The organism is Streptomyces violaceus (assembly GCF_036014075.1).
Lineage (GTDB): Bacteria > Actinomycetota > Actinomycetes > Streptomycetales > Streptomycetaceae > Streptomyces > Streptomyces violaceus.
Map to the genome: position 1 here is coordinate 2,455,231 of NZ_CP107911.1, position 57,671 is coordinate 2,512,901.

The following is a 57,671-nucleotide window of genomic DNA, read 5'->3' on the forward strand; positions in this document are numbered from 1 at the left end:
CGGGCCACGGCCTGCAGGGACCACAGCCGGTTGAGGCCCCGGGGCTTGGGGTGGTTCACACCGCGCCAGTTGACCGGCCCGGCCGCCTGTTCCATGAGCATCCACGGCCCGCGTGCCTGGGAGCGGGTCATGTCCTGGACGAGGGCGCCGTTCTGGGCGCCGAGCGGATCGCGCGGGTCGGGGTAGAGGTCGACGGAGACGACGTCCTCCTCACCCGCCCAGCGCCAGGCGTCCTGGCCGAACCACAGCGGCATGAAGTTGCTGGTGACCGGCAGGTGCGGGGTGTGGCACCGGACGATGTCCCGCTCGGCGACGTAACACTCCAGGAGCATGTCGGAGGTGAAGCGCCGGAAGTCCAGGACCTGGCCGGGGTTGCGCAGGTAGTGGGGCAGACGGGGCGGCAGGATGCCGTCCCAGGTGTCGTAGCCCTGGCTCCAGAAGGCGGTGCCCCAGGCCTCGTTGAGGGCGTCGAGCGTGCGGTACTTCTGGCGCAGCCACCGCCGGAAGGAGGCGGCGGCCTCGTCGCCGTAGTCGAAGGTGCAGTACTCGTTGTTGATGTGCCACATCGTCAGGGCCGGGTGGGCGCCGTAGCGGGCGGCCAGGTCCTCGGTAATGGCGGCGGCGTAGCGCCGGTAGGTGGCGCTGGAGTGCGAGAAGTGCTGACGGCCGCCCCACCACTCGGTGCGGCCGTCCTCGGTGACGGGCAGGGTCTCGGGGTGCAGCCGGCCCATCCAGGGCGGGGGCGAGGAGGTGGGGGTGGCGAGGACGACCCCGATGCCGCCCTCGTGCATGAGGTCCATCAGCGTGTCCAGCCAGCCGAACTCCCTTGTGCCCGGCTCCGGTTCGAGCTTCGACCAGGAGAAGACGCCGAGGGTGACCGAGTTGACGCCGGCGTCCTTCATCAGCCGGACGTCCTCGTGCCAGGTCTCCTCGGGCCACTGCTCCGGGTTGTAGTCGCCGCCGAAGAGGAGACGGCCCCGGGTGGCGTCGCTCAGGCCGGGCTGTTTCCTCGCGGTCATCAGGCGGGCTCCCCGTACTGCACGCCGCGTCCGTTGGTGGCGATGTAGACCCGGCCGTACACGCGCGGGTCACCGGTGATGCCGGCGCCGATCCAGCCCCACTGGTGCTGGTCGTCGTTGATCCGCGTCCAGGTCTTCGCCTCGTCGTCGGAGCGGTACACGGCGGTGATGTTCTCCGTGGAGCCGACCAGGTAGACCGCCGGGTAGGAGGCGCCCTCGGCGGCCTTGCCGAAGCCGAGGGTGTACGAGGCCCAGCAGCTGCCGACCTTGCTGAAGGTCGCGCCGCCGTCGGTGGAGCGGTACAGCCCGTTCCACTTCAGGCTCAGCCACAGGTCGCCCGAGCGGCCCGGGGCGGCGGTCAGCTGGAACTCGGTGTCGCCCGAGTTCAGGCCGGTGGCGCGGGCGCTGAAGGTCTTGCCGCTGTCGGTGCTGGCGTGGAGCGTCCCGGTCGTGGTGTCGAAGGCGTAGAAGCGCGTCGCGTCGGCCGGGTCCGCGACCGGAACGGCGCCCTTCGGGAAGGAGGCGACCTCGGACCAGGTGGCACCGTTGTCCGCCGAGCGGTAGCCCGGGTCGGCCGCGCCGAAGGACCACAGCAGCACGCTGCCGTCGGCGTTGGTGGCGATCGGCCCCGGCGCGGACTTGGCCATGGGCGGCTGGGACGTGAAGGGCGCCCAGGTCTTGCCTCCGTCGTTCGAGCAGGCGCCGTTGCCGTTGTCCCCCCACCCGGCCCGTACGACGTACGACGGCTTGGCCGCGGCCAGTGCGAGCCCCGTCGCCGTACCGAAGACCGGGTTGGACGCCATGCCGCGCGAAGGGGACGCGGTGAGCCGTTCGTGGTACATCACGCCGATGTCGCCGGATCCGCTGATCAGGTGTGCCTCGCCGGCCGGAGGGGAGATCAGCTGGCGTATGGACGCCTCCTCCAGCCCACGGATCTGCGGGGCCCAGCGCTTGAGGTCGCGGGTGCCGTAGAGGGTCGCGCCCGTGCCGTACACGACATGCCTGGAGTCGTACGGGTCCACGGCGAGGGCCTGGATCCACCAGCCGAACTTGGGCTGGTCGCCGCCCCACTTGAGGTAGGGCGTCTCGGAGACGTCGAGGACGGCCTTGTCCTTCAGGGACTTCCAGGTGCGGCCGCCGTCGGTGGTCCGGTACAGGGTGTCGACCAGCGCCCAGCGGTTGTTGGTGGAGACGACGACGGTGCCGGGGTGGCGGGCGTCGACGGCGACACCGCCGTACCCGAAGGAGTCGGTCCCGCCGTCCTCCGTCGCCCCGCCGGGCTTCACCGGCGTGACCTCGGTCCACTTCCCGTCCGTCGTCCGCAGCTTGTGCACACTGCCGTCGGACTGGCCGTTGGGTCCCGGGGCGTTGGCGTACGTCACGTACAGCTCGCGTGTGTGCCGGTCGTACGCGGCCCGGATCGGCACCCTGGCGGCGGTGCCGGCGGGCTGCTTCGGGACGGCCTCCCAGGTCGTGCCGTCGGACGTGCGGTACAGGCTGGGCTTGCCGGCCGTACCGTCGGAGTCGCCCCAGCCGGCGTAGACCGTACGGCCCGCCGCGACGAGGATCGTGACGCCCTGGCCGGTGGCGCTGGGCGCGGCCGGGAAGCTCATGGCCTTCCAGGTGGCGCCCCGGTCGGTCGACTTGAGCAGTCCGTCGTGCCGGGTCCCGAGCCACAGGGTGTCGCTGTCCCGCGGGTCGACGAGCAGCCGCTCCCCGCAGCCACGCCCGTCCTCGTTGCCCCCGAGCTTCACGGTGAGGTCGGTGCGTTTCCAGGTGGCCCCACGGTCCTCGGACCGCAGCACGGCCCCGTTGCCGGCCCAGGACTGCGCGTACGTCCCGAGGGCGAGGTACAGCCGGTTCGGGTGGGCCGGGTCGACGGCCATGGCCTCCACACCGAGCAGGTTCCAGTCGTCCCAGCCGATGTGGTCGGTCAGCGGGATCCACCGGTCGGTCCGGTCGTCCCAGCGATAGGCACCGCCTATGTCGGTACGGGCGTAGGCGAGTCCGCGGACGGAGGGGTGGAAGAGAACGCCGGTGACGAAACCCGTGCCGCCCTGGACGGCATTGCGCCAGCGGTAGGCGGTCCCCGCGGCGGCCGCGGGAGCGGCGGCCTGCGCGCTGCCCTGGACCATCGGAAGGGAGACGACCGCGGCGGTGGCGGCGGTCCCGGCGAGCACAGCGCGTCTGCTGAGGTGGAACGTGCTCATGACATACCTCGGTTCATGCAAAGGGGAGGAGTGGATGCCCCTTCTCTGGGGGCGGGGGGGAACTGCGCGACAAGCCCGAACACAGCCGCAGACAGCGAACAGCCAGCAGTCCTACGGCGAGACGTCACTCAAGAGGCGTCACCCCTTGACGGCCCCCGTGAGCATGCCCTTCTTGAAGTGCTTCTGGACGAAGGGGGAGAGCACGGCCACCGGCAGCAGAGCCATCACCATCACCGCCATCTGGATCGCGAGCGGCGAGAGCTGGCCGGTGTTGATCTGCGCCTGGAGGCCCACCGGACGCTGCTGCATCTGCACCAGCTGGATCATCACGTTCTGCAGCGGCATCATCTCCTGGTCGGTCAGGTAGATCGACGCGTTGAACCAGGCGCTCCAGTAGCCCACGGCGTAGAAGAGGCCGATCACCGCGAGGACCGCCCGGGAGAGCGGCAGAACGATCTTCCACAGGATCCGCCAGTCGCCGGCACCGTCGATGCGGGCGCTGTCGATCAGCTCCTGGGAGATGTTCATGAAGAACGCGCGCAGCACCAGGATGTTGAAGACGCTGACGGCGCTGGGCAGGATCAGTGCCAGATAGGTGTCCGTCAGGCCGAGGGCCTGCACCAGCAGGTAGGTGGGGATGAGGCCGGCCCCGAAGAACATCGTCGCCAGCAGTGTCATCAGCATTCCGCGGTGGCCAAGCGACCCGCTGCGCGACAGGCCGTACGCGCACAGGACCGACACCGTCATGCTGAACAGCGTGCCGACCACGGTCACGCCGATGCTCACCAGGGCGGCCTTCTGGACCTGGCCGCCGCTGAGGAGTTCCTGGTAGGCGATGAAGGTGATGCCCTTGGGGATCACCACCAGGCCGCCGGCCTCGTCGATGGTCTTCTTCGACTGGAGGCTGGTGACGATGACGATCCACAGCGGGAAGAGGATGGCCAGGCAGGCCAGGGTCAGGGCGATGCCCTTGCCGGCCAGTCCGGCCCTGTTGGGCGGCTCCTCCCAGACGGGGCGGGGCGGGGCCGCCCAGCGGCTCGGTTTCGGGACGCGCGGCGCGTCGTCGGGCGGAGTGTCGAGGACGGCGGTCACTTCTTGTACACCCCCTGCTCGCCCATGAGATGGGCCACCTTGTTGGCGATCAGTACGAGCGCCAGCCCGACCACGCCCTTGATGAGCCCGGCGGCGGCGGCGTAGCTGAAGTCCTGGTTGCGGATGCCGTTCCACCACACGTAGGTGTCGAGGACCTCCGAGGCGTTTACGCCCACGGCTTGTCGTTGGAGGAGCAGCTGCTCGAAGCCGACGGTGAGGGCGTCGCCGACGCGCAGCACGAGCAGGAGGGCGATCACCGGTCGCAAAGCGGGCAGCGTGATGTGCCACATCCGCCGCCAGCGCCCGGCGCCGTCCATGGCGGCGGCCTCGTACAGGTCGCCCGAGACCGAGGAGAGAGCGGCGAGAAAGACGATGATGCCCCAGCCCGCGTCCTTCCAGACGGTCTGGGCCGTGACCAGGTACTTGAAGACCTCCGGGTCGGTCATCACGTCGAAGCCCTCGTAGCCGTGCTGGCGCAGGGTCTGGGCGATGATCCCGGCGCCGCCGAAGATCTGCATGAAGACGGTGACGACGAGGACCCAGGAGAAGAAGTGCGGCAGGTACATGACCGCCTGGGCGACCGCCCGCACCCGGGGCCTGACCACACTGTTGATGAGCAGCGCGAGCAGGATGGGGATCGGGAAGTAGAGCACCAGCTGCAGGAAGAACAGCACCAGGGTGTTCTGCACCGCATGCCAGAAGGCCGAGTCGGCGAAGATCCGCTCGAACTGCTCGAAGCCGATCCAGGGGCTGTTGAAGATGGCGACGAAGCCGTTGTCGCCGGCGTACGGGTCGTAGTCCTGGAAGGCCACCACATTGCCGAGGATCGGTATGTAGTTGAAGACCAGGATCAGCAGGACCGCCGGCAGTGTCATGAGGATCAGCGTGCGGTCACGCCTGAATCTGAGCTTCAGGCTCAGCTTGCCCGAGTTCTTCTTCTCGCCGCGGGCCCGGCGTCCGGCGGCGCCGCCGGACGCCGCCGGAGTCCTCGCGGGGGTCTTTGCCTCGGTCGTCTCCCGAGGCACCGTGCTGTTGGACACGGCTGTCTCCTTGCCTGAGCCCCGGATCAGTTCGCCGAGCCGTTGTCGTCGAGCAGCTTCTTGTACCAGTCGCGCAGGTCGTCGCCGCCCTTCTTCCTCCAGTCGGCCACGGCCTGCTGCACGTCGCTGATCTTCTTCCGGCCGCGCACCACGTCGTCCTCGAGCTGCTCGAAGTCGTCGGCGAGGTTGGCCCAGCGGTTGGGCTCGGTGACGGTCAGCCCGTAGAAGGTGGACTTCTTGGTGAAAGCACCCATGCGCTGCTGCCACTCGACGATGCCCCGGGTGATGTCCGGGAAGTCGGGGTAGGCGACGTACGGTGCGGGGTTGCCCGTGAGGTCGTAGGTGCTGCTGACCTCGTTGATGCCCTGCTGCGTCTTGGTCGGCAGGCCGTTCTTCACCGTGTAGTCGGTGCCCTCGACGCCGTAGGCGGTGAGCATGAACTCCTTGGTGCCGTAGGGAGCGGCGCAGAAATTGCAGAGCGCGAGGAAGTCCTTGATCTGCTGCTTGCTCGCCTTCTTGCTGATGAAAGTGAACATGCCGCCCGGCTGGCCGGCCCAGAGCGTGGGATCGCCCCCGTCAGGCCCGAAAACGTCGAACACGCCCATCTCGAAGTCGGGGTTCTGGGTCCGCTGTTCGGCGGTCTTGCCCCACCAGTCGGAGATGTTGTTGTTGTAGACCAGAACCTGTCCCGCGGTGAAGCGGTTGGCCGCGCTGCCGCCCGCCTTGCCCGAGACCGCGTCCGGGTGGACCACCTTCGCCGCGTAGAGCTTGCGCGTCCACTCCAGGGCTTCCAGGTACTGCTCGGTCTCGATGCGGTTGACGAGCTTGCCGTCCTCCATGTTCCACCACAGCGCCTTGTCGCCGCCCGGCTGGACACCGAAGATCTGCAGGGCCGACCACTTCATGTCGTCGCAGGCCCAGACCTTCGACTTGGCCCGGGTCGCCTCCTTCGCCCAGGACAGGAACTCCTCGGGGCTCTTCGGGACGGCGTAGCCCTCCTTGTCGAAGATGTCCTTGCGGTACATGGCCGCCATGCCGGTGACGTAGGAGGTCGGCATCGGGATCGCGCGGAGCTGGCCGCCGAAGATGCCTCGCTGCCACGCGTCGGAGGGCACCGCCGCGAGGTTCGGGTAGTCCTTGACCTTGTCGCCGGACAGGTACGGGCCGAGGTCGGCGAACTTGGCGTTGATCGCGGTGGGTATTCGGCCCGTCAGGTTCCAGTCGGGCACCACCACGGCGTCGGGGATGTCGCTGGAGGCGAGGATCGCGCCGAGCTTCTGGTCGTAGGTGACGCCGTCCTGGTTCTGCCAGGTGATGTCCACGCCGATGGCCTTGTTCATGGCCGTGTAGTACGGGTTGTCGCCCTTGGGCGGGGCGCCCCAGTAGGGGGCCATGATGGTCAGCTTGCCGCCGCTGCCCAGCTTCTGCGCCACCGAGGTCTTCAGCTCGGCGGCCGCGATCGCCTTGGTGAAGCCGACCGGCGAGCCGTTCTTCGAGGGGATGTCCGGGGTCACGACGTTCGACGCGACGTAGGCCGGGAGGATCTTCGCGGCCTTCTTGCCCGACGTTGCCCCGTCCTTCTGTCCCTCTTGCCCGCCGCCGCACGCGGCGAGCAGCGGCATCCCGCCCGCCACCGCTGCGGTGGCTACCGCTGTGGAGGCGAGGAAGGATCTCCGGCTCGGTCCGGAGGAGGCGGAGGCGGCGTTCGGCGTCATTGCGTCAACCCTTCATGGCACACCAGGACACCCGGCGGAGGGCCGTCGGCTGCGGTGTCTCGAGTGGAACTGGCTGAGCCGAAGCGATACTCCGACGAGTGACGAGGAATGCGCACCAGTGGGTGGCGGACTTCACAGTCGAAGCGCTTCGATGTTGCTGCGAGATTAAGTGAACACCCAGGGGTGCACAAGGGGCGATTCCAAGATTCTCCGGGGGTGTGCACGATCGCGACCTGACGCAAATGGAGCTTGGAATGGCGCCGCAGGGTCGGAGTTGTTGCGCCGAGGTGTCTTGACACCCGACCCCACGTCGAACCAGCATCGAAGCGCTTCGAAAGCGTCTCGCCGCTCCATCGCAAAGGGAATCCCACGTGACCGCACACACGCCGCCCACGCCGCCGTTCCGCGATCCGCGCCTGCCGTTCGCGAAGCGGATCGACGACCTCCTGTCGCGGCTCACACGGGAGGAGAAGACCGCCTTCCTGCACCAGTTCGCGCCCGGCGTCGAGCGGCTCGGCATCGCCGCCTTCCGCACCGGCCAGGAGGCCCTGCACGGCGTGGCGTGGATGGGCCCGGCGACGGTGTTCCCGCAGGCGGTCGGCCTCGGCGCCACCTGGAACCCGGAGCTGGTGCGACGGGTCGGCGACGCGGTGTCCAAGGAGGTCCGCGCGATGCGCGCCAAGGACGAGCGCGTCGGGCTCAACGTCTGGGCGCCGACGGTCAATCTGCTGCGCCACCCCCTGTGGGGCCGCAACGAGGAGGGCTACTCGGAGGACCCGAAGCTCACCTCGGCGATCGCCACCGCCTACACGCACGGTCTGCGCGGCGACCACCCCACCTACTGGCGCACCGCGCCCGTGCTGAAGCACTGGCTCGCCCACAACAACGAGACGGACCGGTCGACGACGTCGAGCTCGGTGCGCCCGCGCGTGCTGCACGAGTACGACCTGCGGGCCTTCCGCGAGACCGTCGAGGCGGGCGCGGTGGCCGGGGTGATGCCCGCGTACAACCTGGTCAACGGCCGCCCCAACCACGTCTCCCCGTACCTGGGCGAGCACCTGCGGGCCTGGACCGACGAGGAGCTGCTGGTCTGCTCGGACGCGGGCGCGCCGAGCAACCTGGTCGACTCCGAGCACTACTTCGACACCCACGAGGAGGCCACCGCGGCCTCCCTCGTCGCGGGCGTCGACAGCTTCACCGACCACGGCACGGACTCCTCGCAGATGACCGGCCGCCTGCGCGGCGCCCTGGAGCGCGGTCTGCTGGCCGAGGCCGACCTCGACACGGCCGTCCGCCGCCAGCTCTCGGTCCGCTTCCGCCTCGGCGAGTTCGACCCGGAGTACGACCCGCACGATGCCACCTGCGAGTTCGACTCCCCGGCGCACCGTGCCCTCGCGCGGGAGGCGGCCGAGCAGGCGGTGGTGCTGCTGAAGAACGACGGGGTGCTGCCGCTCGCCCCGGACACCCGGATCGCCGTGGTCGGGCTGCTCGCCGACGAGTGCAAGCTCGACTGGTACAGCGGCACGCTCCTGCACCGCTCGACCCCGCTGGAGGGCCTGTACGAGCGGTTCGGCGCGGAGCGGGTGGAGTTCGCGGAGGGCGTGGACCGGGTCCGGCTGAAGACCTCCTCGGGCGCGTTCCTGCACGTGCCGGTCGTGGCGGACGCCGCCGACGAGGTGCGCGGTGCCGAGGGCGCGCTCGACCCGGCGCTGCTCGCGGGCCGCACGGACCTGCCCCCGCTCACCACCGACGCGACCGGCACCGAACTGGCGCTGGTCGACTGGGGCGAGGGCGTCCTGACACTGCGCGCACCCGACGGCCGCTACCTCTCGGTCGCCGAGGACGGCCGGGTCCGCGCCTCCGCCGACCAGCCGGGCGGCTGGATCGTCCAGGAGACGTTCCGCCTGGAACCGCACGAGAACGGGCACCTCCTGAAGCACCTGGGGACGGGTCGCCACGTGTGTGTCTCCGCCGACGGCGTGAAGGTTGCCGAGGAAGATCCCGAGGTGTTCGAGCTGGTCGTCGCCGGGCGCGGCGAGGACGCGGTGGCGCGGGCCGCCGCGGCGGCCGACGTGGTCGTGGTGGTCGCGGGCAACGACCCGCACATCAACGGCCGTGAGACGGAGGACCGTACGACCCTGCGGCTGCCGGAGCACCAGGAGCGGCTGCTGCGGGCCGCCCGCGCGGCGAACCCGGCGACCGTGCTGGCCCTGGTCTCCGCCTACCCGTACGCCGTCGACCCGGCCACCCTCCCGGCCGTGCTGTGGACGGCGCACGGCGGCCAGGCGGCCGGCACCGCCCTGGCCCGTGTGCTGGCGGGCGACGTCTCCCCCGCCGGCCGCCTGCCGCAGACCTGGTACGCCGGAGACGCCGACCTGCCCGGCCTCCTCGACTACGACGTGATCGGCGCCCGCCAGACGTATCTGTACTTCGAGGGCACGCCCCTGTTCCCGTTCGGGCACGGCCTGTCGTACTCGTCGTTCGCGTACGACGGCCTGACGACCCGGGCCGAGGAGGGCACGCTGCATGTCTCGTTCTCGGTCACGAACACCGGTGACGTCACCGCCGACGAGGTCGCCCAGCTCTACACGCGGGCCGTCGACCCGTCTGTGCCGCGTCCGCGCCGCGAGCTGCTCGGCCACCGCCGCGTCGCCCTCGCCCCGGGCGCCACCACGGAGCTGAGCTTCGAGGTCCCGCTGTCCGCCTTCGCGTTCTGGGACGTGGCCCAGGACCGGTGGCGCGTGGAGCCGGGCGCCTACGAGCTGCTGGCCGGGGCCTCGAGCGAGGACGTACGGCTGCGGACGACCGTCACGCTGGAGGGCGAGCCCACCCTGCCGCGCCCGGTCGTCGCGGGCGGTCTCGCCGCGGCCGGTTTCGACGAGCAGAGCGGCATCGAGATCGTCGACCGGACGAAGGTGTCGGGCGACGCGGTGACGCCGGCGGGCGGAACCACGGGTGAGCTGGTCTACCGCGACTGCGACTTCGGACGCGGCATCAGCGAGGTGACGGTGGAGGTGGCCGGCGAGGGCACGGTCGAGCTGTCCCTCGACGGCGGCCGTGCCCTCGCGGTGCTGTCGCCGAGCGCCCCGACCTCGGGCCCTTACGACTACGTCTCCCTCGGCGCGTCCGTCGCCGCCGCGGGCGTGCACGACGTCCGCCTCAGGCTGCGCGGCCCGCTGCGGCTCGCGCACGTCGGCTTCTCCGGTTGAGGGTCCGGAGCAGGCCGGCGCACAGAAGGGGCCCGGCACCGGAAGGCATCGGTGCCGGGCCTCTTCGGGGAGCCTATATGAAAATGGTTCCCATGAGCTAGAGGTCGATTCCGGTCAGGACCAGCACGCGCTCGTAGGTGTAGTCCTCCATCGCGAACCGCACGCCCTCGCGGCCCACGCCGGACTGCTTGACGCCGCCGTACGGCATCTGGTCGGCACGGTAGGACGGCACGTCGCCGACGACGACACCGCCGACCTCCAGGGCCCGGTGGGCACGGAAGGCGGTCTGGAGGTCGTGCGTGAAGACGCCCGCCTGGAGGCCGTACTTGGAGTCGTTGACGGCGGCGAAGGCCTCGGCCTCGCCGTTCACCTTCTGCACGGTGAGGACGGGTCCGAAGACCTCCTCGCAGGAGATCGTGACATCGGCCGGTACGTCGGCCAGGACGGTAGGCGCGTACGAGGCGCCGTCGCGCTTACCGCCGGTGAGCAGCGCGGCACCGGCGTCCACGGCCTCCTGGACCCACGTCTCGACGCGCTTGGCGGCGTCCTCGCTGACCAGCGGGCCGACGTCGGTCGCGTCGTCGCCCGGGTCACCGGTGACCTGGGCCTCGACGGCGGCGACGACGCGCGGCAGCAGCCGGTCGTACACCGAGGCGTCGGCGATGACGCGCTGGACGGAGATGCAGGACTGGCCGCCCTGGTAGTTGGAGAAGGTGGCGATGCGCTGCGCCGCCCGGTCCAGGTCCTCGTCGCTCGCCCAGTCGGCGAGGACGACGGCCGCGCCGTTGCCGCCCAGCTCCAGGGTGCAGTGCTTGCGCGGCACCGAGTCCATGATCGCGTAGCCGACCTTCTCGGAACCGGTGAAGGAGATGACGGGCAGGCGCTCGTCCCGCACGAGGGCCGGCATCTTGTCGTTGGCGACGGGCAGGACGCTCCAGGAGCCCGCCGGCAGCTCGGTCTCGGCCAGCAGGTCGCCGATGATCAGGCCGGACAGCGGGGTGGCCGGGGCCGGCTTCAGGATGATCGGCGCGCCGGCGGCGATGGCCGGGGCGATCTTGTGGGCGCAGAGGTTGAGCGGGAAGTTGAAGGGCGCGATGCCCAGCACGACGCCCTTCGGGAAGCGGCGGGTGAGGGCGAGCCGCCCCTGGCCGCCCAGGTCGGTGTCGAGGCGCTGGGCCTCACCGCCGTTGAAGCGCCGGGCCTCCTCGGCGGCGAACCGGAAGACGGACACGGCCCGTCCGACCTCGCCGCGCGCCCACTTGAGCGGCTTGCCGTTCTCGGCGGAGATCAGCCGGGCGATCTCCTCGGTGCGCTCGACGAGGCGCTTGCTGACGTGGTCCAGGGCGGCGGCCCGCACATGGGCTGGAGTGGCGGCGAACTCGTCCCGCACGGCGTACGCGGCGGCCACGGCCTCCTCGACCTGCGCGTCCGTCGGCACGCTCACCCGGCCGACGAGCCGCCCGTCCCACGGGGAGCGGACGTCGAAGGTGTCCTCGCCGGTGGCCTGGCGGCCGGCGAGCCAGAAGGCGTGGGTGGAAGTCATCTCAGTTCCGGCCCTTCGGCGTCGGGGGTGGTTCCTGTGCTGCGGGTTCCCACGGTAGGGGCGGGGTGGCCGGAGAGCGTTTGTCCGGGGTGTAGCAGTGCCGGCCGCGAACACTACGGTTTGGCAGACGGGGCCGGTTCCGTGGTCGTCGCCTTGAGGGCCAGCCAGAGCTCCATCCGCGCGTCCGGGTCGTCCAGGGACCGGCCGAGGATCTCCTCGACGCGGCGCATGCGGTAGCGCAGGGTGTGCCGGTGGACGCCGAGGTCGGCCGCCGCCGCGTCCCACTGGCCGTGCCGGGACAGCCAGGCGCGCAGGGAGGCGACGAGGTCGCCGCGGCCCGTGGCGTCGTGCTCGTACAGCGGCCGCAGCATCCCGTCGGCGAAGGCCCGTACCGCGTCGTCCGCCAGCAGCGGCAGCACGGATCCGGCCGCCATCTGCTCGTGCTCCACCAGGACGCGTCCGCGCCGCCGCGCCACCGACAGGGCCTGCTCGGCCTGCTTGTAGGCGGCGGAGGCGGCGATGGGCCCGGCCGGTGCCGACAGGCCCACGACCAGCCCGTCCTCCTCGCCACGCGGCGCCTTCTCGCGTCTGCCGGCCCGGGCCGTCTCCAGGGCGGCCGCGTACTCCCCGCAGGCCGCTGCGGCGGCACCGCGGTCCGCGGCCAGCACCACCAGCCGCTCCCCCTCAGGCACCACCAGGACGGCCTCGCCGGCCCGGGCCGCGGCGGACTCCATGACGTCGGCGAGCGCCGCGAGGGGGTCGCCGCCGGTGTCGGCGGCGGCGAGCGCGGCGGCCGACGGCCGGTCCACGGCCGGGACGCCCGCCCGGGCCTCGGCACGGGCCAGCGCGGCCGACGCCGAGACCGGTACCCGCTCCGCGACCAGCATCCGGAACGGCGCGTCCAGCAGCCCGCCGTACAGGTCCCCGGCGACCGTACGCGCGTGGTCCGGCTCCCCGGCCAGCAGCATGCGCAGCACCGCCGCGCCGACCCGCTGCTCGGCGGCCTGCAGGGACCGGGAGCGTTCCGTGGTCAGGGTCAGCAGCGCTATGGCCGAGTGGACGGCGTAGCGCTCGGCGGTGCCGAGGGCGGCGGCCGTACCGACCGCGAGGGCCGCGCGAGGGCGCCGGCCCGTGCCGATGGTGTGCAGCTCGACCCGGTCCTCGTTCTCCGGCCCGCCGACCACCGAGGAGGCGGGCGCGGGCCGCTCCCGCAGCCGCTCGACGTCGCCGGTGAGCCGCGCGGCCCGCCGCCCGGCCCACTCCGGTGCCGTGGCGACGACGGCGCCCGAGGCGTCGTACAGCGCCGCCCACCCGTCCACCTGCGAGGCCAGTGCGGACAGCAGCCCTTCCGGCCCGCCGGTCTGCGCCTGCCGGGTCAGCTCGCGCTGGGCGGCGAACCCGGCCGTGACGGCCCGGTACTGGTCGGCGGCGATCGCGGCGGACACGGCCTTGCTGATGGCCAGGAAGGGGGTGCGGCGCGGCACCTCCAGCAGCGGCAGGCCCTCTTCCCCGGCCGCGTCGACGAGCGCCTTGGGCGTCTCCTCGTAGTTGACGCCTATGGCGAAGCCGAGCCCGACCACCCCGGCCCCGGCCAGCCGCCGCACGTAGCGGCGCATGGCCTCCGGGTCCTCGGCGTCCAGCTTGAGCGCGGTGATCAGCAGCAGTTCCCCGCCCTCCATGTAGGGCACGGGGTCGGCCAGCTCGCTGACGTGTGCCCAGCGCACCGGCACGTCGAGGCGGTCTTCGCCCGCCCGCACGGTCAGTTTCAGCGCGGAGTGGTGGACGAGCGAGGCGAGCGTCGGGGGCATGAGGCCTTCATGTCTGCGTCAGGGCTGTGCGGTGCTGTGTGATCTTTGTGCTCATTTGGCCGCCGCGTATGAACGACCTGTGATGATTCTGCCTCACCGTACGGTCCTCGCGTACCGCACCGGCTCGTAGAGGTCAGCCCCGAAGATCCACCAGCAGCGGCGGCGCGTGCTCGCCCTTCACATCGGTCAGCGACAGCACCGCGTGCCCCGCCGGTACGCCGTGCGCCAGCTCGGACGCGGACCAGCGCTCCCGCTCGACCTGCCGCACGGTCACCGCCCGCGCGGTCGGGGCCTTGCCGGTGATCACCCGGCGCAGCATGTGCACGGCCTTGCCCGCCGGGGTCTCGGCGATGATCTGCCGGTCGGTGACGTCCCGGGCCTCGGTCCACTCCTTGCCCCACACCTCGGCGAAGTCCTGCCCGTCCCAGGGTGTGACCCCCGACAGCGCCATCCGGCATCCGGTGGCCCCGAGCAGCGGTCCGCGCAGCGGCCGGGCCACGTCGTCCAGCGTCCGCAGGGTGAGCACGACACCGGCGTTGCCGGAGCGCAGCCGCTGGATGCCGCGCACGCCCTCCGGGGTCACCACGCCGGTCGCGTCGTCCAGCACCAGACAGGCGAACAGCGACCGGTCCTCGCGCACCGCGACACTCGCCGAGAACTGCGCGAGCACCAGCCGCGCCAGCATCCGGGAGGCGTCGGCGTGCCCGCGCTCGGGCAGATCGATCCGCACCCGCACGGGGTGGTCGAGGGCCTTGAGGGTGAAGGGCCGGGTGGCCCCGGACGTGTCGAAGAACGAGGCGAAGGCGGGACGGTCCAGCAGCGCTACCCGGTCCGCGAGCACCCCGCCGACGTCTCCGGGCTGCCCCATCTGCCGCTCCCGGGCGTCGAGCTCCCGCAGCAGCGACTCCTGCCCGGAGTCCTGCAGCCCCTGCCGCAGCGCGGCGAACGGTCCGGGCGCCCCGTCCAGGAGCTGCCGCAGCTCCGGTACGGAGGGGAAACGCCCGTGCACGGCCCGGAACGGTCCGAGCAGCTGGGCGAGGACGGTCGTGGAGCGCCGGGTGTCACTGCCCGGGTGCGGATCGGCGAGGTCCCCGACGAGTGCCTCGGCGAGCACGGCCGCGGCCTCGTCCGGGTCGGCGGTCCCGCCGTACAGGTCGAGGTCGTACTCGGAGTCCTGGTTCCCGATCCGCACGACGACGTCGTACGCGTCGGCCGGCCCGAGGCCCGCGCCCGCCCCTCCGACCACGACCACGGCGGCCCGTCCGGCCAGGGCGTGCAGACACAGCGACTCGGCGAGCGGCCGGACGACGGTACCGGTCTTGCCGGAGCCGGCCGGGCCGACGGCCACGAGCGAGGTGCCGAGCAGATCGGGCCCCAGACCGAGCCCCGTGCCTCGGTAGGCGTACGGGTTACGGGTGTCGTCGACGGTGGTCCCCAGCCGCACCTGCCCGGTGACGAGGTCGTGCCGGGCGAGGCGCGCCGGCAGGTCGCGCTCTCCGGAGGGGTGGAGGCAGGCGGCCGCGCCGTCCCGCAGGACGGTGGAACTGAAGGTGGCAAGGCTGTGCCGCCCGGTGCGCACGCCCTGCCAGGCACGGAGGATCCGGGCGTGGTCGACGTCCCGCATGAGCCCGGAGCGGGCCTCGGCGGCGAGCCGCTCGGCGGCGTCGACCGCTCCGGCCGCGCGGAGCTCGTTCCACTGGGCCGGGTCGTCCTGAGGATCCCGATGCGCCGTCTGAGGCTCCGGCCGGCGGAAGCGGGGGGCGACGAAGCGGCGCCACACCTCGCCCCAGCGGCCGAGCCGGGCCACCCCGACCATGATCCCCAGGGCGACGAGCAGCTCGTACCCCTGGTACACGATGAACGTGCCGGTCTCGCCGAGATCGCTGTCGCCGCCGCGCCAGGCGTCGGGAATGATCAGGTCGAACGGCACCCACCACCAGTTGCCGAGGTATCCGTTCTGCAGCAGCGACCAGATCAGCCATCCCACCAGGAAGGCGATCAGCGCTCCGCTCAGCAACTGCCGGGTGGGGATCTCCTCGGGCTCCTCCGCGGGCCGCGGCCGGTGGCCGAACCGCCAGACGCCCGGCGCCGCGTCGGGCCGGGGCGTGCGCAGCCACGTCATGAAGGACGAGCCGTCGGGCACCGGCGGGGCCCCGGGCGCCCGCGTGGGCCGGGGCGGCACGGCCGGTCCGCCCGGGGGCGCGCTCCGGCCGCCCGGTGGCTCGCCGGGGCCGTTCGGTGGCACCGCGGGCACCTCCGGCGCCCCCGCCGGACGCGGTACGGGGTTCGCATGCGTACCCCGCGCCTCCGGCGTCCCGTCGCTGTCCATCGCCCTTGCCCCCTGACCAGCCGCTCCGTCCACCATCAGCGAGCCAATCTAACGCCCTCCCCTGGGGAGTTCACCGCTTACACGGCCGGGGCGTGGGCAGCAGCCCACCACAGCGCCATGTCCACCCCGGACAAGCCGCCCCTCCGACAACGCCCACATGGAGCATGCCCACCCCCCTTTCCCCGCCCTAGCCTGCGAGAAAAGAAGCCAAGCGTCCGCAGAACCCCCATCCGCACCACCCCAGGAGCCCCGCATGACCTCACTTCCGCAGGAGCGCCGCGTCGTCACCGCCATCCCCGGACCGAAGTCGCAGGAGCTGCAGGCCCGCCGCACGGCCGCGGTCGCGCAGGGTGTGGGCTCCGTACTGCCCGTGTTCACGGCACGTGCGGGCGGCGGGATCATCGAGGACGTCGACGGCAACCGGCTCATCGACTTCGGCTCGGGCATCGCCGTGACGTCCGTCGGCGCCTCCGCCGAGGCCGTCGTCCGCCGGGCCTCCGCCCAGCTCGCCGACTTCACCCACACCTGTTTCATGGTCACGCCGTACGAGGGGTACGTCGAGGTCGCCGAGGCGCTCGCCGAGCTGACCCCCGGTGACCACGCCAAGAAGAGCGCCCTGTTCAACTCCGGCGCCGAGGCCGTCGAGAACGCCGTCAAGATCGCCCGCTCCTACACCAAGCGCCAGGCGGTCGTCGTGTTCGACCACGGCTACCACGGGCGGACCAACCTGACCATGGCGCTGACCTCGAAGAACATGCCGTACAAGCACGGCTTCGGGCCGTTCGCGCCGGAGGTCTACCGGGTGCCGGTGGCGTACGGCTACCGCTGGCCGACCGGCCCGGAGAACGCCGGTCCGGAGGCCGCCGCGCAGGCCATCGACCAGATCAGCAAGCAGGTCGGCGCGGAGAACGTGGCCGCCGTCATCATCGAGCCGGTGCTCGGCGAGGGCGGTTTCATCGAGCCGGCCAAGGGCTTCCTGCCGGCGATCCGCCAGTTCGCCTCGGACAACGGCATCGTCTTCGTCGCCGACGAGATCCAGTCCGGCTTCTGCCGTACCGGGCAGTGGTTCGCGTGTGAGGACGAGGGGATCGTCCCGGACCTGATCACCACCGCCAAGGGCATCGCCGGCGGTCTCCCGCTGGCCGCCGTGACCGGTCGCGCCGAGATCATGGACGCCGCGCACGCGGGCGGCCTGGGCGGCACCTACGGCGGCAACCCCGTCGCGTGTGCCGGTGCGCTCGGCTCCATCGAGACGATGAAGGAGCTCGACCTCAACGCCAGGGCGAAGGACATCGAGGCGGTCATGAAGGCCCGCCTCACCGCCATGGCCGAGAAGTACGACGTCATCGGCGAGGTCCGCGGGCGCGGCGCGATGATCGCCATCGAGCTGGTCAAGGACCGTGCCACGAAGGAGCCGAACCCGGAGGCGACCGCCGCGCTCGCCAAGGCCTGCCACGCGGAGGGCCTGCTGGTCCTGACCTGTGGCACCTACGGCAATGTGCTCCGCTTCCTGCCCCCGCTGGTGATCGGCGAGGACCTGCTGAACGAGGGCCTCGACATCATCGAGCAGGCCTTCGCCCGTATCTGACACGGCAGTCGCGCATCTGAGCCGCCGTCGGGGCAGGTGAGCCGTCCCGGTTCCGCTCCCGGGGCGGCGAGCGGCAGAGCGTGTGAAGAAGGTGTGCGAGGTGGATGACAGGCGGCCCTACGGCCTGTCCTCCGCCCAGACCCTGTCGTAGGTTCTCACCAGATGAGAGATACACCCCCGCCCACAGGGGACTGTGGGTGACATCAGGCCGGGGCCTCCCCAGCTTCGACCTGGTCGTGCCCTCGCGCACACAACCGGAGCCTGAGGCTCTGGATCTCCTCACCGATCGGACAGTCGCCCGCCCCAAACCCCCCGGGGCGCGCGACGTTCCGGTCCGGACGGCCGCCTCGGAACTCCCCCCCTGTTCCGGGGCGGCCGACCTCCCTCTTCTCCTTCTCCCTCTTTCACCTGCGCCGCGGCGCGAGAGCCGGATCAGCTGTCATCGGCCTCCCGCGCGACGCGCTCCAGCCGACGTCGGTGGTTCTCCCACCGGTCCCGGTCGCCTTCCGGGACGCTGTCGCCGCTCTTCGTCAGCCCGACGCTGCCGTCGATGAGTTCGCGCACGATGTCGGCGTGGCCGGCGTGCCGCTGCGTGTCGGAGATCACCCGGACCAGGATGTGGTGCAGCGTCACCTCCCGGCGCTCCTCGGGCCACCACGGGACGTGACCGGTCGCGTCCAGTGCCAGCGTCTCGATCGTGCGGTTCGAGTGCGCCCACGCCGTGCGATAGAGCCCGGCGATCTGCTCACGCGGCTCGTCCGCGGTGGCCCACATGTCCGCGTTGGGTTCGGCGTCTTCCGTGTACCACCAGGGCGGGGGCGGTTCCTCGACGAAGTACGGCCGCCCGAACGTGTCGCCGAAATACCCCAGCTCCACCCCGGCGACGTGCTTGACCAGGCCCAGCAGGTTGGTTCCGGTCGGCGTGAGCGGGCGGCGGACGTCGTACTCGGACAGCCCTTCGAGCTTCCAGAGCAGGGCGTCGCGGGCGGCCTGGAGGTAACGGAGCAGGTCGGCTTTCGGGTTGGGTTCGGTCATGCGGGGAGTCTGGCACCCGGCACTGACAATCAGACGGGCAGAGCGGGCTCCGGGCGGTGGATGCCACGCGGGCGGTAGCCCAGGGCGTCGGCGACACCGACGACATCCGCGAGCAGCCAGATGATCGCGAGCCACATCTCGGTGCCCTGGAGGCCGGAATCGCGGCCCGGGCCGGTGCCGTCCGGGGCCGGGCCGAAGGCGAAGCCCCGGCCGGGATGCCAGCGGCGCAGGGCGGCGGTGAGCTGGGCCGCCGCCCAGGAGCGGGCCTCTTCACAGCGGTGGGTGGTCTGCCGGGCGCAGAGCCACAGGGGGTGGATCACGTCCAGGATGTTGCAGGCGTTCTCGCGGCCGGGTGCGAAGTGGCGGGGGTCGCGTGCGTGGTCGAGGACCGTGTCGAGCACGCGCTCCGCGTACGGCACGGGCAGGCCGAACTGGGCGAAGGATCCGCGGGTGAGCCGGTAGTAGCCGTTGACCATCTGGAGGTGTCCGTCCCGCGGCGTGGGCGAACCCCACATGCCGGTACGGCGGTCCACCCGGGTGTGCAGCCGGCCGAACAGCGCCTCCAGCGCCCCGGGCGCGGCCGCTTCCGCGCCGAGGCGCAGGTTCCAGTGCGCGGCGGTGGCCCAGGAGTCGACCCACGCTCCGGCGTGCCAGGCACGGTCGTGCCAGGGCAGTTGGGCCAGGTGCGGGACCAACTGGTCCGCGGTGGTACGGCGGACCGCGTGGACGGGGTGGGCGAAGGAACTGCCGAGCAGGTCCAGCGCGTACCCCACGCACAGCACGTGATAGGCCGCAGCCCCGTCGTCCGGCACTCCGGCCGGGCCGGGGAGCGGCGGCGGTGCGCCGTACTCGGGTATCAGGCCGGTGGCCGGATCCTGGAGGCCGCGCAGTCGCGCCACGTGCTCGGCGGCGGGCAGATGAGGCGGCGCGTCCCCGAGGAGGAGATCGGCGATCTCGACGGCGTCGCACTGCGCCCGCACGGTGGGCTCGGCGCCGGGCCGGTCGGCATACCGGCGGGTGTCCGGCCGCCAGCAGCGGTCCAGCACATCGACCGCCTGCGCACGGGCGGTCCCGGCGAAGGCCGAGAGCGCCTCGACGAGGGCGGGGGTGCCGGCGGGGCGCGGCGCGGTACTGGCCGGTGCCGTACTCCCCTCTGCCCCACGGCCGGGCCCCGCTTCGCGCGGATCGCGGCGGTCCCTGATGCGGCGGGCCGGGTTGCCGGCCGCCATCGTCCAGGCGGGCAGGTCCTTGGTGACGACCGCGCCGGCGCCTATGACGCAGTGGTCGCCGACGGTGACGCCGTCCAGGACGACCACGTGCGAGCCGATCCACACGTCGTCGCCGATCGTGATCCCGCGGCTGGTGACCGGCTGCCGGTGGACCGGCAGGTCGGGCGCGGTCCCGTGGTTGAAGCCGAGCAGCGAGCTGTGGGCACCGACGCGTACGCCGTTCCCGAGGGTGACGGTGCCGCGCACCACGGTGAAGGGGTTGATGGTGCAGTCGGCGCCGGTGCGTATGTCGCCGGTGACATACGCGTGGGCCGCGATGTACGAGCGGTCGCCCAGGTGCAGGTGGTCCGGGTACACGGCGGCCGTCTCCGCGACGAAGCAGCCCTCGCCCAGCCGTACCGTCCCGGCCCCCGCGAGGAGCCGCTTCCGACGCCGCTCCTGTGCCGCGCGCTGCGCCTGCGACGCCTGCTCGGCGTAGAGCCACGGGCAGTGGTCGAAGAGGCCGTCGTCGCTCTCCGGCTGGTTCACGTGATCCTCCACTGGGGTCGCGCGGGGTGAACAGGGGATATCTGTGCCCGTGCCAAGCTGTGTACCATGCCGATCTCCGGGAACCAGGTCCGCGCCGAGCCCACCGCGCCATCCTCGCGCTTCCTGTCCCTGCTGCTCGGCCTCCCGGCGCTGCTCTTCGTCCTGATCACCTGGCAGGTCGTCGCCGACGGCCCGCTCATCCGCCTCGACGAGCGCGCCAGCCGCGAACTCGTTCATCCGGACCGCTACTCCGAACTCCTCGCCGACCTCGGCAACGTCCAGGTCGCGGTCCCGGTCCTCGCCGTCGCCCTCGGATACGTCGCCCTGCGGACCCGCCGTACGGAGCGCTGGTGGCTGCCGGTCACCGCCGCGGCCCTGCTCATGGCCCTGGTCCCGGCGCTGATCATCCCGCTCAAGGACCTCACGGACCGCTCCGGCACCCCGGTCGTCCCGCCGGGCACCGGCTACTACCCCTCCGGCCACACCGCCACGGCCGGCATCGCCTACGGCTGCGCCACCCTGCTGCTGCTCCCCTGGCTCCGCACGGCCCTCGCCCGGCTCACCCTCGTCACCGTCTGCGTCGCCCTCGTGCTCGGCGTCGGCTACGGCCTGGTCCGCCGTGGCTACCACTGGCCCCTGGACGTGGCGGCCAGCCTGTGTCTGTGTGCGGTACTGCTGTCTTCACTGTGGCTGTTCCTCAGGCGAGGGACAGCCGATCAGCCGCGGTAGGTCCCCGTCCCCGCGCCCTCAGTCGCCCTGTGCCGTCGCCAGCCGCGCCGCCGCCTCGTGCATCGCCAGTTCCAGCAGCGTCGGGTCCGTCAGCATGCCCGAGCCGTCCGGGGGGATCAGCCAGCGGACGCCGCCGGGTGAGGAACGGCCCGGGTACGGCACGACGATCCAGGTGCCGGCACCCGCCGTCCTGATGCCCGTGCCGAGCCAGCGGGCCGCGGTGCCCGGCGGCACGAAGAACCCGATGCGCTCGTCGCCGAAGTCGACGAGCACCGGTCCGGGCCGGTCGAGCACACGGGTGAGTACGTCGAGCGTGGCGTAGCCGAGGTCTCCGGGCAGGATGAGCACGTCCCAGGCGCCGCCGGCCGGCAACAGGGCGACCCCGAGCGGGTTGCGCTCCCACTCCCAGCGGCAGGCCTCGGGGTCGGGTGCGGCGGATGCGAGCCACTCGACGGCCGTCTTCGTACCGGTCATGAGGAAGACCCCCTGGTCTCTCGTGAAAATCGTGAATCTCGCGGACGCGCGGTGCGTCCCGAGGGCGTCACGAGGGAGAAGGGGGTCTCCGTACGGTCATTACGCGGGTTTCGGCTCCTCGTTGGAGTGAACCGGCTCACACCCCGCTCGATCAGCTGTCGAAGCCGAGCCCCAGCCGGTCCATCGTGCGCAGCCACAGGTTGCGGCGGCCGTCGTGGGCGTCCGCGCGGGCCAGGGACCACTTGGTGAGGGCGATGCCCGTCCAGGCGAAGGGCTCCGGGGGGAAGGGGAGGGGCTTCTTGCGGACCATTTCCAGTTCCGTGCGTTCCGTGGGCTCACCGGACAGCAGGTCCAGCATCACCTCGGCGCCGAAGCGGGTGGAGCCGACGCCCAGGCCCGTGTAGCCCGCCGCGTAGGCGACCTTCTTCTGATGGGCGGTGCCGAAGAACGCCGAGAAGCGGGAGCAGGTGTCGATCGCGCCGCCCCAGGCGTGGCTGAAGCGGACGCCCTCCAGTTGCGGGAAGCAGGTGAAGAAGTGCCCGGCGAGCTTGGCGTAGGTCTCCGGTCGGTCGTCGTACTCGGCGCGGACGCGGCCGCCGTAGGGGTAGATCGCGTCGTAGCCGCCCCACAGGATCCGGTTGTCGGCGGACAGGCGGAAGTAGTGGAACTGGTTGGCGCTGTCGCCGAGCCCTTGGCGGTTCTTCCAGCCGATCGACGCCAGCTGGCCGGCGGTGAGCGGCTCGGTCATCAGGGCGTAGTCGTAGACCGGGACGGTGTACGAGCGGACGCGTCTGACCAGGTTCGGGAAGATGTTCGTGCCGAGGGCGACCTGGCGGGCGCGGATCCGGCCGTAGGGGGTGCGTACGGCCATGCCGGGGCCGTACGGCTTCAGGTTCAGCGCCGGGGTGTGCTCGTAGACGCGGACGCCGAGCCGGAGACACGCCTGCTTGAGGCCCCAGGCGAGCTTCGCCGGGTGCAGCATGGCCACGCCCCTGCGGTCCCACAGACCCGCCTGGAAGGTGGGTGAGTCCACCTGCTCCCGCACGGCCTCCGCGTCCAGGAACTCGACGCCCTCGGCGAGGCCTCGGCGGGCCGTCTCCTCGTGCCAGTCGCGCAGTTCCGCCGCCTGGTACGGCTCGGTGGCGACGCCGATCTCGCCGGTGCGCTCGAAGTCGCAGTCGATGGAGTGCCGGGAGACGGCCGCCTCGATCGCGTCGAGGTTGCGGGTGCCGAGCTCTTGGAGCCTGTGGATCTCGTCGGGCCAGCGGGCGAGGCCGTTGGGCAGACCGTGGGTGAGGGAGGCGGCGCAGAATCCGCCGTTGCGCCCGGAGGCGGCCCAGCCCACCTCGCGGCCCTCCACCAGCACCACGTCCCGGCCCGGGTCGCGTTCCTTGGCGATCAGCGCCGTCCACAGTCCGCTGTAGCCGCCGCCGACGACTAGCAGGTCGCAGGTCTCGGAGGTGGTGAGAGCGGGTTCCGGACGGGGCCGGCCGGGGTCGTCCAGCCAGTACGGGACCGGCTGGACGTCGGAGAGCGACCGAGTCCACTGATTCATGGCGCTCGAGGCCATGATTTCAACTCCCTACGGTTATGCCTTTTTCCTGTTGCGGCGATTTCCGACGACCATGGAAGCCAGCACGAACAGTACGGCGACGACGAACATGGCCGTGCCGATGACATTGATCTGAACGGGCGTTCCGCGCTGCGCCGAGCCCCAGACGAACATGGGGAAGGTGACGGTCGAGCCGGCGTTGAAATTGGTGATGATGAAGTCGTCGAAGGAGAGGGCGAAGGCGAGCAGGGCGCCCGCCGCGATTCCGGGGGCGGCGATCGGCAGGGTGACCCGCACAAAGGTCTGCACCGGGCCCGCGTACAGGTCCCGTGCCGCCTCCTCCAGTTTGGGGTCCATCGACATCACGCGCGCCTTGACGGCCGTGACCACGAAACTCAGGCAGAACATGATGTGCGCGATGAGAATCGTCCAGAAACCCAACTGGGCGCCCATGTTGAGGAACAGGGTGAGCAGCGAGGCGGCCATGACCACCTCGGGCATCGCCATCGGCAGGAAGATCAGCGAGTTCACGGCACCGCGGGCGCGGAACCGGTAGCGGACCAGCGCGAAGGCGATCAGGGTGCCGAGGAGCGTGGCACCGAGCGTCGCCCAGACCGCGATCTGGAGGCTGATCGACAGCGAGCCGCAGAGGTCGGAGACCCCGCACGGATCTTTCCAGGCGTCCAGGGAGAACCGCTGCCATTCGTAGTTGAAGCGCCCCTTCGGTTTGTTGAAGGAGAACACCGTCACGATGACGTTCGGCAGCAGGAGATAGCCGAGTGTCAGCAGTCCCGCGATGACGACGAGATTTCTCTTGAGCCAGTTGACGAAGGGCATTAGACCAGATCCTCCGTCCCCGACCTGCGGATGTAGAGGGTGACCATGAGCAGAATGGCCGCCATGAGAATGAAGGAGAGTGCCGCGGCCGTCGGATAGTCCAGCACTCTCAGGAACTGGGTCTGGATGACGTTTCCGACCATGCGGGTGTCCGTGGAGCCGAGAAGGTCGGCGTTGACGTAGTCGCCGGTCGCCGGGATGAAGGTGAGCAGCGTGCCGGAGACGACACCCGGCATCGACAGCGGAAAGGTGACCGTGCGGAAGGTCGTCCAGGGCCGGGCGTACAGATCGCCCGCCGCCTCGTGCAGCCGGCCGTCGATGCGCTCCAGCGAGGTGTAGAGCGGCAGGATCATGAACGGCAGGAAGTTGTACGTCAGACCGCAGACCACCGCGAGCGGCGTGGCCAGGACGCGGTCGCCGGCGGTCCAGCCGAGCCAGTTGGTGACGTCCAGGACGTGCAGGGTGTCGAGCGCGCCGACGAGCGGTCCGCCGTCCGCGAGGATCGTCTTCCAGGCCAGGGTGCGGATCAGGAAGCTGGTGAAGAACGGCGCGATCACCAGGATCATGATCAGGTTCCGCCAGCGGCCCGCGCGGAAGGCGATCAGATACGCGAGCGGGTAGCCGAGCAGCAGGCACAGGATCGTGGCGGTGCCCGCGTAGAGCACCGACCGGACGAACTGCGGCCAGTACGCGGACAGCGCGTCCCAGTACGTGGCGAAGTGCCAGGTGACCTTGTAGCCCTCCTCCAGTGAGCCCGTCTGCACGGACGTGGAGGCCTGGTAGATCATCGGCAGCGCGAAGAAGACCAGCAGCCAGAGGATGCCGGGCAGCAGCAGCCAGTACGGCGTCCAGCGGCCCCTGCGCTTCGGGGGCTTCGGCTCGGGCGCTTCCGGCGCGAGGGGCGGTGGCGCCTCGGTGAGTGTGGACATCAGACGGCCTCTTCCACTCCCGCGTCGGCGTCCTGGGCGGCGTCCAGGCCGAAGGTGTGGGCCGGGTTCCAGTGCAGGACGACCTCGGCGCCGGGCACCAGCCGGGGGTCGCGGTCGATGTTCTGGGCGTAGACCTCGAAGTCGGAACAGACCGGGCTGTCGACGACGTACTGCGTGGAGACGCCGATGAAGCTGGAGTCGGAGATCCGGCCGGTGATGCGGTTGCGGCCCTCGGGTATCTCGCCGGCGTCGTCCGCGTGGGCGAGGGATATTTTCTCGGGGCGGACGCCGACCAGCACCTTGCCGCCGGTCGTCGTGGGCGCGCCGCACCGGGCCTCGGGCAGGACGAGCTTGCCGCCGCCCGCCTTCAGCACGATCTCCTCCCCGCTCTTGGAGTCGATCTCGGCCTCGATGAAGTTGGAGGTGCCGAGGAAGTTGGCGACGAAGGTGGTGCGCGGGTTCTCGTAGAGGTCGGTGGGCGCGCCCAGCTGCTCCACGCGGCCCGCGTTCATCACGGCGACCGTGTCGGCCATGGTCATGGCCTCCTCCTGGTCGTGCGTGACGTGCACGAAGGTGATGCCGACCTCGGTCTGGATGCGCTTGAGCTCCAGCTGCATCTGGCGGCGCAGCTTCAGGTCGAGGGCGCCGAGCGGCTCGTCGAGCAGGAGCACCTTGGGGTGGTTGATCAGCGCGCGGGCCACGGCGACGCGCTGCTGCTGGCCGCCGGAGAGCTGGTGCGGCTTCTTACGGGCCTGCTCGCCGAGCTGCACCAGGTCGAGCATCTCCCCGACCTGCTTCTTCACGGACTTGACGCCGCGCCGGCGCAGACCGAAGGCGACGTTCTCGAAGATGTCGAGGTGCGGGAAGAGGGCGTACGACTGGAAGACCGTGTTCACCGGCCGCTTGTACGGCGGGAGCGCCGTCACGTCCTGGTCGCCCAGCGACACGGTCCCGGAGGAAGGTTCCTCCAGGCCGGCGATCATGCGCAGGGTGGTGGTCTTGCCGCAGCCGGAGGCGCCGAGCAGGGCGAAGAAGGAGCCCTGCGGCACGGTCAGGTCGAGCGGGTGGACGGCGGTGAAGGCGCCGTAGGCCTTGCCGATGCCCTTGAGGCGGACGTCGCCGGTGGGGTCTGTCTTGTTCGTCATGGTGGTCACGCCCCCGTCAGCTTCGCGAACTTCGCTTCGAACTCGGTCTCTTCCTTCGAGCTCAGCGAGCGGAAGGCGTGGGACTTCGCGGCCATGGCCTTGTCGGGGATGATCAGCGGGTTGTTCGCCGCGTCCTTGTCGATCTTCTCCAGCTCGGCCTTCACCCCGTCGACGGGGCACACGTAGTTGATGTACGCGGCGAGTTCGGCGGCCGGCTTCGGCTCGTAGTAGAAGTCGATGAGCCGCTCGGCGTTCGTCTTGTGACGGGCCTTGTTGGGGATCAGCAGGTTGTCGGTCGACGTCATGTAGCCGCTGTCCGGGACGAGGAAGTCGATGTCGGGGCTGTCCGCCTTGAGCTGGACGACGTCACCGGCCCAGGCGACGCAGGCCGCGAAGTCGCCGCTGGTCAGGTCCGAGGTGTAGTCGTTGCCGGTGAAGCGGCGGATCTGGCCCTTGTCGACGGCCTTCTGGAGCCGGGCGATGGCGGCGTCGTAGTCGTCGGCGGTGAACTTCGCCGGGTCCTTGCCCATGTCGAGCAGCGTCATGCCGACGCTGTCGCGCATCTCCGAGAGGAAGCCCACGCGCCCCTTGAGCTTCGGGTTGTCCAGCAGGTCGGAGAGCGACTTCACCTCGACGCCGTCGAGGGCCTTCTTGTTGTACGCGATGACGGTGGAGATTCCCTGCCAGACGTAGGAGTAGGCGCGGCCCGGGTCCCAGTCGGGGCTGCGGAACTGGGCCGACAGGTTGGCGTAGGCGTGCGGCAGGTTGGCCGGGTCGAGCTTCTGCGCCCAGCCGAGGCGGATGAGCCGTCCGGCCAGCCAGTCGGTGAGGACGATCAGGTCCCGGCCGGTGTCCTGGCCCGCGGCGAGCTGCGGCTTGATCTTGCCGAAGAACTCGTTGTTGTCGTTGATGTCCTCGGTGTACTTGACCTTGATGCCGGTGCGCTTGGTGAACTGCTCCAGCGTCGGATGGTGCTTGCCGCTGTCGTCGACGTCCATGTACTCGGTCCAGTTGGAGAAGGCGACCGTCTTCTCCTTCGCCGAGTGGTCCTCGGCCGAGACGCCGCCCTGCGACTTGCCCGCCGCCGGGATGCCGCAGGCGCTCAGCGTCCCGAGTCCGCCGGCCGCGAGGGCCCCGCCGGCGGAGGCGCGGAGCAGGGACCGCCGGGTGAGGGCGGCCCTGCCGTTCCTGAAGCTGCGCCGCATCGCGGCCACTTGGGCCGGGGACAGGCGGTCGGGCTCGTACTGCTCCATGCGCGTGGTGCCCTTTCGGAGGGTGGGCGGCCGCTGGTCAGGCGGCCTGATACGGCTAGCGGTCCCCGAAGACGGTGCGGTGCCAGTCCTTGGCGGCCACCGCGGTGTTGTCGAACATGACGTGCTTGATCTGGGTGTACTCCTCGAACGAGTACGCGGACATGTCCTTGCCGTAGCCGGAGGACTTGTGACCGCCGTGCGGCATCTCGCTGATGATCGGGATGTGGTCGTTGACCCAGACACAGCCCGCCTTGATCTCGCGCGTGGCCCGGTTGGCCCGGTACACGTCCCGGCTCCAGGCGGAGGCCGCGAGCCCGTACGGCGTGTCGTTGGCGAGTGCGATGCCCTCGTCGTCGGTGTCGAAGGGCAGCACGACCAGGACGGGTCCGAAGATCTCCGACTGGACGACCTCGCTGTCCTGGGCGGCGTCGGCGATGAGGGTGGGCCGGTAGTAGGCGCCCTTGGCCAGCTCGCCCCCGGGCGCTTCTCCGCCGGTCACCACGCGCGCGTAGGCCCGCGCCCGGTCGACGAAACCGGCGACCCGGTCCCGCTGGACGTGCGAGATCAGCGGCCCGAGGTCGGTGCCGGGGGCGAAGGGATCACCGAGCCGGACGCTCTCCATCAGCGCGGCGGTCCGCTCCACGAAGGCCTCGTACAGCGGCCGCTGCACGTAAGCGCGGGTGGCCGCCGTGCAGTCCTGCCCGGTGTTGATGAGGGAGCCCGCGACCGCGCCGTGGGCGGCGGCCTCGAGATCGGCGTCGTCGAAGACCACGAAGGGCGCCTTGCCGCCGAGCTCCAGATGGAGGCGCTTGACGGTGGCGGTGGCGATCTCCGCGACGCGCTTGCCCACGGCGGTGGAGCCGGTGAAGGAGGTCATGGCCACGTCGGGATGGCCGACCAGGTGCTCCCCGGCCTCCCTGCCGGTGCCAGTGACGATGTTGATCACACCGTCCGGGATCCCGGCGTCCGTGGCCGCCCGGGCGAAGAGCAGCGAGGTCAGCGGGGTGAGCTCGGCGGGCTTCAGGACGATGGTGTTGCCCGCCGCGATCGCCGGGAGGACCTTCCAGGCGGCCATCTGGAGGGGATAGTTCCAGGGCGCGATCGACCCGACGACGCCGATGGGCTCGCGCCGGATGTACGACGTGTGGTCCCCGGAGTACTCACCGGCGGACTGCCCTTGGAGATGCCGTGCGGCACCGGCGAAGAAGGCGGTGTTGTCGATGGTCCCGGGGACGTCGAACTCGCGGGACAGCTTCAGCGGCTTTCCGCACTGCAGCGACTCGGCACGGGCGAAGTCCTCGGCCCGGTCGGCCAGGACCGCGGCGAACCGGTGCAGGGCGTCGGAACGCTCGCCGGGCGTGGCCCCCGCCCAGCCGGGGAAGGCCTCGTGCGCTGCGGCGACGGCCCGGTCGACGTCGGACGTGCCGGCCAGTTCGTAGCGGAGGACCTCCTCGCCCGACGCCGGGTCGACGACCGCGTGGGTACGGCCGGAGGTACCCCTGGTCAGACGGCCCGCGATGAACTGCGCGCCCTCCTCGAAGCGCTCCGCGGCCGGAAATCGGTCCGGGGTGGCGTTGCCCGGGTTGTGCATGTGGCTCTCCTCCGTGTCCCCTGGTGGGGCCGGCGTGGCTCAGGCTCGATTTGAGTGCCGATCCTGACAGAGCAATGACACGCCAACAAGTGATTCCGTTGTTGATTTTTGGTTACGCGACGGAATCTGTCGACCAGGTGTCGAGTCCGCCGCGAAAAGGCAGGACGGTGTGTCAGTGGTGCGTGCCAGACTCGCGTGCATGGAGAAGATCACGGGGGCGGTCGCTTCCCGGGAGGCCCTGATCAGGGCGTCCCGCGGCGGGGCGAGGATCAGGTATCTGCACTTCTGGGGGCACCGGCCACGGCCGGACGGCCTGATCGGGCCGAGCTGTCTGAGCCAGTGGTGGCCCGCGCCGTTCACGGTGGCCGGCGTGGAGTACGCGACGGCCGAGCACTGGATGATGGCGGGCAAGGCCCGGCTGTTCGGGGACGCGGCGGCGGAGCGTGCCGTGCTGGCCGCCGGGCATCCCGCCGAGGCGAAGAAGGCCGGGCGGCTGGTGCGTGGTTTCGACGAGGCGCTATGGGAGCGGGAGCGGTTCCGGATCGTCGTGGACGGCAGCGTCCACAAGTTCGCCGCGCACCCCGAGCTGCGGGAGTTCCTGCTGAACACGGGCGAGAGCGTGCTGGTCGAGGCCAGCCCCGTGGACCGGGTGTGGGGCATCGGGCTGGCCGCAGACGACGAGGCGGCGTCGGATCCGGAGCGGTGGCGGGGGCCGAACCTGCTGGGGTTCGCGCTCATGGCGGCGCGGGAGCGGCTGCGCGGGGTCTGAGTGCGGGCATGAGTCATGAGTGAGGGGCCGGCCCATGGGACCGGCCCCCTGTGAGCGGCGGCTTCAGCTCGCCGCGCCGAGTCCGCCCATGATGCTGGCGAAGAGCAGGAAACCGAGCAGCGGCAGGATCACGGTCGCGATGATGCCGCAGACCAGGCCGGCGGTCGCCGCGCCCTTGTTGGTGGCCTCACCGCGGGTGGCCTTGCCGCGGCCGATGGCGCCGAAGATGATCGCGAGGATGCCCAGGATCACGCCGAAGAACCACAGCAGGAAGGTCACGCTGCAGACCACGCCGATGATGCCCAGCACCAGTCCGGTGGTTCCCATGCCGTTGCTCGGCTGCGCGGGCATCGCGTAGCCGGGCGCCTGCGGGTAGGCGGCGGGCGGCGCGGCCGGGTAGCCGGGGCTGCCCTGGGGGTAGCCGTAGCCCGGGCCGGACTGCTGCGGATAGCCGTAGCCAGGGGCCGGCTGCTGCGGGGGCTGGGACGGCGGACCGAACCCACCGGGTGTGGGGTTGGTGTTGGACATGGACGATCTCCCCTCCGTTGTCAGACCAGGGCATCGTAGTAGCCAAGTCCGCCGAGGAGGACGGGTGTTTCAGCGGTGGGACGGGGCGGTGGCCACGGGGCCGTGGGCGCCGTAGTACGGGTCGTCGTCGGACGAGGTGTCGCTGTTGATCGCGGCCGTGATGCCGACGGCGATCAGGACGATCACCGTGATGCCGAGGATGATCCCGATGATGCCCATGATCAGACCCGCCTGGGCCTGGCCGTGGTTGGTGGCCACTCCCGCCTCGGCCCGCTTGCGGCCCTTGATGCCGAAGACCACGGCGAGGATGCCGGTGACCAGGGAGACGATGCCGTACAGGCAGAAGAGGGTGCAGGAGACGATGCCGAGCACCATCGCCGCGATGCCCATGCCGTTCTGGGGGGCCGGGGGCATGCCGGGCCAGCCGTAGCCGCTCTGGGGGTAGCCGGAGCCCGCCTGGGGGTAGCCGGGGTAGCCGTAGCCGCCGGGGGCCGCGGGCGGGGGCGGGACGGTGGGGCCGGAGCCGGTGTGGTCGAACTGCGGTGTGCCGGTGGGCGGGGTGAAGCCGGCGCTGGGCATGGAGGTGACCGTGGCCTGGTCGTGCACGGACGGCGGCCCCGCGGTGGGCGGCTGGTCCTTCTCGAGTGACGGCCGGTTCTCCGGGGGCGCCCACGGGTCGTGGCCGCCTCCGCCGGGTTGCGTCGCGTCCGACATGTTGTATCCCCCCTGGGTCGATCGTGCCGTCATGCTACGGGGCGGTTCGGCGCGTGCCACAGTGCGGGTGCGTTGGGGCTGGTCGCGCAGTTCCCCGCGCCCCTGAAAAAGAAGGGCGACGCACCCACGGCATACGATGACTCCGAGTCATCGATCAGCCGATCACCCGCGCCCGCCCGCCTCGCGCCGGCAGGGGCGCCGTTCCGGGGAGGAACCCTTGACCCAGCATCTCGTCGACCCCCACGCCCCGCGCGACCTCACGGCGTTCATCGCGGAACTGCCCAAGGCCGAACTGCATGTGCACCACGTGGGCTCCGCCTCCCCCCGGATCGTGTCCGAGCTGGCCGCCCGGCATCCCGACTCCAAGGTGCCGACCGATCCCGCTGCCCTGGTCGACTACTTCACCTTCACCGACTTCGCCCACTTCGTCGAGGTGTACCTGTCGGTCGTCGATCTGATCCGCACCCCGGAGGACGTCCGGCTGCTGACCTACGAGGTGGCCCGTGACCTGGCCCGGCAGCAGGTGCGGTACGCCGAGCTGACCATCACCCCGTTCTCCTCCACCCGCCGCGGCATCGACGAACGTGCCTTCATGGACGCGATCGAGGACGCCCGCAAGGCCGCCGAGGCCGAGTTCGGGACCGTGCTGCGCTGGTGCTTCGACATCCCCGGCGAGGCGGGCCTGGAGGCCGCCGAGGAGACGACCCGGCTCGCCACCGACGAGCGGCTGCGCCCGGAGGGCCTGGTCTCCTTCGGCCTGGGCGGGCCCGAAGTCGGCGTGCCGCGTCCGCAGTTCAAGCCGTACTTCGACCGGGCGATCGCGGCCGGGCTGCACTCCGTACCGCACGCGGGCGAGACCACCGGCCCGGAGACGGTGTGGGACGCCCTCACGCATCTGCGGGCCGAGCGCATCGGCCACGGCACCAGCTCCGCGCAGGACCCGAAGCTCCTCGCGCACCTCGCCGAGCACCGGATCCCGCTGGAGGTGTGCCCCACGTCCAACATCGCCACGCGCGCGGTCCGCACCCTCGACGAGCACCCCATCAGGGAGTTCGTCGAGGCCGGGGTCCTCGTCACGATCAACTCCGACGACCCGCCGATGTTCGGCACCGACCTCGACAACGAGTACGCGGTGGCCGCGCGGCTGCTCGGCCTCGACGAGCGGGGCCTGTCCGAGCTGGCGAAGAACGCCGTCGAGGTGTCCTTCCTGGACGCGGCGGGCAAGGCCCGGATCAAGGGCGAGATCGACACGTACACCGCGGGGTGGCTCGACCGGTGACCCCCGTCCCCCTCGCCGTCGGCCACCGGGGCGACCCCTACCGGCACCACGAGAACACCGTCGCCTCACTGCGATCCGCGCTTCGACGGGGCGCGGACGCGGTGGAGATCGACGTACGCCTCACCCGGGACGGCGTGCCGGTGCTGCTGCACGACGAGACGCTGAAGCGGCTCTGGGAGCAGGAGCGGCCGGTGCGCGCGCTGTCCTGGGAGGAGGTGCGCGGGCTGACCGGCGGCGGGGTGCCGTCCCTGGCGGAGGCGCTGGCCGCGACCGACGGGCACCGGGTGATGATCGACCTGCCCGGCTCGCCCGGCGTGCGGGCGGTGCGCCGGGTCATGGACGCCGTACGGGAAGCCGGGGCGGCGGACCGCGTGTACTACTGCGCGGGCGCCGACGCCATGCTCGCCGTGCGCGCGGCGGACCCGGAAGCGGAGATCGCCCTGACCTGGACGACCCTGGCCCCGCCGCGGCCGGTCCTGCTGGAGGCGATCCGCCCGCGCTGGCTCAACTACCGTTTCTCCCTGGTGGACCGGCCCCTCGCCGAGCGGGTGCACCGCGACGGGTACCTGCTGTCCGTGTGGACCCCCGACACCCGCCGCTCCATGCGGCGGCTCCTGGCGGCCGGGGTGGACTCGATCACGACCAACCGCATCGACGTGCTGTGCGCTACACGCGCGAGCGCTGCGGCACCGTCGCCGGATCGGCCGGCGTCGAGCGTGTGACGTACTGCGGCACCGGCGCGCTGTCCGTGCCGGTGTCGCGGACGAGGCCGTAGCGGAGGGCGCCCTGGGCGGGACCCGCGTTGATGTCTTCCTCCACGGCCTGCCGGTTCGACGGCAAGACGGTCAGGCCGTAGTCGCAGCCCCGTTCGTTCTGGGTGAGGGTGACGGTGCCGTCGACGTAGAAGTACTCGTTCTGCCACATCTGCTGGGTGCCTGACGGCAGTTCGGCGTATCCGATGGCCGGCCCGCCCATGCCGGTGGCGTAGCCGTTCGGGGCGCCGGGCAGCGGGTCGTCCATCCGGCGCCAGCCGCCGGACGCCACGTGGAAGACCTTGCCCTTCAGACCGGTCCAGGAGGGCATGACCAGCGCGCCGGGCCGGGACTTGGGCGAGATCTGCCAGCGGACCAGGACATAGCCCCGGCCGCTCAGCGTCACGCTGTCGCCCCGGTGCTGCATGACGGCCTTCGGTCCGCCGGTGCTGGTGATGCCGGGCTCGGGGCGGCGCGGCAGGGCGGCGGGCCGGGTGTTCGGATCGGGGGCGCGGTCGACGGCGTCGACGACCGTGCCGTAGAGGTCGGCCTTCTTCTTCGTCGGCGTGGGCTTCGGGGCGGGCGGGGCGGAGGGCGGTGGGGGCCCGGACGTGGATGCCGTCGCAGTGGGGGTGACCGCTGCCCGGGGCGGCGGGGCGTCCGGCGGCTGGGTGACGACGTAGGCGCCGCCCGCGACGATGGTCGCGCCGGCGGTCATCGCGACGGCCGGCTTGGTCAGGGCGCCGAGCAGCTTGGCCGACCAGCCGGCGGAGCCTGCGCTGCCCGCGGCCACGGCCGTCTTGCCGCCGAAGGCGAGCGACAGGGTGAACCCGACAGGCAGCGGGACGAGCGCGATGCCGACGAGGAGGCGTTCCGCCGGTACGACGGACTCGCGGGTGTCGCCGCAGTAGCCGCAGCCGCGGATGTGCCGGGCCAGCCGTTTGCGCCACACCGAGTCCGGCCGGCCGTTCCAGCGGCCGGTCAGCTCACGCAGGTCGGCGCAGGCGCCGTCCAGGGCGCGGACGATGCCGCGCGAGGTCTCCAGGCGCTCCTTCATCCGCTGGACGCGCACGGCGGCGTGCTGCCGGGTGATGCCGACGGCGGCGGCCAGTTCGCGCCGGGTCAGTTCGCCCGCGACCTCCAGCCACCACAGCGACAGCAGTTGCCGGTCCTCGTCGTCGAGCCATCGCGCGGCCTCGGCGACCTCGCGTCGCTGCCCCTCCAACTGAAGCCGCAGCACGGTCAGTTCGGCGAAGTCGGAGGACGCCGTCTCCTCCAGCCGGTCCGGGGTCCTGCGGCGCGCCCGGTCCCGTATCTGCCGCATGGCGATCGCCACCAGCCAGGACCGGAAGCTGTCCGGGTCGCGCAGGGAGCCGAGGTTGCCGACCGCGCGCAGCATGGTCTCCTGGACGACGTCGTCGACGTCGGCGTGGCCGTTCAGGGCCCGGCCCACGATGTTGTAGACCAGCGGCAGCCAGCCCGCGACCAGCTCGTCCAGCGCCTGCCGGTCGCCGTCCTGCGCCGCCGTGACGGTGGCGCGCCAGTGCTGACTGTCCACGGTGGCCTCTCGACGCCTGGGGTCACTGATGTCCGGATCGCTGATGTCCGGATCGCTGATGTCCGGATCACCGATGTCCGGATCACTGATGTTCCGCACGCACCCTCTCAGCCGGGGCCGGGGTCCTCGCTATGTCGGGGATCACAAAGTGGAGACGGCGTGAAGGACGCGGCGATAACACTTTTTGGCGCCGAGTCCTGGCGACGAGAACTCTCTCCGCGGGGTCGGTCCTCGCTCAGCGCCTGTCCCAGCTCACCTCTCCGCCGTATGCCCAGCTTCTTGTACGTGCTGGTCAGATGGGTCTCCACGGTGCGCCGGGCGAGGTGGAGGAGTCCGGCGATCTCGGCGTTCGTACGGCCGCCGGCCGCCAGCCGGGCGATGCGCAGCTCGCTCCCGGTCAGGGCGCCGGAGCCGGTGCGGGCGGTGGCGGCGCGGCGGGCCCCGCCCTCGCGCAGGGCCTCCTCCGCGAGGATCCGCAGCCGCACCGCGCCCAGTCGTTCGGCGCGTTCCGCGGCGGCACGCAGACAGCCCCGGGCGCGGACGCGTTCGCCGGCGGCGGTCAGCTGCCGCCCCTGTGCGAGGAGCGCGGCCACCAGCTCCCCCTCGGTGGCGGCCGGCGCGTCCTCGAGGAGGGCTACGGCCTCCTCGGCCAGGCGCAGGCCCCGGCGGCCGCCGGTGACCGTGCCGAGCACTCTGAGGGCGCGGCCGACCGTGCGGGGCGTGCCCCACACCCGGGCCAGGCGCAGCTCCTCCTCGGCCAGGGCGAGCGCCTCCTGGGGGCTGCCGAGGGCCAGCCGGCATTCGGCGGCGGCGGACCGCCACGGGGTGACGACCGGGCTGACCACCTCGCGGGCGGTCTGGCGGCGGCCGCACTCCAGGAAGTCGTGCAGGGCCCCGGCGGTGTCGCCCGCGGCGGCGCGCTGCAAGCCCCGCGCGTACAGGAAGCGGTTCAGCTCCCAGTTGTCGGGCGCCTCGCGCAGATCGAAGCCGTCCGCGAGCCGCCGGGCCTCGGCGTGGCGGCCGGTCTCCACGAGTGCGATCAGGGTGGTGGCGTGCACGTTGGAGGGGCCGTGGGCGTGGGTGGGGGGTTCGGCGGGCAGCAGCGTGTACTCGCCGCGCGCGGCGGCGATGTCGGCCCGCGTGTTGAGCAGCGCCGCGTGCATGGGGTGCAGCAGGTCGGGGCGCTGTCCGGCCAGGCCGCGGTCCACGAGGCGGTCGGCCTCGTCGAGTTCGTCGGCCCACTGGGCGATCGCGGCGGACGTGCCGAGCAGGAAGGGCTCGGTCAGCGGGTGGGCCGGCTCGGCGAGCAGCGCGCGCACCTGCCGCATCGCGTCGCCCGCCGAGGTCAGTGCGGCGCTGGCCGCGTACCGGACGAGCAACGCCCGGGTCGCCGGTCCTACGAGTTCCGGTGAGCGCTCGGCGGTCTCGGACAGGCAGCGGTACACGTCGCTGCGGACCGTCTGGTCCTGGTCGGACAGCAGGGCGGACGCGGTCTGCAGGGCACCGCCCAGGTCGGGGTGCCCGGTGAGCTGGCCGTCCACCGTGCGCAGGACCTCCACGGCGGCGCGGGCCCGGCCGCGCCCGGCCAGCGCCGTGCCGAGGGCCACGGCTGCACGCACCCGGTCCTGCGGTGTGCCGTGCAGCCCCAGTGCCTCGGTGAGCCGGGGGATGCCGGCCGAGGAATCCCGGCCCGCGCACTCCAGGGAGCCCAGCTCGGTCAGCACCCGCTGCCGGTGGTCGTCGGGCAGCGGCTCCTCCAGTGCCCTGCGCAGCAACGCGACGGCGTCGTCGGAGCGGCCGTCGCGCAGGGCGAGGGAGGCGGCGTCCCGCAGCACGGCCGGGGCCCAGCCGGCGCCGACGGGGCCGGACCACAGCAGGTGCCGTGCCACGGCCGCGGTAGGGGCGCCGCGATGCAGCAGCGCCTCGGCGGCGGTCCGGTGCACCGCGCGCCGCCGGGACGCCGGGACGCCGGTGAGTACGGCGTCCCTCAGCAGCGGATGGGCGTAGCGGGGCAGGCCGTCCGGGCCGGGGCGCAGCGGGCCGAGCCCGGTCATCGCGGTGAGCCAGCCCGCCACCCGGGCCGGATCGGCACCGGCGAGCTCCCCGAGCAGACCGGCCGGCGCTTCGCGCCCGCCCGCTCCCCCTCCGGCCCGCTCCCATCCCTCCTCGAGCACGGCGAGAGCCCGGGCCACCTCGGCCGTGCCGCTCCCGGCGCTGTCCAGCCACCACTGCACGGCGGCCACGTAGGAGCCCTGGTACAGGGCCGCGGAGGCCTCGGGAAGGTCGGGGTACGGGAGCGGGACGTCGGTCGCGTACCCGGCGGAGGCGCTGAGGTCGTCCAGGAGGGCCCTCAGCAGCAGGGGGCTGCCCGCGCCGGCCCGGACACAGCTCTCGACCCATGCCGTGGGGGCGTTGGGGTGCCCCGCGCGCACCAGGCCTGCCGCCGCGTCCGGTGTGAGCGGGGACAGGGTATGGGTGTCGACTAGGGCGGGAGAGAGGGTGTGGGTGAAGCCCGGGGCGGGCGGATCGATGTCGTACTGGCTGCGTTCGGTGACGGCCAGCAGGATCGGCAGAGGTAATCGGTCCACGTGCCGGGCGGCCTCCACCAGCCAGCGGTACGAGGGGCCGTCGGCGAGGTGGACGTCGTCCACGGCGAGCAGCAGCGGGGACTCACCGGCGTACGAGCGCAGCGCATGCCGCAGCAGGGCGGCCTGCTCGCGTTCGTCGCCGGCCGGGTCGGTCTGCTCCGAGCCCGGTACGGGTCCGAGGAGTTGGAGCACGGCGGCGAAGGGCGCTGCCGCCCAGTCCGGCGAGCAGCGGGCGCGCAGCAGCCGCACGCCCTGGGCGGCGGCGGCCTCCGCCGCCGCCTCCAGGACGCTGGTCCGGCCGGTGCCGGTGGCTCCGCGCAGCAGCACGAGGCCGCCCGTCCCGGACCGGGCGCGTGCGATGCCGGCCGCCAGCAGGGCAGCGGCCTCCCGGTGTTCGGCCGGCTGCGCACGCCGCAACTGCTCGGGCTGAGGATCGGACATTCCTGCCTCCCTGGTCGGACGTGGCGTTTCCCCCGTCGAGGACGGCCCGCGCCCGGGGCTGGTGCCGTGACAAGTGCCACGGCGGCTAGTTCCGGCCCCGGTGGAACCGGACGGGCCGTCACCTCACGGCTGCTCGGCGGCCGCCTGCGATCTCGTGGTCGGCTCGGGGCCGATCTCGTGGTCGGCGCGGGGCCGATCTCGTGGTCGGCGCGGGGCCGATCTCGTGGTGCGTCTCGTGGTGATCCACGATTGCGTCCGGACCGTCCGCCCCAGAAGGCTGAGGAGTGCACATCCGCCACCGACCCCACAGAGGTGGCGCGTACGTGGACATAGGGGAAACGGTTGCTCAGCTCATCGCGGACCACACGCCCCGGCACGGCCGATTCCGCGCCCCGGATACCCGTGGCGGTGCACGCCACGGACCCGATATCGCGCGAGGGAGCGCTCAGCCAGCTGCGCCGGTTCCCGGAGATCGACCTGCGGGAGGAGACCGAGTCCGGCCCCGGCACGGTGGCCCTGCTCATCGACGACGTCCTCGACGACACGGCCCTGACCCGGCTGCGCCGGCTGGTGCGCAGCGAGGGCGCGCGGGCGGTGCTCGTGGTGTCCGCGCTGCGGGAGACGGAACTGCTCGACGTGATCGAGTGCGGGGTCGGTGCCATCGTGTGGCGCCGTGAGGCCACCGCGACCCGGCTGGTGCAGGCCGTGCTCGCGGCCGCCCGGGGCGACGGCGACCTGCCCGCCGATCTGCTCGGCCGGCTGATCAACCAGGTGGGCACCCTGCATCGCGGCGCCGCCGGCCGTACCGGCGCTCCGGTGTCGGGGATGACACCCCGTGAGGTGGACGTACTGCGGCTGGTGTCCGAGGGACTCGACACCGGTGAGATCGCCAGCAAGCTGTCCTACTCCGAACGCACCGTCAAGAACGTGATGCACGGGCTGACCACCCGACTGCACCTGCGTAACCGGGCCCACGCCGTGGCCCATGCCCTGCGGGAAGGCTACATCTGACCGAACGGGCATCCGAAGCCGACCTCACGGGCAGCGCGGTCTGCCCGGCCGCCGTCCCCGGCGTCCCTGCGGGCCGGGCGGGGCGGGGGGCAGGATCGGATGCGGCGGCGCATCGGCGGCAGGGGCCCCTCGGGGACGAGCACGGCACAGCACGGCAGGGCGGAAGCGGGAGCACATCGGTGATCCACGAAGTGGACGAGGTTCTCAAGAACCTGCTCAGCGGCGGCGCACTGGCCGGTTCCGGCATCGACGTCGCCCTCGACGCCCCGACCCGTGACTGGGCCGCCCGCCGCAACGCGCCCACGATCAACGCCTATCTGTACGACATCCGGGAGGACGTCGCCCGCCGCCAGCGGGGCCATCTCCCGATCCACGACGAGCGGGACATCGTCGTCAAGCACCGGCAGCCGCCCCGCTGGTTCCGGCTGTCGTACCTGGTGACGGCGTGGACGAAACAGCCCCAGGACGAACACCGGCTGCTGTCCGCGGTGCTGGCCACGCTGATCCCGCGCGAGCTGATCGGCGCCGCCGACCTTCCGGGTTCTCTCGGCGCGTTGGGCATGACGATCCCGATGTCCGTGGCCGGCACGCAGACCGAGTCGCGTTCCCTCGCGGAGATCTGGTCCGCGCTCGGCGGCGAACTCAAGCCGTCCCTCGACCTCGTGATCACCGCTCCCTTCCCGGCCTACCCCGAGTACGACGCCGGCCCGCCCGTCACCGAGGGCGTGGCGGTCCGTGTCCGCACCGTGGACGGCACACCGCCAAAGACGGAGGAACGCGCGCACAGCGCACGGCAGGTGGCGGCGGCCCAAGAGGCCCGGGAGGCCCGCAGGACGGCGCGCCGGGGCCGGGGGCTGGACCGCAGGACATGACCACTCAGACGTCTGACATCCCCCCCACCGCACTCCTCGCCCGCCTCGCCGAACTGCGGGACCGGGTCGCCCTGCTGGTGGAGCACCGGTCCGCCGGCGACCCCACGGCCGGCGACCCGCTGCGCGGCCTGTACCTGTCGGAGGAGGCCGTACGGCATCTGTTGCGCCCGGCCGAGCCGTTGCCGCTCACCTGCCCGGACACCGGCGGGCCGCCCGGACCCGACGCCGGCCCTGACCGTCTGGCCGGGCTCTCCGCCCGGCTCCGCCTGACCGAGCTCGACACCGCGCTGCTCCTCATCGCCCTCGCCCCCGACCTGGACCGCGGCTTCGAGCCGCTGTACGGCTACCTCAACGACGACGTCAGCCGCCGGCGGGCCACCGTCGCGCTCGCCCTCGACCTGTGCGGGATCCCCGTCCACCTGGCCGAGGGGCGGGCCCGGCTGCATCCCGCGGCCCCGCTGTCCGCGTTCGGGCTGCTCACCGTGGAGGAGCCCGAACGGCCCTTCCTCAGCCGCGCATTGCGCGTACCGGACCGTCTCGTGGCCCACCTGCTCGGCGACGACACTCCTGACGTGTCACTCACCGGGCACCTACAGGCGCTGCCCGCACCGGAGCCCGGCCGGGACGCACCGGCACCCGGCACGGACCTCCGGGAACCTGACCAGGACACACCAGCTCCCCGCGCAGACCTCCGAGGCCCCGGCCAGGACACACCGGCCCCCGACACGGACTCGCCGGACCCCGACCACGGCTCACCTGCCCCCCGCGCGGACCTCCGTGTCCCTGACCAGGTGGTACCTGCTCCCCGCGCAAACCTCCGGGAACCCGGCCAGGACACACCGACCCCCGACACGGGCCACCCCGAACCCGGCCAAGACACACCGACCCACCACACAAACCCCCGAGGCCCCGACCACGACGCACCAACCCCCCGCGCAAACCCCCGAGACCCCGCCCCGGACGACGAGGCCGACCGGATCGCCCGGCGGCTGGCCGCCCGGCTGGTCTCCGGGCCGCCGCTCACCGTGTATCTGCGCGAGCGCCGTGAGGGCGACGGGCTCCCCTGTGTCACCGCCGCCCTGCGCGCCGCGGGCGTCGCGGCCGTGCGTTTCACGGGCCCCGAGGACCTCGTCCCGGACCTGCTGCGCGAGGCCCGGCTGAGCGACCGGGCGGTCGTCGTCACGGGGCTGCCGGAACAACCGGCGGCGCTGTTCCGGGAGTTGGCCGCAGCGGTCGATGTCCCCGTGCTGGTGACCGGGTCCCGCCCGTACGACCCCCGGTGGTGCGACCAGGACCCTCTCGTCCTGGAGGCGCCCGCACGGCGCGCGGGCGCGGTGGACGCCTGGTCGGCGGCCCTCGGCGGGGAACCCGGCTTCGACCTGGCCGCCACCGTCGCCCCGTACCACCTCGCCGGTGACCACATCACCCGTGCCGCCCGTGCGGCCCGGAGCCTCGCCGACTTCGACGGGACCCCGCTCTCCCCCGCCCATCTGCGCCTCGCCGCCCGGCAGCAGTCCGCCTCCGGCCTGGAGCAGCATGCCCGCCGGATCCGGCCCGACGTGGACTGGCGGGACCTCGTGCTGCCCGACGGGCCCCTGACCCAGCTACGGGAACTCGCCCTGCGCGCCCGCCACCGCGACCGGGTGCTCGGCGACTGGCGGCTCAGCGCGGGCGGCGGCCGGGGCCGGGGCGTCCTCGGCCTGTTCGCGGGCGAGTCCGGCACCGGCAAGACTCTCTCGGCGGAGGTCGTCGCGGCCGACCTCGGACTCGATCTCTACGTCGTCCAGCTGTCGTCCGTCGTCGACAAGTACGTCGGCGAGACCGAGAAGAACCTGGAACGCATCTTCACCGAGGCCGACCGCACCGACGCGGTGCTCCTCTTCGACGAGGCCGACGCCGTGTTCGGCAAGCGGTCCGAGGTGAAGGACGCGCACGACCGGTACGCCAACCTGGAGAGCGCCTACCTGCTCCAGCGGCTGGAGTCCTTCGACGGCATCGCGCTCCTCACCACCAACCTGCGCGCCAACATCGACGAGGCGTTCACCCGGCGTCTGGACCTGATCGTCGACTTCCCGTTCCCGGACGCCGGGCAGCGCCTCGCGCTGTGGCGGCACAGCCTGTCGCACGTGCCCCGTGCGGACGGCATCGCACTCGACGCGGTGGCGAACGGCTTCGAACTGGCGGGCGGCTCCATCCGCAGCGCGGTGGTGACCGCCGCGTACCTGGCCGCCGGGCGCGGGGGCGAGGTCACGGCGGACGACCTCCTGGAGGGCGCCCGCCGTGAGTACCGCAAGGCCGGCCGCCTGGTGCCGGGGGAAGGCACCTGGTAGCCGGCCGGGCCGTCAGCCGTCCGAGGGCTGGACGATCTTCCACTCCTGGTCGTCCGTGTTGGAGCAGTGGAACAGGGTGAGGTTGCTGCCGTCACCGCCGGTGCTGTAGCCGGACACGTCCAGGCACTTGCTGTTGCTGGCGTAGTTGCGGATCCAGTAGGCCCCGCTCTCCTGCTTGTCGATCCACCACAGCTGGTTGTCCTGCATCGTGCCGGCGCAGGGGAACTCGGTGATCCCGGACGGCACGGGGGCCGCCCCGAAGTTCGGCAGGTCCATGCAGAGCTGGTCCTTGACGTTGCGGATCTGGAAGAGCGCGTGACCGCCCGGCCCCTTGTTCTTGTACTTCACCTCCAGGTTCCACCGCTGGTTGTCCTGCTGGGTCTCGTCGCAGGTGAACTGCTTGACCGGCTTGTCGGCCTTGTTCTCGGGGGCGGTCGCGCACTTCTTGGTGGTGGGGTTGTACAGCAGGACGTTCATCGCCGGCACCGCGGGCTTCGGCTTCTTCTTGGCGGGCGGCGGCGGTGCGGCACCCCCGCCGCCCTGCCCCGCACCGGCCTCCGACTCCTGCGGTGTCGGCGACGGGGGCGGGGGCGGCGCCGAGGTCAGGGACGGGGTGGGTGTCGGGGACGGCGCGAGGGTGCTGCCGGCGCCGACGGGCGACGCGTCGGCCTTGGTGGTGACCGAGGGCTTGTAGGCGAGCCACAGCATGAGGAACGTGAACGCGAGGGCGAACAGGATCCCGAAGAGGGTCGCCAGCCAGCCCGGCAGGAACCCGCGCTGGACGAACGTCCCCTCCACGGGCATGGCCGTGGCGCCGGACCGCTGCACGGCGAGGGTGTAGGGCCGCTGTTCCTTCGACCCGAACCAGATGATGTTCTTGGGCTTGAGCGTGGTCTTGACGAACGCCGCCCGGCCCGGCTCGATCTGCACGTTGGCCGGGTGGATGTCGTACGACAGCTCGTCGCCGTTGTCGCTGCCGCTCAGGGAGGCGGTCAGCTTGGTGTTGCCCACGTTGTCGACGGCGAGCCGGGGCCGCCCCCGGAACCGCCCCTTGACCGTGGGCGGCACCAGCTCCGCCCGCACCTCGGTGAACGGCGTGATGGTCAGATTCCCCTCGGGGACGGTCGTCGCCTCGGGATGCTCGGTCGGCGTGATCCGCACCGCGTACGGGTTCGGGCCCGCCGTGGCGTCCGGCGTACGCGGCGGCGCGAACGTCAGCTCCACCGTGCCGGTCGTGCCGGGGTAGAGGCGCAGGGACGCCGGCTCGACCGTCGTCCAGGGGGCGACGGGGCCGACCGGTTCGAAGCGGTACTCGTCGACGACGTCACCGGTGTTGCGCAGGCGCAGGCGCACGCGCGTGCTGCTGCCCGGGTCGACGGTCGCGGAGGCGGGTTCCAGAGATGTCCACAGGCTCACGTCCCGACGCTAGCCGGGTGTCCACGGCGCGTCAGGAAGCTCAAGGGCACGATGAGAGGGCCGAACGGGCCACGGTGCGGGCCGTCAGGTCCGGGGCGCCGGTGCTCCGGTCGCCGTCAGGACGAACTGGGCGTAGGAGTCGGCGTTCATGAGGGCACGCCGGCCCAGGGCGTACCAGTTGGACTGCTTGCCCAGGTACGTCTGCTCGTCCTTGCCGTTGAACTCCCTCGGATCGCGCACCTTGCGCCGGTCGAGCATCGCGGGCTCCATCGCGGCCGCCACCTCGGGATCCGCCGAGGCCGTGAACGCGTCCTCCTGCACCTCCTCGAAGTACGGGCTGTACTGGTAGTCGAGCGTTCCGGCGAACCGGTGCGTGGCCTCGTGGACGATGTACCACGCGATCTGGCCCGGCTCCAGCAGGTGGATCGGACCAGAGCGCTCCATCACGGGCGGCAGTTCCTCGCTCATCTTGTCGTGGCCGAGGCTGAACAGACCCGCCACGTTCTCCGACAGGTTCCCGTCGACCCAGGCCGTGGCGTTCTGCGGCACGCCCGGCACACCGCTGCCGACCAGGGCGATCTTCGCGCCCTGCGCGTTCAGTCCGTCGTGGATGCGCTGGATGATCTCGGCGATCCGGGGCAGGAACGGCGCGAGCTGCCCGGGAGGGGCTGTCCGGAACACGGTAAAGCCCGACTCCAGACCCGCCAGCAGCGCCCCCTTGGGGTCGCCGTCGGCCTCCCTCAGCATCTTCAGTGCCGAGGCGATGCGCTGCTTGGCCTCGGCCACCGCCCGGCTGGTCTGTGACCGGCGCCGGACGAGATCCTGCTCGGTGATCCGGCCCTTGGTGGAGAACGCGACGTTCTCGCTGCTGTGGAGCCGCTCGCTCTCGTCGTCGTACGTGTCACCCGGGTGGGGCTTCCTCCCTCCCGGGATCGAGTCCCAGCTCGGCGGAGGTCTTGAGAGCGCCGGCACCGCCCTCGCTCCGCCACCGGTAGTGCTGTCGTTCGCGTTCGTCCTGGACACTGGCCGCCTGGTCGAACGTCCACACGGTCCGCTGAACCGTCCCCCGGTCCGGTGCGCCGCCGCCCGGCCCGGCTGCGCCCTCGGCGGGTGTCGGCTGAACGGCGGGCACCGGCCCGTTCATCACCCGCCGGGCGTTGTCCACCGCGTGCCGCTCGCCCGAGTCGCCGACGTCGGACATCTTGACGCCGGCGCCGTTGTCCGTGCCGGGGACCGGGCCGGCCATCTGGTCCTGGAAGTGGGTGAGTTCGTGCGCCCAGTCCTCCTTGGTCAGCGGTGCGCCCTCGACGATGTGGGCCCCGGAGGTGTACGCCTTCGCGCCCAGCTCCGCCGCCGACTCCCGGGCCAGCGGCCCCTTGTGCACGCGTACGCCGCTGAAGTCGGCGCCGCCGAAACGGGCCTCCATCTCGGTCTGCAACCCGGAGTCCATGCTCTGGCCCGGGGTGTTGAGCACGTCGTGCACCAGGGCGCGGCGCTGCACGGAGGGTGTGTGCCCGCAGTGCGCGTCGTGCTCGTGCCGCTCCTGAGCCACGGTCCGGGCCACGGCCGCGTTGCCTGCCATGCGCTGGAGCGCCAGCATCGGGTGCACCGGCACGCCGGGCGTGTTCGCGCGGACGTCGTCCCGATCGGCGGCCCGCCTGCCCCCTGTTCCGTGTGCGTGCACGGCGTTCTCCTCGACACTCGACGGCTGACCCGCCAGTTTCGCCCGCCGTGGCCGTGGAACGGGAGGGCCACGAGGGCAGAGGTGAGGGCAGGGACCGCGTGACGAGGGCCGGGCACCTTCGGAACTGCCCTTGCGGGCAACCGGATTGCCCCCGCTACGGCACCGGAGGCCGTTTCCCGCCGGCCCGACGCGCGCGAGGGTGGGAGCTGTTCGTGTCTCGTACCCCGAGGAGAGCAGAGCATGCCGTCCTACCTGTCGCCCGGCGTCTACGTCGAGGAGGTGGCCAGCGGCTCGCGCCCGATCGAGGGGGTGGGGACCTCGGTGGCGGCCTTCGTCGGACTCGCGCCGACCGGACCGCTGAACGAGCCGACACTGGTCACCAACTGGACGCAGTACGTGGCGGCCTTCGGTGAGTTCACCGACGGGTACTACCTCGCGCACTCCGTCTACGGCTTCTTCAACAACGGCGGTTCCGCCGCGTACGTCGTCCGGGTAGGAGGCTCCTCCGAGGGCGCGCCCGCCGAGGCCGGCCAGGGCCCCGCCGCCGTCACCGGCCGCTCCGGCAACGCGCCGGCCGCACTGCCCGCGGGCGAGCCGAAGCAGCTCGGCACCTTCGCCGTCACGGCCGTGGCGCAGGGCGACCTGAGCGTCGAGGTCGCGGACCCCGAGGGCGAGGGCCCCGCCGAACGGTTCAAGCTCATCGTCAAGGACGGCGACAAGCCGGTCGAGACGTTCGACGTGACCGCCAAGAAGGGCGGCCGCAACTACGTCGTCACGCAGGTCAAGGAGCGCTCCAAGCTCATCACCGTCACCGAGGCCGCGCCGGCCGCGCAGCTGGCCCGCCCGGACAACCAGACGGTGGCCCTGGCGGCCCCGGCGCCCGCGCCCGCCGCACCCGCCGCCTCCGGGAACGCGGACACCTCGCACCCGGGCCCGGCCCAGTACCTCGGCGACTCCGCCGACCGCACGGGCTTCGGCGGTCTGGAGGCGGTGGACGAGGTCTCCATGGTGGCCGTCCCCGACCTGATGGCCGCCTACCAGCGCGGCGCGATCGACCTGGAGGCCGTCAAGGCGGTCCAGCTCGGGCTGATCGCGCACTGCGAGCTGATGGGCGACCGGGTCGCCGTGATCGACCCGCCGCCGGGCATGAACGCCCGCCAGATCCGGGTCTGGCGCCAGGAGACCGCCGGCTACGACTCCAAGTACGCGGCCCTGTACTACCCCTGGATCAAGACCTTCGACCCGGCCACCGGCCACTCCCGGCTGGTGCCGCCGAGCGGCCATGTCGCCGGCATCTGGGCCCGCAACGACTCCGAGCGCGGTGTCCACAAGGCCCCCGCCAACGAGGTCGTCCGCGGCGCCGTCGACCTCGAGCTCCAGATCACCCGCGGCGAGCAGGACCTGCTCAACCCGATCGGCGTCAACTGCATCCGCGCCTTCCCCGGCCGCGGCATCCGCGTCTGGGGCGCCCGCACCCTCTCCTCCGACCCGGCCTGGCGCTACCTCAACATCCGCCGGTACTTCAACTACCTGGAGGAGTCGATCCTGATCGGCACCCAGTGGGTGGTCTTCGAGCCCAACGACCACAACCTGTGGGCCCGGATCCGGCGCAACATCTCGGCGTTCCTGGTCAACGAGTGGCGCGACGGCGCCCTGTTCGGCCAGCGCCCCGAAGAGGCGTACTACGTCAAGTGCGACGACGAGACGAACCCGCCGGAGTCGGTCGACGTCGGCCGGGTGGTCTGCGAGATCGGCATCGCCCCGGTGAAGCCCGCCGAGTTCGTGATCTTCCGGCTGGCCCAGTTCTCCAGCGGAGGCGGGGAGCTGGAGGAGTAGACCCGGCCGCGCGCCTCCCCTCAACCAAGACCCTCTAGAAGGACAGCGGACAGCACATGAGCCTTTCGCCGGGTGACTCCCTCACCTCACACAATTTCGGGCTGCAGATCGACGGCGTCATGGTCGAGTACCTCGCCGAGGTCAGCGGCCTGTCCATGGAGCAGGACGTCATCACGTACCAGCAGAACACCCAGAACGGCCAGAACAAGGTCGTGAACCTGCCGGGCGTGAAGAAGAACGGGACCTGCACGGTCGTCCGCGGTATGACCCAGTCGGCCGCGTTCACCGAGTGGATCAACCAGTCGATCACCGGCCAGATGAGCACGGCCCGCAAGAACGCGTCCATCATCATGATGGACTACCAGAGCAACCCCGTGAAGCGCTACAACATGCGCAACGCGTGGTGCAGCAAGATCGACACGAGCACCGTGAAGGCGGGCGAGGCGTCGGCGCTCACCGAGACCGTCACCATCGTGTTCGAAGAACTGGACATCGAGTAATGCGGCGTACGGCTGCCAGGGCCGGCGCCGCGGTGATGTACTCCGGCGCCGACCCGGCGCAGGCACCGGCCGTGGGGGCGGGGGCGGAAGCGGTACCCGGGCCGGGGCCGACGCAGGCCCCGCCCGCCGCCCCGGCGCAGGCCGCGCCGCAGCAACAGTACGAACTGCGCACCGAGTTCCCCTTCCAGCTGCCGCGCGGGTACGTCGACGAGGCGGGCACGGTCCACCGCGACGGCGTGATGCGCCTGTCGACGGCCCGGGACGAACTCGTGCCGCTGCGGGACGTGCGGGTGCAGGAGAACCCGGCGTTCCTGTCGGTGGTGCTGCTGGGCCGGGTGATCACCCGGCTCGGCACGCTGCCGACGGTGCACGACGGGACCGTGGAGAACATGTTCGCCTCGGACCTCGCCTTCCTGCAGGACTTCTACCGCCAGATCAACGCGGAGGGCCACACCCGCGCGGCGGTGGAGTGCCCGCACTGCGCGGAGCCCTTCGAGGTGGAACTCGGCGGGAGCCGCCTGGGGGAATCGTGACGTACGCGACCGACCGGCTGCACGAGGAGATCGCGTACGTCGCCTACCACTTCCACTGGAGCATGGACGACATCCTGGACCTGGAACACCGCGACCGCCGCCGCTACGCGGCCGAGATCGCGTCCCTGGTCACGCGGGCCGGGGCGGAGGACTGAGGCATGGGGTTCCTGGACCGGTTGCGGGGTCGGCGGGACGACGGGCTCGACGGCGGCGACCGGGTCGCTGCCGCCGAGGCGTCCGGCGTGGTGCCCGGCGGGGCGCTGCCGGCCGGCGGTGGTTCCGCGCGTTCGGGTGCGGATACCGGTACGGAGTCGGGTACGCAGTCTGGTGCGGACACCGGTGACACCGGTGCGGGTGCCGGCCCCGTGGTGAGCGCCGCCTGGTCGAGGCTGCCGTCGATCCAGCGGGCCCTGGCCTCCGGGCGGGAGGCCGGCGTCGCGGACGCGGGGTTCGGCGGGCGCCTGCCGACGTGGCAGAACCCGTCGTTCGCGGGCACGGCGTCGCCCGCGGTCCTGAACGGGCAGTCACGCACACTGCTCGGCGACCTCTCGCACCCGACGTCGGGCCGACCGGTGTTCGGCCTCGAACGCCCCACGGGGGCTTTGCCGTTGACGGGCCCGGAGCCGGTGGTGCAGCGGGCCCCGGCGGTGCCGTTGCGGGAGATTCCGGCGAGGGCGGTGGGGCCGACCGGGTCCCGCGCCGGGGCTGGTGGCGGTTCCGGTGGCAGTGCCGGTGCCGGTGGCAGTGCACGTTCCGGTGGCAGTGCCGGTGCCGGTGGCAGTGCACGTTCCGGTGGCAGTGCACGTTCCGGTGGCAGTGCCGGTGCCGGTGGCAGTGCACGTTCCGGTGGCAGTGCCGGTGCCGGTGCCGGTGGCAGTGCAGGTTCCGGTGGCAGTACCGCCAGGCCTGGGGGTGTTGCCGGAGTTTCGGGGGCCGCGGGGGTGTCTTGGGGCTCGGACGGGTCAGGGGTTTCCGGGGGTTCCAGGGGTTCCGGGGGTTCGATGGCTTCCGGGGGCTCGGGGATTCCCGGGGCTTCGAACGGTGCCTGGGGCTCGAAGGTGCCCGGGGGCCCGGGAACTCCCGGGGCTTCGAGGGGTGCCGAGGGCTCAAAGACTCCGCGTGCCTCGGAGACCCCCGGGATCTCGCAGGGTGCCAGGGCCTCAGAGACCCCCGGAACCTCGGGGACTCCCGGGGCTTCGGGGACTCCCGGGGCTTCGGGGATTCCCGGGGCTTCGGGGATTCCCGGGGCTTCGAAGGGCGCCGAGGACTCGAAGGTGCACCGAGCCTCGGTGGCTCCTGGGGCCTCGAAGAGTGCCAGGGCCTCAAAGACCCCCCGGGCCTCGGAGACCCCCCGGATCTCGCAGGGCGCCGGGGCCTCTACGAAGGTTCCCGAGGGCTCGGAGCATGTCGGGGGCGGCGCGGAAGCCGGTGCGACCCCGGGGCCTGCCGCCGGCGCGGAGGCCGGCGGGGTCGCGAGGGCTTCCCGGGCGCACGCGGGCGTGGTCCAGCGGCTGGGTACGAGCGGCTCCGCACCGTCGGGTGGCGGATCGGGGCCGGCGGGGTCGACACGTGCTGTGACCGCCCGTTCGACCACTCCCGTCACTCCGGCTGCTCCGGCAGTTCCCGTGGTGTCCCCGATACCGCCGCCCGTCCGGGAGCAGGTCGCCGCACCACTCCCCGCCCCCGGTCTCCACGTGACGCCCGTTCCGGCAAGCAGGCCGCCGCGGCCGAGTTCCCTGACAAGGGCACAGACAGGAGCGGCACCGGTACAGCGACGGACGCTCCCGGCGACACGGCGGACCGCGAGGTCCAAGGGCGGCACAGCAGCGGACGTCACCTCAAGCGCGTCAACCGGCAGCAGTGGGCCGGAAGTTCGTACACCCGCGCCCACGACCCCGACCTCCGTGCAGCGCGCGGTCACCAGCCCTGCCGATGCGGTCCAGGGCACCACCCCGGCCACCGCCGAACGAGGCGGCGATCTCCCCTCGGACCCGGCCGTCGCGAGCCGTACGACGAACAGCCCGGCTTCGGAGGCAGCACTCACGCAGCCGAAGGCGGCCGCGCCCCGGCCCGGTGCGGTGACGCCGCCGTCAGGACCGACCGGGGCGCAAGGCCCTACCGGCGCTCCGCCGATGCCGGGCAACTCCGCGCACAGCACGGCCGACACCACAGCCGCACCGGCTCCATCCGTCCAACGACGCCCGGCCACCCCTACCCGACCGCAGCCGTCGCCCACCGGCACGGGCACCGGACCGGTTCACCCCCCGACCGCCCCCGCCCAAGCGCCACGACGCACACAGGCGATCAACGCTGCTACGACGTCACCCACCGGCAACACCACACCGGCACCCGGCCGGGACGGCCACACGACACCCACCGGCGACACCGCACCGAACCGCACCACACCCACCGCCGGCCCCACACCGCCAACAGGCACGCCTGCCCGCCCCCACACCAGCACCAGCCCGGCCCCGACGGTCCAACGCCAACAGGCCACACCCGCCCGACCGCCACGCCCACAGCTCGGCAAGACCACACCAGCATCCGGCCGGGACAGCCACACGACGAACACCACCCCCACACCCCCGACGGCCACCCCCGCCCCACCCCCACGCCCACACGTCAGCAACAGCGCCACAACGCCCTCCGGCGACACCGCGCCCAACCACACCGCGACCGCATCGACGGCAGGCACCCCCACCCCACCACCCCACACGCCTGCCCGCCCCCGCACCAGCACCAGCCCGGCCCCGACGGTCCAGCGCCAACAAGCCGCCCCCGCCCGACCGCCACACCCACAGGTCAGCAAGGGCGCTACGACCCGCCCCGGCGACACCGCACCAGCGCCGGCCAACGACGGCCGGACCAACTCCCCCGCTCCCACCTCGACAGCAGGCGCCCATACCGATAGGCCTGCTCCGGCACCCACTGACGTCGCACCGTCCCCCACGAGCCCCGAACCGCAGCCGCCCCACGGCACTCCGCCCGCACACCCCGCTGCCAAAGCAACCGTCGGTCCACCGTCAGTGCGCACCGTTCAGCGAGCGGCCCTCCCTCCCACCACCCCCTCGGCCAACCGCACCACAGCACCCGGCCCCACACAGCCCTCAGCCACGCCCCGTGCCGCCCACCTCGGCCTCGGCGCACCGATCACCCCACAGCCAGCCACCTCGCCCCAACAACCAGCTCCACCCACCACACCCCGCCGCCCCCCGCTGGGCGCCCCCGTAAACACACCACCACAACCACCGAAACCCCTGGCCGGCCACACCCCCGCCTCCTCCCTCCCCGTAGTCCAACGCTTCTGGAAGAAGCCGAAGACCGCCACCAAGAACGCCCCCAAGAACACCACCGGCGCCCTCGCCGCCGCCGCGGCCGCCACCATCGCCAACACCCTCACGACCCAGACCGCACCACCTCCGCACACACCCCCCTCACCACCCCAAAGCCCCCCACCCCCGTACTCGGAATCGGCATCCGCGCCCGCATCCGCGTCCGCGAACCAACCGCCCCCGCCCGCCTACACGGAGATCCCGAACGGCGGCTTCGACCCCCGTGAGCTCACCGACTTCCAGCTCGACGAACTGGTCCACCGCCTCATCGGCCGCATCACCCGGCTGATCCGCACGGAACTCCGCATGGACCGCGAGCGGATCGGCAGACTCCGCGACCCCCGCCACTGATACAGAAAGGCCCTCGATGTCCCGCCAGGACCCGGGCTCCACCATCTGGTTCACCCTCAGCATCGACGGTGAGAGCCTCGGCTACTTCAACGGATGCGAAGGGCTGTCGTCCCAGGTGGAGGTCGAGCAGCGCCAGGAGGGCGGCAACAACGGGTTCGTCTGGCAGCTGCCGACCCGTGTCACCTTCTCCACCATCCGGCTGACCCGCCCGCTCACCCCGGACACCACGAAGGTCGCCAAGTGGATCTCGTCCGTGCAGACGGGGATCAAGCGGCCCACCGCCCAGATCGCGGCGCTGCGCGCGGACGGTTCGGAGGTGGCCCGCTGGGGGCTGATCGAGGTACTGCCGGTGAGCTGGAGCGGTCCCAGCCTGGACCCCGCCAACCCGGCCGTGGCCACCGAGGTCCTGGAGATCGCCCACCACGGGTTCACGGACTGAAGGGGCATCACGACATGGCAAGAGCCAGCAGCAGGGGCGCCGGAAAGAGCCTCGTCAGGGCGACGCTCGCGATCCACGAGCCCCCCGTCGGCAAGAGCACCACGCCCGGCGGGATCATCAAGACCTTCGGCTTCGACTTCAATCCCGCGCAGCTGTCCCTGACCCGCCGCGCCCAGTGGAAGTCGACGCCCGCGCAGATCGAACGGGACGGCGCCCTGCCGGAGTTCATGGGCGCCGAGGCGCGGGAGATGGGCGTGGAGATCTTCCTCGACTCCTCCACGAAGCCCTCCGGCAACACCGTGCTGAAGAAGGTGGAGTCGCTGCTCGCCTGCTGCGAGGTGACCAGCGCCAGCATCGCCGCGAAGCAGCCGTCGCCGCCCTGGGTGGTGTTCCAGTGGGGGTCGTTCTCCACGGCCCGGTTCACGGCGTACGTGAGCTCGGTGGAGGCTACGTACTCCCTCTTCGGCACCACCGGCGTGCCCATCCGCGCCACCTGCCGGCTCCAGCTGCACGAGATCCCGAGCAAGACGAAGAGGCAGAACCCGACGTCGGGCGCGCTCACCGCGCAGCGCGTGCACCGGGTCGTGGCGGGCGACTCGCTGCAGTCGCTGGCCTGGCGGGAGTACGGCAACGCCGCCGCCTGGCGCTCGATCGCCGAGGCCAACGGCATCGACGACCCGTCCCGGCTGCCCGCCGGTGCGGAACTGGTGCTGCCCGCCGCCGAGGAGGTACGTCCGTAATGGTGCAGTCCGCGTTCTCCAACGTCGTCGAGGTGAAGCTCGGGGGCGCCAAGCTGCCGCCCGAGTTCGCCCGGGCGCTGGTCGACAGCTACGTCGACCAGGGCGCCGGGGTGCCGGCCGCGTTCCGGCTGACGTTCCGGGACCCGTACCGGATCCTCCTGCGCGATCTGAAGGTCACCTTCGGCACGCCGGTGGTCATCACGCCGGTGTCCGACGGCCAGGGCGCCGCCGACCCGCTGCTGACCGGCGAGGTCACCGGCCTGGAGGCCGACTACGACGGCACCGGCACCTTCACCGTGATCCGCGGCTACGACCTCGGGCACCGTCTGCTGCGCCGCCGCCGGGTGGCCGCCTACCGCAACCAGAGCGCGTCGGACATCGCGCGCAAGCTCGCCGCACAGGGCGGGGTGCCCGTGGGGCGGGTGCAGTCGACGAAGACGGTGTACGAGTTCATCAGCCAGTCGAACGTCACCGACTGGGACTTCCTCGCCCGGCTCGCCGACGAGAACGAGATGGTGATGTCCGTCGACGCGGACGGCGAGTTCCAGTTCGTGAAGCCGAAGCCGTCGTCCGGGGCACCCTCGCCGAAGACCGACGGCGACCGGAGCCCGTTCGTGCTCCAGGCCGGGCGCGACATCCTGCGGCTGCGGTCCGCCGTCACCGCCGCCGACCAGGTCGGCAAGGTCGAGTCGCGGGGCTGGGACGTCACGACGAAGAAGAAGCTGACGGCGACCGCGCCCGCCACCGACAACCCGGGCATCGGCATCGGCACGACACCCGGCGCGGCGGCCGGCAAGTTCAAGCCGGCCAAGCTGGTCGAGACGAGTACGCCGTACGACCGGCAGAACGAGGTGAAGTTCGCCGCCGACGCCCTCGCCGACGACCTCACCTCCTCGTTCGCCGAGATGGAGGTCGTAGCGCGCGGAAATCCCAAGCTGCGCCCGGGAGTTCCGGTGACGCTCTCGGACGTCGGGCAGCCCTTCGAGGGCAAGTACACGGCCACGTCCGTGCGGCATGTCTTCGGCGACGGCAAGCACTACGAGGCGTGGGTGACGGTCAGCGGGCGGCAGTGGCGGTCGCTGTACGGGCTCGCTTCCGGCGGCGCCGACAGCGCGCCGCGGCTGCCGAGCGTGGCCAACGCCCTGGTCACCGACGTGAACGACCCGCTCAAGCAGGGGCGGGTCCGGTTGCAGTTCCCGTGGCTGGACGACAGCTATGTCAGCGACTGGACGCGGACCGTGCAGTGGGGCGGCCTCGGCGGCGGTGGCATCTTCCCGCTGGACGTGAACGACGAGGTGCTCGTCGCGTTCGACCGGGGAGCCCTCGACCATCCCTTCGTCATCGGCGGGCTCTACAACGGCAAGGACAAGCCGACGCCCGTGAACGACGTGCCGCTGCACGACACCGTGCGCAAGAAGGCGAGCCGGCACACCGTCTCGGACCGGGACGGCAACCGCATGGACCTGCTCAGCCAGAAGACCGGCCTCCGCAAGCAGGGTGTTCGGCTGGCCTCCGGCGACAAGCAGCTGGTCATCAACCTGGACCGGACGAACACCGAGATCGTCGTGGACAGCAAGGGTTCGGTGACGATCAAGGGCAGCCGGTCCGTGTCGGTCGAGGCGGGCGGCGATCTCTCACTGAGCGCCCGGCGCAGCCTGACCATCAAGAGTGGCGGCCCGCTCAGCATCCAGGGCGGCGGGGTGGTCAACATGCGGGCCGCCGGAGCGTTCGCGGTGAACGCGCTCGGTGCGCTGAGCCTGGACGCCACGGGCATCGCCAGCCTCACCGGCAAGGCCACCGTACAGATCACCTCGCTCGCCAACACGACGATCAACTCCCCGACCACCCTCATCGGTTCGAAGGTGTTCGGCGTCAAGACCATTCCCGTGCCGATGCCGATCCCGTGACCGATCCCGTGACCGATCCCGTGAGCGATCCGATGACCGTCTTCATGAAGGGCGAGGTGTGGTTCTGATGGCCGAGCAGTTCGTCGGGTCCGGCTGGTCGTTCCCGCTGCGCATCGGGCCGACCGGAGGGATCGCCCTGGTCAGCGGGGAGCGGGAGATCGAGGAGGCGATCCGGCTGGTCCTGTCGACCGCTCCGGGCGAGCGGCCGATGCGGCCGGACTTCGGCTGCGCGATCCACGACCTGGTGTTCGCGCCGGTCAACGAGCAGACCGCGGGCCGTATCCAGCACGAGGTGTACGCCAGCCTGGACCGCTGGGAGCCGCGCATCGAGGTCGACGACGTCGAGGTCACCGCCGGCACCGACCAGAGCGTCCTCTACATCGACGTCCGGTACTCGATCCGCGGCACCAACAACCCGCGCAGCCTGGTCTTCCCCTTCTACGTCATTCCGTCCCACGACGAGCCCGACGCCCCCGAAAGCGACCGCTGATGGCACTGCCCTCCCCCAACCTCGACGACCGCCGCTTCCAGCAGTTCGTCGACGACGCCAAGCGCTACATCCAGCAGCGCGCCCCGGAGTGGACGGACCACAACGTCTCGGACCCCGGCGTCACCCTCGTCGAGACGGTCGCCCACATGGCCGACCAGATCGTCTACCGGCTCAACAGGGTCCCGGAGAAGAACCACTTGGCGTTCCTGGACCTCGTCGGGATCACCCTGTTCCCGCCGTCGGCGGCCCGCACCGAGGTGACGTTCTGGCTGTCGGCTCCGCAGGAGGAGGCGGTGTGGGTGCCGGTCGGCACGGAGGTCGCCACGCTGCGCACCGAGAGCGAGGAGGCGGTGGTCTTCGGCACCGAGCGCGAACTGACGGTGGTGCCCTGCGCTTTGCGTCATCTGCTGGTGCAGCACCGGGGCGAGCCGATGGCCGACCGGACGCCCGACCTCGCCGAGGAGGACAAGGACCTGCTGTGCTTCGCCGAGTCGCCCGGACCCGGTGACGCCATGCTGTTCGGCCTGTCCGCAGCGGTCCCGCACTGCGCGGTCGCCCTGGACCTTGACAGCCGGGTGGACGGCGTCGGCGTGGACCCGCGCCAGCCGCCGCTGGTGTGGGAGGCGTGGACCGCGGACGGCTGGCAGCCCTGTGAGGTCGACCGGGACGGCACGGGCGGCCTGAACCGGCCCGGCGAGGTGGTCCTGCACGTCCCCGGCGGGCATGTCCTGTCCCGCAACGCCGGCCAGGAGGCCGGCTGGCTGCGCTGCCGGGTCACCGAACCCCGGCCGAACCAGCCCTTCTACACCACCTCGCCCACCGTGCGCGCCGCCGAGGTCTTCACGATCGGCGGCACGACCGCCGCCGTGCACGCCGAGACGGTGTACGACGAGGCGCTCGGCGAGTCCACCGGACTGCCGGGCCAGCGGCTGCGCCTGGTGCACGCGCCCGTGGTCGGCGACGACCCGCCGGTGCTGCTGCAGACCGCCGAGCACGACGGCTGGACGGACTGGCGGGTGGTCCCGAACTTCGCGGGATCCGGGCCGGACGACCGGCACATCACCCTCGACGCCACGACCGGCGAGATCTCCTTCGGCCCGGCCGTGCGCGAACCCGACGGATCCCTGCGGCAGTACGGGATGGTCGCTCCCAAGGGAGCACCCGTCCGGGCCCGCCGCTACCGCACGGGCGGCGGGCGCGCGGGCAACGTGGCGCGCGGTGCCGTACAGGTGCTGCGCACCTCCATCCCGTACATCTCCGAGGTCGTCAACCGCGAGGCCGCGCGCGGCGGTGTGGACGGGGAGACGGTCGAGGAGGCGAAGGTCCGGGCCCCCATCACGCTGCGCGCCCAGGAGCGTGCCGTGACGCTGCGCGACTACGAGGAACTGGCCCGCCGCGCCGCCCCCGAGACCGCGCGCATCACCTGCCTGGAGGGCGAGGAGGGCGAGCACGGGGCCTACGCGGTACGGGTGCTGGTCGTGCCGCAGGCCGTGCCGGACCCCGGCGGCCGGCTGCGCTTCGAACAACTCGTGCCCGGTGACGCGCTGCTGGACCGCATCACCCGGCATCTGGACGAACGGCGCCTGATCGGGACCCGGTTGGCGGTGGGCCCGCCGTACTACCAGGGCGTCACCGTGGTGGCCACGGTGCATGCCTTCCGGGGTGTCGACACCGACCGGGTGCGCCGGGAGGCGCACGACGCCCTCTACCGGCACCTCGATCCGCTGACCGGCGGCACGGACGGCACCGGATGGCCCTTCGGGCGGCCCGTCCAGGCCGGGGAGGTGTTCGCGGTGCTGCAACGTGTACCGGGGGTGGAGCTGGTCGACGAGGTGGTCCTGCACCCCGCGGACCCGCTCACCGGCAAACGCGGCGAGCCGACGAACCGGATCGATCTGTCCGCGCCGTCGCTGGTGTTCTCGTTCGACCACCGCGTCCGGGTGATCGGAGACGGTTCCTGATGAGGGGCTCGATCGACGGCCTCGGATCCTCCACGCCGATCGGCACGATGCTGCCGGCCGTCTTCGCCGACGACGACCTGGCCCAGCGGTTCGTCGCCGGGCTCGACGACGTGATCGCCCCGGTCCTGAGCGTGCTGGACTGTCTCGACACCTACTTCCGCCCGTCCCTCACCCCGCTCGACTTCACCCAGTGGCTGGGGAGTTGGGTCGGCGCGGAGACCGCGGGCGACGAACCCGAAGCGCGGCTGCGGGCGGCCGTGGCCGCCGCCGCGTATCTGCACCGCATCCGCGGCACCCGGCGCGGGCTGTCCGAGGCGGTCCGGCTCGCGTTCGGCGTGGAGCCCGAGATCACCGAGAGCGGTGGCGCCGCGTGGAGCGCCCGGCCGCTCGGCCCGTTCCCCGGCGCGCCCCGCCCCCGTCTGCACGTCCACCTATGCCTTCCCGCCCCGACCCCCGCGGACCACTACCGCCTGGAGACCCTCGTGTCCGCCGCCCGCCCCGCTCATATGCCGTACACGGTCCAGGTGACCGCCGGTGCCCCCGCCGAAAGGACCCGGGAGACATGACAACCCCCCAGAACTGCGCCGACTGCGGCACCCGCGCGGAACCGGGCCAGTCCTTCTGCGACGCCTGCGGGGCGGTACTGAGCTGGACGGACCGCCCGGCAGGCGGCACCGGTCCCCGCGCCGAGGCCGCCCGGCCCTCGGAACCGGCCCCGGCGTCCGAGCCGGCTGTGCCGCCCCGGGCATCCGAGCCCGCCAGGGCCGCCAACGGTGAGTCGGGCG

At 72.0% G+C, this 57,671-nt stretch carries 45 protein-coding genes and 1 pseudogene (2 of these 46 only partly in view); 22 read left to right on the top strand and 24 right to left on the bottom strand.

Features of this window, described 5'->3' with window-relative positions:
- From OG542_RS10855 to OG542_RS10875, 5 genes are all read right to left on the bottom strand, one after another.
- Nucleotides 1-1,019, bottom strand: partial view of a beta-galactosidase gene (locus tag OG542_RS10855; RefSeq protein WP_328410272.1) — the 5' portion only. It extends 961 nt beyond the left edge of the window; 1,019 of the gene's 1,980 nt are visible here — the first part of the coding sequence; it begins with the start codon at nucleotides 1,017-1,019; its stop codon lies off the left edge, out of view.
- Nucleotides 1,019-3,229 (bottom strand): WD40/YVTN/BNR-like repeat-containing protein, encoded by a 2,211-nt coding sequence (locus OG542_RS10860; RefSeq protein WP_328410274.1) that lies wholly within the window; start codon nucleotides 3,227-3,229, stop codon nucleotides 1,019-1,021. The genes OG542_RS10855 and OG542_RS10860 overlap by 1 nt, the downstream gene beginning before the upstream one ends.
- Before the next feature lie 138 nt (nucleotides 3,230-3,367).
- The gene (locus OG542_RS10865) at nucleotides 3,368-4,321 is read right to left on the bottom strand and encodes a carbohydrate ABC transporter permease (RefSeq protein WP_328410276.1); all 954 of its coding nucleotides are present in this window, start codon (nucleotides 4,319-4,321) and stop codon (nucleotides 3,368-3,370) included.
- A complete protein-coding gene (locus tag OG542_RS10870) occupies nucleotides 4,318-5,361 on the bottom strand; it encodes an ABC transporter permease (protein WP_261680681.1) in 1,044 nt (347 codons plus the stop codon). The genes OG542_RS10865 and OG542_RS10870 overlap by 4 nt, the downstream gene beginning before the upstream one ends.
- Nucleotides 5,362-5,387: 26 nt before the next feature.
- Nucleotides 5,388-7,076, bottom strand: coding sequence for an extracellular solute-binding protein (locus OG542_RS10875; RefSeq protein WP_328410278.1), 1,689 nt, complete (start codon nucleotides 7,074-7,076; stop codon nucleotides 5,388-5,390).
- A 371-nt stretch (nucleotides 7,077-7,447) separates the two neighbouring features.
- On the opposite strand from OG542_RS10875, the gene OG542_RS10880 reads away from it, so the two are divergent.
- Nucleotides 7,448-10,285 carry a glycoside hydrolase family 3 C-terminal domain-containing protein gene (locus OG542_RS10880; RefSeq protein WP_328410280.1) on the top strand — a complete coding sequence of 946 codons (2,838 nt, stop codon included), beginning with the start codon at nucleotides 7,448-7,450 and terminating at the stop codon, nucleotides 10,283-10,285.
- Nucleotides 10,286-10,382: 97 nt separating this feature from the next.
- Here the strand turns inward: OG542_RS10880 and OG542_RS10885 are convergent, their stop codons facing one another.
- The 3 genes from OG542_RS10885 to OG542_RS10895 form a co-directional block, all read right to left on the bottom strand.
- Complete coding sequence (locus OG542_RS10885) at nucleotides 10,383-11,828, bottom strand: aldehyde dehydrogenase family protein (RefSeq protein ID WP_328410283.1); 1,446 nt, start codon at nucleotides 11,826-11,828, stop codon at nucleotides 10,383-10,385.
- A 113-nt stretch (nucleotides 11,829-11,941) separates the two neighbouring features.
- Nucleotides 11,942-13,636, bottom strand: a complete 1,695-nt coding sequence (locus OG542_RS10890) for a PucR family transcriptional regulator (protein ID WP_328343932.1) — start codon at nucleotides 13,634-13,636, stop codon at nucleotides 11,942-11,944.
- 133 nt (nucleotides 13,637-13,769) lie between these two features.
- Entirely contained in the window at nucleotides 13,770-15,965 is a 2,196-nt protein-coding gene (locus tag OG542_RS10895; protein ID WP_311127992.1) for an ATP-binding protein, read from the bottom strand.
- Between the two features lie 253 nt (nucleotides 15,966-16,218).
- Here OG542_RS10895 and gabT point away from each other — a divergent pair, with 253 nt between their 5' ends.
- A complete protein-coding gene (gene gabT, locus OG542_RS10900; RefSeq protein ID WP_328410285.1) occupies nucleotides 16,219-17,553 on the top strand; it encodes a 4-aminobutyrate--2-oxoglutarate transaminase in 1,335 nt (444 codons plus the stop codon).
- Nucleotides 17,554-17,746: 193 nt separating this feature from the next.
- Nucleotides 17,747-17,940: pseudogene (locus OG542_RS10905) on the top strand (phosphatase PAP2 family protein); the annotation flags it as partial.
- A 45-nt stretch (nucleotides 17,941-17,985) separates the two neighbouring features.
- Here the strand turns inward: OG542_RS10905 and OG542_RS10910 are convergent.
- The gene (locus tag OG542_RS10910; RefSeq protein WP_328410287.1) at nucleotides 17,986-18,588 is read right to left on the bottom strand and encodes a DinB family protein; all 603 of its coding nucleotides are present in this window, start codon (nucleotides 18,586-18,588) and stop codon (nucleotides 17,986-17,988) included.
- A 29-nt stretch (nucleotides 18,589-18,617) separates the two neighbouring features.
- Nucleotides 18,618-20,345 carry an acyltransferase gene (locus tag OG542_RS10915; RefSeq protein ID WP_328410289.1) on the bottom strand — a complete coding sequence of 576 codons (1,728 nt, stop codon included), beginning with the start codon at nucleotides 20,343-20,345 and terminating at the stop codon, nucleotides 18,618-18,620.
- A 66-nt stretch (nucleotides 20,346-20,411) separates the two neighbouring features.
- Between OG542_RS10915 and OG542_RS10920 the strand changes: the two genes are divergently transcribed.
- Nucleotides 20,412-21,074 (top strand): phosphatase PAP2 family protein, encoded by a 663-nt coding sequence (locus OG542_RS10920; RefSeq protein ID WP_328410291.1) that lies wholly within the window; start codon nucleotides 20,412-20,414, stop codon nucleotides 21,072-21,074.
- A gap of 18 nt (nucleotides 21,075-21,092) precedes the next feature.
- On the opposite strand, the gene OG542_RS10925 is transcribed toward OG542_RS10920, so the two are convergent.
- From OG542_RS10925 to OG542_RS10955, 7 genes are all read right to left on the bottom strand, one after another.
- Nucleotides 21,093-21,548: a bifunctional DNA primase/polymerase gene (locus tag OG542_RS10925; RefSeq protein WP_328410293.1), complete on the bottom strand. Its 456-nt coding sequence runs from the start codon at nucleotides 21,546-21,548 to the stop codon at nucleotides 21,093-21,095.
- Nucleotides 21,549-21,699: 151 nt separating this feature from the next.
- The gene (locus OG542_RS10930; protein WP_328410295.1) at nucleotides 21,700-23,118 is read right to left on the bottom strand and encodes an NAD(P)/FAD-dependent oxidoreductase; all 1,419 of its coding nucleotides are present in this window, start codon (nucleotides 23,116-23,118) and stop codon (nucleotides 21,700-21,702) included.
- An 18-nt stretch (nucleotides 23,119-23,136) separates the two neighbouring features.
- Nucleotides 23,137-23,937 carry an ABC transporter permease gene (locus OG542_RS10935; protein ID WP_311127986.1) on the bottom strand — a complete coding sequence of 267 codons (801 nt, stop codon included), beginning with the start codon at nucleotides 23,935-23,937 and terminating at the stop codon, nucleotides 23,137-23,139.
- Nucleotides 23,937-24,866: an ABC transporter permease gene (locus OG542_RS10940; RefSeq protein WP_328410297.1), complete on the bottom strand. Its 930-nt coding sequence runs from the start codon at nucleotides 24,864-24,866 to the stop codon at nucleotides 23,937-23,939. Before OG542_RS10940 ends, OG542_RS10935 begins: the two co-directional genes overlap by 1 nt.
- Nucleotides 24,866-26,011, bottom strand: a complete 1,146-nt coding sequence (locus OG542_RS10945) for an ABC transporter ATP-binding protein (protein ID WP_328410299.1) — start codon at nucleotides 26,009-26,011, stop codon at nucleotides 24,866-24,868. Before OG542_RS10945 ends, OG542_RS10940 begins: the two co-directional genes overlap by 1 nt.
- 5 nt (nucleotides 26,012-26,016) lie before the next feature.
- Nucleotides 26,017-27,264 (bottom strand): polyamine ABC transporter substrate-binding protein, encoded by a 1,248-nt coding sequence (locus OG542_RS10950; protein ID WP_261682516.1) that lies wholly within the window; start codon nucleotides 27,262-27,264, stop codon nucleotides 26,017-26,019.
- A gap of 55 nt (nucleotides 27,265-27,319) precedes the next feature.
- Nucleotides 27,320-28,855 carry a gamma-aminobutyraldehyde dehydrogenase gene (locus tag OG542_RS10955; RefSeq protein WP_328410301.1) on the bottom strand — a complete coding sequence of 512 codons (1,536 nt, stop codon included), beginning with the start codon at nucleotides 28,853-28,855 and terminating at the stop codon, nucleotides 27,320-27,322.
- A 199-nt stretch (nucleotides 28,856-29,054) separates the two neighbouring features.
- On the opposite strand from OG542_RS10955, the gene OG542_RS10960 reads away from it, so the two are divergent.
- The gene (locus OG542_RS10960) at nucleotides 29,055-29,624 is read left to right on the top strand and encodes an NADAR family protein (protein ID WP_311127982.1); all 570 of its coding nucleotides are present in this window, start codon (nucleotides 29,055-29,057) and stop codon (nucleotides 29,622-29,624) included.
- Between the two features lie 63 nt (nucleotides 29,625-29,687).
- Here the strand turns inward: OG542_RS10960 and OG542_RS10965 are convergent, their stop codons facing one another.
- Together OG542_RS10965 and OG542_RS10970 are read right to left on the bottom strand one after the other, a co-directional pair.
- Nucleotides 29,688-30,152, bottom strand: a complete 465-nt coding sequence (locus tag OG542_RS10965) for a DUF4190 domain-containing protein (RefSeq protein ID WP_311127981.1) — start codon at nucleotides 30,150-30,152, stop codon at nucleotides 29,688-29,690.
- 69 nt (nucleotides 30,153-30,221) lie between these two features.
- Nucleotides 30,222-30,866: a DUF4190 domain-containing protein gene (locus tag OG542_RS10970; protein ID WP_328410304.1), complete on the bottom strand. Its 645-nt coding sequence runs from the start codon at nucleotides 30,864-30,866 to the stop codon at nucleotides 30,222-30,224.
- A 217-nt stretch (nucleotides 30,867-31,083) separates the two neighbouring features.
- Between OG542_RS10970 and OG542_RS10975 the strand changes: the two genes are divergently transcribed.
- Nucleotides 31,084-32,145, top strand: coding sequence for an adenosine deaminase (locus OG542_RS10975; protein ID WP_408057744.1), 1,062 nt, complete (start codon nucleotides 31,084-31,086; stop codon nucleotides 32,143-32,145).
- Entirely contained in the window at nucleotides 32,142-32,867 is a 726-nt protein-coding gene (locus tag OG542_RS10980; RefSeq protein ID WP_311127978.1) for a glycerophosphodiester phosphodiesterase, read from the top strand. Before OG542_RS10975 ends, OG542_RS10980 begins: the two co-directional genes overlap by 4 nt.
- Here OG542_RS10980 and OG542_RS10985 read toward each other — a convergent pair.
- Entirely contained in the window at nucleotides 32,812-34,455 is a 1,644-nt protein-coding gene (locus tag OG542_RS10985) for an RNA polymerase sigma factor (protein ID WP_328417862.1), read from the bottom strand. The genes OG542_RS10980 and OG542_RS10985 overlap by 56 nt on opposite strands.
- A 107-nt stretch (nucleotides 34,456-34,562) precedes the next feature.
- The gene (locus OG542_RS10990; RefSeq protein WP_328410308.1) at nucleotides 34,563-37,484 is read right to left on the bottom strand and encodes an AAA family ATPase; all 2,922 of its coding nucleotides are present in this window, start codon (nucleotides 37,482-37,484) and stop codon (nucleotides 34,563-34,565) included.
- A 342-nt stretch (nucleotides 37,485-37,826) separates the two neighbouring features.
- Here OG542_RS10990 and OG542_RS10995 point away from each other — a divergent pair, with 342 nt between their 5' ends.
- The 3 genes from OG542_RS10995 (at nucleotide 37,827) to OG542_RS11005 (ending at nucleotide 41,697) form a co-directional block, all read left to right on the top strand.
- Complete coding sequence (locus OG542_RS10995; protein WP_193481978.1) at nucleotides 37,827-38,495, top strand: helix-turn-helix transcriptional regulator; 669 nt, start codon at nucleotides 37,827-37,829, stop codon at nucleotides 38,493-38,495.
- 179 nt (nucleotides 38,496-38,674) lie between these two features.
- Nucleotides 38,675-39,367 carry a DUF4255 domain-containing protein gene (locus tag OG542_RS11000; RefSeq protein WP_328410310.1) on the top strand — a complete coding sequence of 231 codons (693 nt, stop codon included), beginning with the start codon at nucleotides 38,675-38,677 and terminating at the stop codon, nucleotides 39,365-39,367.
- A complete protein-coding gene (locus tag OG542_RS11005; protein ID WP_328410312.1) occupies nucleotides 39,364-41,697 on the top strand; it encodes an ATP-binding protein in 2,334 nt (777 codons plus the stop codon). Before OG542_RS11000 ends, OG542_RS11005 begins: the two co-directional genes overlap by 4 nt.
- Before the next feature lie 12 nt (nucleotides 41,698-41,709).
- Here OG542_RS11005 and OG542_RS11010 read toward each other — a convergent pair whose 3' ends face one another.
- The 3 genes from OG542_RS11010 to OG542_RS11020 form a co-directional block, all read right to left on the bottom strand.
- Nucleotides 41,710-43,113, bottom strand: a complete 1,404-nt coding sequence (locus OG542_RS11010) for an RICIN domain-containing protein (RefSeq protein WP_328410314.1) — start codon at nucleotides 43,111-43,113, stop codon at nucleotides 41,710-41,712.
- Nucleotides 43,114-43,197: 84 nt separating this feature from the next.
- Entirely contained in the window at nucleotides 43,198-44,085 is an 888-nt protein-coding gene (locus tag OG542_RS11015) for a hypothetical protein (RefSeq protein ID WP_328410316.1), read from the bottom strand.
- Nucleotides 44,015-44,797, bottom strand: a complete 783-nt coding sequence (locus tag OG542_RS11020) for an eCIS core domain-containing protein (RefSeq protein ID WP_328410318.1) — start codon at nucleotides 44,795-44,797, stop codon at nucleotides 44,015-44,017. The genes OG542_RS11015 and OG542_RS11020 overlap by 71 nt, the downstream gene beginning before the upstream one ends.
- 240 nt (nucleotides 44,798-45,037) lie before the next feature.
- On the opposite strand from OG542_RS11020, the gene OG542_RS11025 reads away from it, so the two are divergent.
- The 12 genes from OG542_RS11025 to OG542_RS11080 form a co-directional block, all read left to right on the top strand.
- Nucleotides 45,038-46,633, top strand: a complete 1,596-nt coding sequence (locus OG542_RS11025; RefSeq protein WP_328410320.1) for a phage tail sheath subtilisin-like domain-containing protein — start codon at nucleotides 45,038-45,040, stop codon at nucleotides 46,631-46,633.
- 56 nt (nucleotides 46,634-46,689) lie between these two features.
- On the top strand, nucleotides 46,690-47,133 hold the full coding sequence (locus tag OG542_RS11030; RefSeq protein WP_189728071.1) for a phage tail protein: 444 nt from the start codon (nucleotides 46,690-46,692) through the stop codon (nucleotides 47,131-47,133).
- Nucleotides 47,133-47,666 carry a hypothetical protein gene (locus OG542_RS11035; RefSeq protein WP_311127970.1) on the top strand — a complete coding sequence of 178 codons (534 nt, stop codon included), beginning with the start codon at nucleotides 47,133-47,135 and terminating at the stop codon, nucleotides 47,664-47,666. Before OG542_RS11030 ends, OG542_RS11035 begins: the two co-directional genes overlap by 1 nt.
- Nucleotides 47,663-47,821 (top strand): DUF6760 family protein, encoded by a 159-nt coding sequence (locus tag OG542_RS11040; RefSeq protein WP_328410323.1) that lies wholly within the window; start codon nucleotides 47,663-47,665, stop codon nucleotides 47,819-47,821. The genes OG542_RS11035 and OG542_RS11040 overlap by 4 nt, the downstream gene beginning before the upstream one ends.
- A gap of 2,871 nt (nucleotides 47,822-50,692) precedes the next feature.
- Nucleotides 50,693-51,349, top strand: a complete 657-nt coding sequence (locus OG542_RS11045) for an extensin (protein WP_328410325.1) — start codon at nucleotides 50,693-50,695, stop codon at nucleotides 51,347-51,349.
- 16 nt (nucleotides 51,350-51,365) lie between these two features.
- Nucleotides 51,366-51,788, top strand: coding sequence for a phage tail protein (locus tag OG542_RS11050; protein ID WP_184598457.1), 423 nt, complete (start codon nucleotides 51,366-51,368; stop codon nucleotides 51,786-51,788).
- A gap of 14 nt (nucleotides 51,789-51,802) precedes the next feature.
- Nucleotides 51,803-52,528 (top strand): CIS tube protein, encoded by a 726-nt coding sequence (locus OG542_RS11055; protein WP_328410326.1) that lies wholly within the window; start codon nucleotides 51,803-51,805, stop codon nucleotides 52,526-52,528.
- Nucleotides 52,528-54,435, top strand: coding sequence for a VgrG-related protein (locus OG542_RS11060; RefSeq protein WP_328410328.1), 1,908 nt, complete (start codon nucleotides 52,528-52,530; stop codon nucleotides 54,433-54,435). Before OG542_RS11055 ends, OG542_RS11060 begins: the two co-directional genes overlap by 1 nt.
- A 67-nt stretch (nucleotides 54,436-54,502) precedes the next feature.
- Complete coding sequence (locus OG542_RS11065) at nucleotides 54,503-54,925, top strand: GPW/gp25 family protein (protein ID WP_184598462.1); 423 nt, start codon at nucleotides 54,503-54,505, stop codon at nucleotides 54,923-54,925.
- On the top strand, nucleotides 54,925-56,886 hold the full coding sequence (locus OG542_RS11070; RefSeq protein ID WP_328410330.1) for a putative baseplate assembly protein: 1,962 nt from the start codon (nucleotides 54,925-54,927) through the stop codon (nucleotides 56,884-56,886). Before OG542_RS11065 ends, OG542_RS11070 begins: the two co-directional genes overlap by 1 nt.
- Nucleotides 56,886-57,452: a phage tail protein gene (locus OG542_RS11075; protein WP_328410332.1), complete on the top strand. Its 567-nt coding sequence runs from the start codon at nucleotides 56,886-56,888 to the stop codon at nucleotides 57,450-57,452. Before OG542_RS11070 ends, OG542_RS11075 begins: the two co-directional genes overlap by 1 nt.
- Nucleotides 57,449-57,671 carry the start of an NADase-type glycan-binding domain-containing protein gene (locus tag OG542_RS11080; RefSeq protein ID WP_328410334.1) on the top strand. 1,286 nt of this gene lie beyond the right edge of the window, so the window shows 223 of its 1,509 coding nt (coding positions 1-223); it begins with the start codon at nucleotides 57,449-57,451; its stop codon lies beyond the right edge, outside the window. The genes OG542_RS11075 and OG542_RS11080 overlap by 4 nt, the downstream gene beginning before the upstream one ends.

What these genes read in the sequence shown, in the direction of transcription:
- OG542_RS10890 (WP_328343932.1), bottom strand. Translation starts at nt 13,636, where the DNA reads ATGCCCCCGACGCTCGCCTCGCTCGTCCACCACTCCGCGCTGAAACTG.
- OG542_RS10950 (WP_261682516.1), bottom strand. Translation starts at nt 27,264, where the DNA reads ATGGAGCAGTACGAGCCCGACCGCCTGTCCCCGGCCCAAGTGGCCGCG.
- OG542_RS11065 (WP_184598462.1), top strand. Translation starts at nt 54,503, where the DNA reads ATGGCCGAGCAGTTCGTCGGGTCCGGCTGGTCGTTCCCGCTGCGCATC.
- OG542_RS10990 (WP_328410308.1), bottom strand. Translation starts at nt 37,484, where the DNA reads ATGTCCGATCCTCAGCCCGAGCAGTTGCGGCGTGCGCAGCCGGCCGAA.
- OG542_RS10960 (WP_311127982.1), top strand. Translation starts at nt 29,055, where the DNA reads ATGGAGAAGATCACGGGGGCGGTCGCTTCCCGGGAGGCCCTGATCAGG.
- OG542_RS11035 (WP_311127970.1), top strand. Translation starts at nt 47,133, where the DNA reads ATGCGGCGTACGGCTGCCAGGGCCGGCGCCGCGGTGATGTACTCCGGC.
- OG542_RS10910 (WP_328410287.1), bottom strand. Translation starts at nt 18,588, where the DNA reads ATGACCGAACCCAACCCGAAAGCCGACCTGCTCCGTTACCTCCAGGCC.
- OG542_RS10875 (WP_328410278.1), bottom strand. Translation starts at nt 7,076, where the DNA reads ATGACGCCGAACGCCGCCTCCGCCTCCTCCGGACCGAGCCGGAGATCC.
- OG542_RS11070 (WP_328410330.1), top strand. Translation starts at nt 54,925, where the DNA reads ATGGCACTGCCCTCCCCCAACCTCGACGACCGCCGCTTCCAGCAGTTC.
- gabT (WP_328410285.1), top strand. Translation starts at nt 16,219, where the DNA reads ATGACCTCACTTCCGCAGGAGCGCCGCGTCGTCACCGCCATCCCCGGA.
- OG542_RS10925 (WP_328410293.1), bottom strand. Translation starts at nt 21,548, where the DNA reads ATGACCGGTACGAAGACGGCCGTCGAGTGGCTCGCATCCGCCGCACCC.
- OG542_RS10885 (WP_328410283.1), bottom strand. Translation starts at nt 11,828, where the DNA reads ATGACTTCCACCCACGCCTTCTGGCTCGCCGGCCGCCAGGCCACCGGC.
- OG542_RS11025 (WP_328410320.1), top strand. Translation starts at nt 45,038, where the DNA reads ATGCCGTCCTACCTGTCGCCCGGCGTCTACGTCGAGGAGGTGGCCAGC.
- OG542_RS11060 (WP_328410328.1), top strand. Translation starts at nt 52,528, where the DNA reads ATGGTGCAGTCCGCGTTCTCCAACGTCGTCGAGGTGAAGCTCGGGGGC.
- OG542_RS11050 (WP_184598457.1), top strand. Translation starts at nt 51,366, where the DNA reads ATGTCCCGCCAGGACCCGGGCTCCACCATCTGGTTCACCCTCAGCATC.
- OG542_RS11030 (WP_189728071.1), top strand. Translation starts at nt 46,690, where the DNA reads ATGAGCCTTTCGCCGGGTGACTCCCTCACCTCACACAATTTCGGGCTG.
- OG542_RS11075 (WP_328410332.1), top strand. Translation starts at nt 56,886, where the DNA reads ATGAGGGGCTCGATCGACGGCCTCGGATCCTCCACGCCGATCGGCACG.
- OG542_RS10930 (WP_328410295.1), bottom strand. Translation starts at nt 23,118, where the DNA reads ATGGCCTCGAGCGCCATGAATCAGTGGACTCGGTCGCTCTCCGACGTC.
- OG542_RS10945 (WP_328410299.1), bottom strand. Translation starts at nt 26,011, where the DNA reads ATGACGAACAAGACAGACCCCACCGGCGACGTCCGCCTCAAGGGCATC.
- OG542_RS10920 (WP_328410291.1), top strand. Translation starts at nt 20,412, where the DNA reads ATGCCGATCTCCGGGAACCAGGTCCGCGCCGAGCCCACCGCGCCATCC.
- OG542_RS11055 (WP_328410326.1), top strand. Translation starts at nt 51,803, where the DNA reads ATGGCAAGAGCCAGCAGCAGGGGCGCCGGAAAGAGCCTCGTCAGGGCG.
- OG542_RS10970 (WP_328410304.1), bottom strand. Translation starts at nt 30,866, where the DNA reads ATGTCGGACGCGACGCAACCCGGCGGAGGCGGCCACGACCCGTGGGCG.
- OG542_RS10895 (WP_311127992.1), bottom strand. Translation starts at nt 15,965, where the DNA reads ATGGACAGCGACGGGACGCCGGAGGCGCGGGGTACGCATGCGAACCCC.
- OG542_RS10955 (WP_328410301.1), bottom strand. Translation starts at nt 28,855, where the DNA reads ATGCACAACCCGGGCAACGCCACCCCGGACCGATTTCCGGCCGCGGAG.
- OG542_RS10965 (WP_311127981.1), bottom strand. Translation starts at nt 30,152, where the DNA reads ATGTCCAACACCAACCCCACACCCGGTGGGTTCGGTCCGCCGTCCCAG.
- OG542_RS10935 (WP_311127986.1), bottom strand. Translation starts at nt 23,937, where the DNA reads ATGCCCTTCGTCAACTGGCTCAAGAGAAATCTCGTCGTCATCGCGGGA.
- OG542_RS11005 (WP_328410312.1), top strand. Translation starts at nt 39,364, where the DNA reads ATGACCACTCAGACGTCTGACATCCCCCCCACCGCACTCCTCGCCCGC.
- OG542_RS10940 (WP_328410297.1), bottom strand. Translation starts at nt 24,866, where the DNA reads ATGTCCACACTCACCGAGGCGCCACCGCCCCTCGCGCCGGAAGCGCCC.
- OG542_RS10860 (WP_328410274.1), bottom strand. Translation starts at nt 3,229, where the DNA reads ATGAGCACGTTCCACCTCAGCAGACGCGCTGTGCTCGCCGGGACCGCC.